The 57,671-nt window shown below is 70.9% G+C and carries 43 protein-coding genes and 1 pseudogene (1 of these 44 running past the window's edge); 26 read left to right on the forward strand and 18 right to left on the reverse strand.

Annotation, left to right across the window (positions count from 1 at the left end; translation table 11 throughout):
• The first annotated feature begins 745 nt into the window (after positions 1-745).
• Positions 746-1,042 carry a hypothetical protein gene (locus ACZ562_RS32260; RefSeq protein WP_471186439.1) on the forward strand — a complete coding sequence of 99 codons (297 nt, stop codon included), beginning with the start codon at positions 746-748 and terminating at the stop codon, positions 1,040-1,042.
• A 165-nt stretch (positions 1,043-1,207) separates the two neighbouring features.
• Positions 1,208-2,527 carry an ABC transporter ATP-binding protein gene (locus ACZ562_RS32265; RefSeq protein ID WP_471186442.1) on the forward strand — a complete coding sequence of 440 codons (1,320 nt, stop codon included), beginning with the start codon at positions 1,208-1,210 and terminating at the stop codon, positions 2,525-2,527.
• Between the two features lie 240 nt (positions 2,528-2,767).
• Here the strand turns inward: ACZ562_RS32265 and ACZ562_RS32270 are convergent, their stop codons facing one another.
• The 5 genes from ACZ562_RS32270 to ACZ562_RS32290 form a co-directional block, all read right to left on the reverse strand.
• The gene (locus ACZ562_RS32270; RefSeq protein WP_471186445.1) at positions 2,768-6,814 is read right to left on the reverse strand and encodes a non-ribosomal peptide synthetase; all 4,047 of its coding nucleotides are present in this window, start codon (positions 6,812-6,814) and stop codon (positions 2,768-2,770) included.
• Positions 6,815-6,976: 162 nt separating this feature from the next.
• On the reverse strand, positions 6,977-8,500 hold the full coding sequence (locus ACZ562_RS32275) for a GMC family oxidoreductase (RefSeq protein WP_471186449.1): 1,524 nt from the start codon (positions 8,498-8,500) through the stop codon (positions 6,977-6,979).
• A gap of 4 nt (positions 8,501-8,504) precedes the next feature.
• The gene (locus ACZ562_RS32280; protein ID WP_471186451.1) at positions 8,505-11,861 is read right to left on the reverse strand and encodes a non-ribosomal peptide synthetase; all 3,357 of its coding nucleotides are present in this window, start codon (positions 11,859-11,861) and stop codon (positions 8,505-8,507) included.
• Positions 11,858-16,018: a non-ribosomal peptide synthetase gene (locus ACZ562_RS32285; RefSeq protein WP_471186454.1), complete on the reverse strand. Its 4,161-nt coding sequence runs from the start codon at positions 16,016-16,018 to the stop codon at positions 11,858-11,860. The genes ACZ562_RS32280 and ACZ562_RS32285 overlap by 4 nt, the downstream gene beginning before the upstream one ends.
• 54 nt (positions 16,019-16,072) lie before the next feature.
• On the reverse strand, positions 16,073-21,517 hold the full coding sequence (locus ACZ562_RS32290) for a type I polyketide synthase (RefSeq protein ID WP_471186457.1): 5,445 nt from the start codon (positions 21,515-21,517) through the stop codon (positions 16,073-16,075).
• A gap of 1,642 nt (positions 21,518-23,159) precedes the next feature.
• Between ACZ562_RS32290 and ACZ562_RS32295 the strand changes: the two genes are divergently transcribed.
• From ACZ562_RS32295 to ACZ562_RS32305, 3 genes are read left to right on the forward strand one after another with little or no spacing between them, the layout of a single operon-like run.
• Positions 23,160-23,882 carry an alanyl-tRNA editing protein gene (locus tag ACZ562_RS32295; protein WP_471186460.1) on the forward strand — a complete coding sequence of 241 codons (723 nt, stop codon included), beginning with the start codon at positions 23,160-23,162 and terminating at the stop codon, positions 23,880-23,882.
• Positions 23,882-24,454, forward strand: coding sequence for a helix-turn-helix domain-containing protein (locus tag ACZ562_RS32300; RefSeq protein ID WP_471186463.1), 573 nt, complete (start codon positions 23,882-23,884; stop codon positions 24,452-24,454). Before ACZ562_RS32295 ends, ACZ562_RS32300 begins: the two co-directional genes overlap by 1 nt.
• A gap of 19 nt (positions 24,455-24,473) precedes the next feature.
• Positions 24,474-25,535 (forward strand): threonine aldolase family protein, encoded by a 1,062-nt coding sequence (locus tag ACZ562_RS32305; RefSeq protein WP_471186466.1) that lies wholly within the window; start codon positions 24,474-24,476, stop codon positions 25,533-25,535.
• A 322-nt stretch (positions 25,536-25,857) separates the two neighbouring features.
• On the opposite strand, the gene ACZ562_RS32310 is transcribed toward ACZ562_RS32305, so the two are convergent.
• Positions 25,858-26,319, reverse strand: a complete 462-nt coding sequence (locus tag ACZ562_RS32310) for a MarR family winged helix-turn-helix transcriptional regulator (RefSeq protein WP_471186469.1) — start codon at positions 26,317-26,319, stop codon at positions 25,858-25,860.
• A gap of 101 nt (positions 26,320-26,420) precedes the next feature.
• Here ACZ562_RS32310 and ACZ562_RS32315 point away from each other — a divergent pair, with 101 nt between their 5' ends.
• Positions 26,421-27,269 (forward strand): SDR family NAD(P)-dependent oxidoreductase, encoded by an 849-nt coding sequence (locus ACZ562_RS32315; protein WP_471186472.1) that lies wholly within the window; start codon positions 26,421-26,423, stop codon positions 27,267-27,269.
• Between the two features lie 227 nt (positions 27,270-27,496).
• Here the strand turns inward: ACZ562_RS32315 and ACZ562_RS32320 are convergent, their stop codons facing one another.
• A complete protein-coding gene (locus ACZ562_RS32320; protein ID WP_471186475.1) occupies positions 27,497-28,072 on the reverse strand; it encodes a carboxymuconolactone decarboxylase family protein in 576 nt (191 codons plus the stop codon).
• Positions 28,073-28,211: 139 nt separating this feature from the next.
• Between ACZ562_RS32320 and ACZ562_RS32325 the strand changes: the two genes are divergently transcribed.
• Together ACZ562_RS32325 and ACZ562_RS32330 are read left to right on the forward strand one after the other, a co-directional pair.
• Positions 28,212-28,532: a winged helix-turn-helix transcriptional regulator gene (locus ACZ562_RS32325; RefSeq protein WP_471186477.1), complete on the forward strand. Its 321-nt coding sequence runs from the start codon at positions 28,212-28,214 to the stop codon at positions 28,530-28,532.
• 282 nt (positions 28,533-28,814) lie between these two features.
• Positions 28,815-29,198, forward strand: coding sequence for a VOC family protein (locus tag ACZ562_RS32330; RefSeq protein ID WP_471186480.1), 384 nt, complete (start codon positions 28,815-28,817; stop codon positions 29,196-29,198).
• Between the two features lie 256 nt (positions 29,199-29,454).
• Here the strand turns inward: ACZ562_RS32330 and ACZ562_RS32335 are convergent, their stop codons facing one another.
• Together ACZ562_RS32335 and ACZ562_RS32340 are read right to left on the reverse strand one after the other, a co-directional pair.
• A complete protein-coding gene (locus ACZ562_RS32335; protein ID WP_471186483.1) occupies positions 29,455-30,213 on the reverse strand; it encodes a type 1 glutamine amidotransferase domain-containing protein in 759 nt (252 codons plus the stop codon).
• 158 nt (positions 30,214-30,371) lie between these two features.
• Positions 30,372-31,001 carry a TetR/AcrR family transcriptional regulator gene (locus ACZ562_RS32340; RefSeq protein WP_471186486.1) on the reverse strand — a complete coding sequence of 210 codons (630 nt, stop codon included), beginning with the start codon at positions 30,999-31,001 and terminating at the stop codon, positions 30,372-30,374.
• Between the two features lie 36 nt (positions 31,002-31,037).
• Here ACZ562_RS32340 and ACZ562_RS32345 point away from each other — a divergent pair, with 36 nt between their 5' ends.
• Entirely contained in the window at positions 31,038-31,364 is a 327-nt protein-coding gene (locus ACZ562_RS32345; protein WP_471186489.1) for a rhodanese-like domain-containing protein, read from the forward strand.
• A 17-nt stretch (positions 31,365-31,381) separates the two neighbouring features.
• On the opposite strand, the pseudogene ACZ562_RS32350 reads toward ACZ562_RS32345, so the two are convergent.
• The 4 genes and pseudogenes from ACZ562_RS32350 to ACZ562_RS32365 form a co-directional block, all read right to left on the reverse strand.
• Positions 31,382-31,602: pseudogene (locus ACZ562_RS32350) on the reverse strand (IS5/IS1182 family transposase); the annotation flags it as partial.
• 408 nt (positions 31,603-32,010) lie between these two features.
• Entirely contained in the window at positions 32,011-32,445 is a 435-nt protein-coding gene (locus ACZ562_RS32355) for a DUF2267 domain-containing protein (RefSeq protein WP_471186492.1), read from the reverse strand.
• An 83-nt stretch (positions 32,446-32,528) separates the two neighbouring features.
• Complete coding sequence (locus tag ACZ562_RS32360; protein WP_471186495.1) at positions 32,529-32,924, reverse strand: DUF2267 domain-containing protein; 396 nt, start codon at positions 32,922-32,924, stop codon at positions 32,529-32,531.
• A 101-nt stretch (positions 32,925-33,025) separates the two neighbouring features.
• Positions 33,026-33,457, reverse strand: coding sequence for an Hsp20/alpha crystallin family protein (locus ACZ562_RS32365; RefSeq protein WP_471186498.1), 432 nt, complete (start codon positions 33,455-33,457; stop codon positions 33,026-33,028).
• A gap of 127 nt (positions 33,458-33,584) precedes the next feature.
• On the opposite strand from ACZ562_RS32365, the gene ACZ562_RS32370 reads away from it, so the two are divergent.
• From ACZ562_RS32370 to ACZ562_RS32380, 3 genes are all read left to right on the forward strand, one after another.
• A complete protein-coding gene (locus tag ACZ562_RS32370; protein ID WP_471186501.1) occupies positions 33,585-34,244 on the forward strand; it encodes a type III effector protein in 660 nt (219 codons plus the stop codon).
• A gap of 556 nt (positions 34,245-34,800) precedes the next feature.
• Positions 34,801-35,919 (forward strand): PP2C family protein-serine/threonine phosphatase, encoded by a 1,119-nt coding sequence (locus tag ACZ562_RS32375; RefSeq protein WP_471186504.1) that lies wholly within the window; start codon positions 34,801-34,803, stop codon positions 35,917-35,919.
• Positions 35,920-35,932: 13 nt separating this feature from the next.
• On the forward strand, positions 35,933-36,037 hold the full coding sequence (locus ACZ562_RS32380) for a peptidoglycan-binding domain-containing protein (RefSeq protein ID WP_471186507.1): 105 nt from the start codon (positions 35,933-35,935) through the stop codon (positions 36,035-36,037).
• A 246-nt stretch (positions 36,038-36,283) separates the two neighbouring features.
• Here ACZ562_RS32380 and ACZ562_RS32385 read toward each other — a convergent pair whose 3' ends face one another.
• Positions 36,284-36,556 carry an SDR family oxidoreductase gene (locus ACZ562_RS32385; protein ID WP_471186509.1) on the reverse strand — a complete coding sequence of 91 codons (273 nt, stop codon included), beginning with the start codon at positions 36,554-36,556 and terminating at the stop codon, positions 36,284-36,286.
• 429 nt (positions 36,557-36,985) lie between these two features.
• Here ACZ562_RS32385 and ACZ562_RS32390 point away from each other — a divergent pair, with 429 nt between their 5' ends.
• A complete protein-coding gene (locus tag ACZ562_RS32390) occupies positions 36,986-37,621 on the forward strand; it encodes an ATP-binding protein (RefSeq protein ID WP_471186512.1) in 636 nt (211 codons plus the stop codon).
• Here the strand turns inward: ACZ562_RS32390 and ACZ562_RS32395 are convergent.
• Complete coding sequence (locus tag ACZ562_RS32395) at positions 37,504-39,285, reverse strand: PucR family transcriptional regulator (protein WP_471186515.1); 1,782 nt, start codon at positions 39,283-39,285, stop codon at positions 37,504-37,506. The genes ACZ562_RS32390 and ACZ562_RS32395 overlap by 118 nt on opposite strands.
• Before the next feature lie 281 nt (positions 39,286-39,566).
• On the opposite strand from ACZ562_RS32395, the gene ACZ562_RS32400 reads away from it, so the two are divergent.
• The 10 genes from ACZ562_RS32400 (at position 39,567) to ACZ562_RS32445 (ending at position 49,682) form a co-directional block, all read left to right on the forward strand.
• Positions 39,567-40,052: a YflT domain-containing protein gene (locus ACZ562_RS32400; protein WP_471186518.1), complete on the forward strand. Its 486-nt coding sequence runs from the start codon at positions 39,567-39,569 to the stop codon at positions 40,050-40,052.
• Between the two features lie 52 nt (positions 40,053-40,104).
• On the forward strand, positions 40,105-42,000 hold the full coding sequence (gene dnaK, locus ACZ562_RS32405; protein WP_471186521.1) for a molecular chaperone DnaK: 1,896 nt from the start codon (positions 40,105-40,107) through the stop codon (positions 41,998-42,000).
• Positions 42,001-42,009: 9 nt separating this feature from the next.
• Positions 42,010-42,627, forward strand: a complete 618-nt coding sequence (locus tag ACZ562_RS32410) for a nucleotide exchange factor GrpE (protein WP_471186523.1) — start codon at positions 42,010-42,012, stop codon at positions 42,625-42,627.
• Between the two features lie 6 nt (positions 42,628-42,633).
• Positions 42,634-43,575, forward strand: a complete 942-nt coding sequence (locus ACZ562_RS32415) for a DnaJ C-terminal domain-containing protein (RefSeq protein WP_471186526.1) — start codon at positions 42,634-42,636, stop codon at positions 43,573-43,575.
• Positions 43,572-43,979: a chaperone modulator CbpM gene (locus ACZ562_RS32420; RefSeq protein ID WP_471186529.1), complete on the forward strand. Its 408-nt coding sequence runs from the start codon at positions 43,572-43,574 to the stop codon at positions 43,977-43,979. Before ACZ562_RS32415 ends, ACZ562_RS32420 begins: the two co-directional genes overlap by 4 nt.
• Positions 43,970-46,609 carry an ATP-dependent chaperone ClpB gene (gene clpB, locus ACZ562_RS32425; protein ID WP_471186532.1) on the forward strand — a complete coding sequence of 880 codons (2,640 nt, stop codon included), beginning with the start codon at positions 43,970-43,972 and terminating at the stop codon, positions 46,607-46,609. Before ACZ562_RS32420 ends, clpB begins: the two co-directional genes overlap by 10 nt.
• Positions 46,606-47,064: a thioredoxin gene (gene trxA / locus ACZ562_RS32430; RefSeq protein ID WP_471186535.1), complete on the forward strand. Its 459-nt coding sequence runs from the start codon at positions 46,606-46,608 to the stop codon at positions 47,062-47,064. The genes clpB and trxA overlap by 4 nt, the downstream gene beginning before the upstream one ends.
• A gap of 6 nt (positions 47,065-47,070) precedes the next feature.
• Positions 47,071-47,331, forward strand: a complete 261-nt coding sequence (locus ACZ562_RS32435) for a UBP-type zinc finger domain-containing protein (RefSeq protein ID WP_471186538.1) — start codon at positions 47,071-47,073, stop codon at positions 47,329-47,331.
• Complete coding sequence (locus tag ACZ562_RS32440; RefSeq protein WP_471186541.1) at positions 47,331-49,112, forward strand: FAD-dependent oxidoreductase; 1,782 nt, start codon at positions 47,331-47,333, stop codon at positions 49,110-49,112. The genes ACZ562_RS32435 and ACZ562_RS32440 overlap by 1 nt, the downstream gene beginning before the upstream one ends.
• A gap of 69 nt (positions 49,113-49,181) precedes the next feature.
• On the forward strand, positions 49,182-49,682 hold the full coding sequence (locus tag ACZ562_RS32445; protein ID WP_471186544.1) for a tetratricopeptide repeat protein: 501 nt from the start codon (positions 49,182-49,184) through the stop codon (positions 49,680-49,682).
• Positions 49,683-49,976: 294 nt separating this feature from the next.
• Here ACZ562_RS32445 and ACZ562_RS32450 read toward each other — a convergent pair whose 3' ends face one another.
• From ACZ562_RS32450 to htpG, 3 genes are all read right to left on the reverse strand, one after another.
• The gene (locus ACZ562_RS32450) at positions 49,977-52,187 is read right to left on the reverse strand and encodes a WD40 repeat domain-containing serine/threonine protein kinase (RefSeq protein ID WP_471186547.1); all 2,211 of its coding nucleotides are present in this window, start codon (positions 52,185-52,187) and stop codon (positions 49,977-49,979) included.
• Between the two features lie 44 nt (positions 52,188-52,231).
• On the reverse strand, positions 52,232-52,789 hold the full coding sequence (locus ACZ562_RS32455; RefSeq protein ID WP_471186550.1) for a hypothetical protein: 558 nt from the start codon (positions 52,787-52,789) through the stop codon (positions 52,232-52,234).
• 707 nt (positions 52,790-53,496) lie between these two features.
• Complete coding sequence (gene htpG, locus ACZ562_RS32460; protein WP_471186553.1) at positions 53,497-55,407, reverse strand: molecular chaperone HtpG; 1,911 nt, start codon at positions 55,405-55,407, stop codon at positions 53,497-53,499.
• Positions 55,408-55,819: 412 nt separating this feature from the next.
• Here htpG and ACZ562_RS32465 point away from each other — a divergent pair, with 412 nt between their 5' ends.
• From ACZ562_RS32465 to ACZ562_RS32475, 3 genes are all read left to right on the forward strand, one after another.
• Positions 55,820-56,473, forward strand: coding sequence for a TetR/AcrR family transcriptional regulator (locus ACZ562_RS32465; protein ID WP_471186556.1), 654 nt, complete (start codon positions 55,820-55,822; stop codon positions 56,471-56,473).
• A gap of 318 nt (positions 56,474-56,791) precedes the next feature.
• A complete protein-coding gene (locus ACZ562_RS32470) occupies positions 56,792-57,205 on the forward strand; it encodes a DUF485 domain-containing protein (RefSeq protein ID WP_471186559.1) in 414 nt (137 codons plus the stop codon).
• Positions 57,202-57,671, forward strand: the start of a protein-coding gene (locus tag ACZ562_RS32475) for a solute symporter family protein (protein ID WP_471186563.1). The gene runs 1,123 nt beyond the window's last position; the window shows 470 of its 1,593 coding nt (coding positions 1-470); its start codon is at positions 57,202-57,204; the stop codon falls past the right edge of the window. The genes ACZ562_RS32470 and ACZ562_RS32475 overlap by 4 nt, the downstream gene beginning before the upstream one ends.

A 57,671-nucleotide genomic window follows, 5' to 3' on the forward strand; every position in this document is an offset into this window, starting at 1 on the left:
GTTCCAGTTCACACCCCAGGCCCTGGCCCTGTGGACCCTCCTGTCCCTGAGCGCCTCCGCCGCGGCAGCCGCGACCGCAGCCCGACGAGTCACCCGGCTCACCGTCCCCGAATCCATTGGCGCCGTCTGAACGCACGTACGGAATCTGTTCGTACCGGACAACTGAGAAAGGTTCCAACATGAAGCGATCCAAGAAGATCATCATCGGCGTGCTGATTCTCCTTGCCGTGATGGCCATCCTCCACATCATCATCATGGGACTGCCCGCTCTGGACAGCATCAACCCGCACGCCAGCTGACCTCGCTGAGGTTCGAAGGGGCGTGACGCCCGCCGGGCCGTGGCCATGTAAACGGCCGACCTGCTGGGGGGAGTTGGAGACGGGCACGTCGTAGGCGGAAAACGGTGTTCAAGAAACGGGGGATTCCGCCCTGACCTGCGGAGACACCAACAACTTCGGGCATATGCGGGCATTATCTCGATACAAACGGGGGCTCTGTATGGAGAAACATGGGGATATAAATCTCACGTGACAGGCTTGCTCGTTTCCGCCTGCCGCAGACAGCGGTCCGGCTGCGGTAAATCCCCCGGCTGAGCCGTTCCGCTGCGGTGCCCCGTCGACGGCGGCGGGGCACCGCACTCTTCTTCCGCCATGAACATCGGCCGGCACCACTCGAGAAGAGCAGTCCTCGCCTCTGCTGCGCCGCATTCCACGCAGACGCCCGCCCTCTGAAGTACGGACATGCCATGAGGTTCAACCCCCCCTTTCCTGACGGCGAAACCTCCTCATCTTCGGCCCTCTACCTCAGCGACCTCGACCACGAATCGCTGTACTCCAACGCCGAACTGCGCGACGCGATCACCGAGACCGTCGCCACGCGGGGAGAAGCACTCACCCTCCTTCTCGAAGCGCAGTCACTCAATGACAAGGCCGTCACCAACGGCACGAACGCCCGGTGGCGATGGGCCCTGCGCATGGCCTCCGACCTTGCGCGAGAAGGCACCCGGACTCAGTGCCTGTCCGACGGCCGGTGCTCGTCCTGAGAGCTCCGGGATGCTCAGAGCGAGGGAAAGTCAGACGACTTCCGCTTGCGCGAGCGACCATCGAACAGCGCCATGCCCGAGCCGCGCCAGTCGGCCGGTCAGGGCGCACCCCCTGCCCCGACTCGTAAGGGCATATCAGAACCATCACCTTTCTGGCGGAACCACATGACTCGCGCCATCTCTCTGCATGAAGTGTCGAAGTCCTACGGCCGCGGCGCACGAACGGTCGACCGTCTCTCCCTGGACATCCCGCCCGGAGAGTTCCTCGTGCTGCTCGGTCCGTCCGGCTGCGGGAAGTCCACCGTCCTTCGCATGATCGCGGGCCTGGAGGACATCACCTCCGGGGAGTTGCGGCTGGACGGCGAGTACGCCAACGACTTGTCCCCCGGCGACCGGAAGATGGCCATGGTCTTCCAGAACTTCGCCCTCTACCCGAGCATGACCAGTCGCGAGAACATCGGCTTTCCGCTGCGCTTCGAGATGCCCGGCGAGGATCCCGACGTCCGGGTCACCGAGACCGCCCGCACCCTCGGCATCGAGGATCTCCTCGACCGCTACCCCGGCCAGATGTCCGGCGGTGAGCGGCAGCGCGTCGCTATGGGACGGGCGATCTCCCGGCGCCCCTCGGTCTTCCTGATGGACGAGCCCCTGTCGAGCCTCGACGCCAAGCTTCGCTCCCATCTGCGCGCCGAGATCGCCCGGCTGACCCGTGGCATGGGCGTCACGACGGTGTACGTCACCCATGACCAGGCCGAGGCGATGTCGCTGGGCGACCGCGTCGCGATCATGCGCAGCGGTGTGCTGCAGCAAGTCAGTACTCCGCGTGATGCCTACCACCTGCCGCAGAACGTCTTTGTCGCCTCCTTCATCGGCACTCCGCGGATCAATCTGCTGGAGGCGACAGTCCACGCCCCGCTGGACGGCGGGATGTGGATCGACATCGGGCGACAGCGGCTCGTCCTGCCGGAGCCGCTCAGCCTGGACCACCAGATGCTGCGCATCCAGCAGGGGCGGCCGATCATCGTCGGGCTGCGCTCGGAGGCAGTGCGGATCGCCCGGCCGAGCACCGCGCGGCCGGGCGAGGTGGTGCTGGTCGGGAAGGTGGAGCACATGGAATATCAGGGTCACGAGTCGCTGGTGCACCTCGATGCCGGCGCGCGCACCGCCCTCGTTCCGGAGCTGGAGGCGGCGAAGCCGACAACCACCGGGAAGGCACACCCGCGGCAGAGGTCGCGGGCAGCGACAGCAGCCCTGGATCTCGTCCGCCTCGCACGGCGTACCGCCGTGCCGGACCCGCCGCCGCCCACCGCCGAACGACCGGCCACTGTCGCAGGCGACCTGGTCGTCCGCATCGGCCCCGACCAGCGGCTGCGCATCGGCCAGCAGGTACCGCTCCTGATCGACCTTGCCAGTCTCTACATTTTTGACTACAAGGGCCGCCGGATCTTCCCCGATCCAGCCGAAGCCCTCTCCCTCGAACAATGACCTCCGGACAGGGGCCGCGAGACGCGAGAGTCTCTTGCCCACAAGGCCGCTACTGCCACCACCCCTGTGGTGGGCCCCGATGTGCGAAAAAGTCGCCTGCTGCATACGGGCGAGCCGCGCCGTCGGTTGCGGCCCGCGCATTAGTGGCGCAGCGGCGGCAGCCATGAGCCGCAAGCGGCACGGCCACCACCCACGTCACCGTCACCCCGTCGGCCTCACCGGTGCGCTGACGGTCGGTCATCACGTGCCGTCCCTTCCGGTCACGGAGGAAGCGGGGCCGGACAGGCCGGCACCTTGCAGCCAGGCGGAGAGCCGCGTGGCCAGGAGGCCGAGTTCGTCCGCCGTGACGATCGAGTGGTGGTCCCGCGGCCGGGTCAGCACCTCCAGCGCCGGGCACAGCGTGCGCCAGTCCGCGGCCGGCTCACCGGAACGCGGCTCGCGCTCGGCGATGACGAGCAGGGTGGGCTGCCCGCAACTGCGCGGACGATGGGCGGCGAGCAGCGCCAGGTTCTGCGCGTGCACGGCCGACAGCCGGCGGTGGGCGGCCAGGTCGACCTCGGCCGGCAGCAGTCCGTGGGCGACGGCGGCCTCCCGCGCCGCGGCCACGGCCCCTTCGGGGGCCGCGCGGACCGCGGCGGCGACCGTCCCGGGCAGTCGCCCGCCCGCCAGGTCCCGCAGGAACTCCAGCTGCCGCTCGGTCTCGTCGGTGGGTACCCGCTGCTCCCGCGTGACGCTGTCGATCATGAACACGCGCGAGTCGCGGCCGTGCTCGGCCAGTTGGCGGGCGACCTCCTGCGCCAGCACTCCACCCATCGACCAGCCGCCCAGCAGGTAGGGACCCTGTGGCCGCAGCCGTTCCAGCTCCTGGCGGTACCCGGCGGCCAGCGAGGCCAGGTCCGCGGCGGGCGGCGCGTCCGAGTCCCCGGCGAGCGAGGGGTGCTGGAAGGCCAGGATCGGTCCCGGCCAGCAGCGGGTGAGGGGCAGGTAACCGGTCACCGAGCCGCCCACCGGGTGGAACAGCACCAACTCGGGTCCGGTGCCGCCGGCCAGCGTCACCGCGCAGGAATCCGTGCGGCCGCCCTCCGCCAGTCGGGCGCCCAGCGCCTTGAGGGTGGGGTTCTCGAAGACCTCGCCGAAGCCCAGCTCGATGCCGAAGGCCGCACGGATCCGGTTGACCAGCCGCAGGGCCAGCAGCGAGTTGCCGCCCAGGGCGAAGAAGTCGCTGTCCGGGCTGATCGCCGGTGCCTGAAGCAACTCGGTCCACAGCTCCGCGAGCTGTTTCAGCGCACCCTCGTCCAGTCCGCCGCCGCTGTCGGCCGGTTCGGCGTCGTCGACCAGGGCCAGCGCGGCACGTGCGTCGACCTTGCCGTTGGCGGTCAGTGGCAGTCGGTCGACCAGGTGGATCCGGCCCGGCACCAGGTAGGAGGGCAGACGCTCCCGCAGATGGTCCGTCAGCTCCCTGGTTCCGGGCGGCCGTGGCCCCGCTGCCACGACCAGTGCCACCAGCGTCAGCCGCTGTCCCGGAGAGGTCACGGCGCAGACCGCGCACTCGGCGACCGACGGGTGTCCGCGCAGCGCCGCCTCGACCTCTCCGGGCTCGACGCGGAAGCCCTGGATCTTCAGCTGGCGGTCCTCCCGGCCGAGGAACTCGATCGTCCCGTCAGGCCGGTACCGCCCCAGGTCGCCGGTCCGGTACAGCCGTTCACCGGTGCGCGGATGGGGGAAGAAACGCTCGGCGGTGCGCTCGGGGTCTCCCGCGTAGCCGCGGGCGAGGCCGATGCCGCCGATGTGGATGCGGCCGGTGGCCCACGGCGGGGACAGCTCCAGCCGGTGGTCCAGCACCCGCATGGTCTGGCCACGCAGCGGAACCCCGTACGGGATCGACGGCCAGGCCGGGTCCACCTCGCCGATCTCGTGCAGATTGGACCAGATCGCGGCCTCGGTAGCGCCACCCATGGCGAGTACGCGGACGTCGGGCCAGCAGCGGCGCATCCGGCCCGGCAGGCCGACCGGAATCCAGTCGCCGCTGAGCAGGAAGGCCCGCACGGGAGGCGCCGCCGGGCCGGGCCGCTGCTCCGCCACCTCCATCAGCAGCTCGGCGAGGGCGGGTACCGAGTTCCACACCGTCACGCCGTGGTCGGCGGCGCACCGGGCCCAGCCGACCGGGTCGGGGCGTGCGGTCGCGGCGGGCAGTACCAAGGTGGCGCCTGCGGACAGGGTGCCGAAGATGTCCCAGACCGACAGGTCGAAGCTGAGCGCGGAGATCCCGAAGACCCGGTCGCCCGGGGCGAGTCGGATCCGATCCGACACGTCCATGACGGTGTTCAGCGCCGCCCGGTGCTCGATCACCACGCCTTTGGGCGTGCCGGTGGAGCCGGAGGTGTAGATGACGTAGGCGGCGTCCCCGGCCCCTCCGGGCCGGGACTCGGACCCTGCCGTCCCGTCCGGCTCGGGCAGCGGTTCGAGGAGCTCGACCCGCAGGGCGGCCCTCGGGTCGGGCAGCTCCGGCTCGGTGTGCGCCTGGGTGAGCACGACGGGTGAGCCGCACTCGGCGAGCAGCCGGCCGATCCGCTCGGCCGGGAGGGCGGCGTCCACCGGGCAGTACGCGGCCCCGGCGCGGAGCACGCCGAGCACGCCCACCACCTGCTCCCAGCCCTTCGCCATGACCACCGGCACCACCTGGCCAGGACCCGCGCCGAGCGCGGTGAGCCGGGCGGCCACCGCTCCGGATGCCCTTTCCAGTTCGCGGTAGGTCAGGGTGCGGTCCGCGGCGATCACCGCGGGGACGTCCGGCCGTTCCCCGGCCTGCCGCAGGAAACCGTCCTCCAGCCGGCCCGGCGGAGCGGGAGCGGGCCGGTTGAGCGCCTCGACGGCCTCCCGGTGCCCGGGCGGCAGCAGTTCGGGCACACGCTCCACGCCGTCGGGCGCGGTGAGTTCCTCCACCACTCGGTGGTAGGTGTCGAACAGGGTCTGCGGCAGGCCGGCGGGGAAGGCCTCGTCGACCATGTCCCAGACGCACTCGATGCCGCCGTCCTGGGTGTCCTTGGTCTGGTTGTCGATCAGTACCTGCGGGGTGCGCAGACCGGTGTGGACCGTCCGGCACGCCGGGCGGGGCGCCGAGGGCCGCTGCCCGGTGGCGCCCAGCATGCTGTTGAACACGTACGGCAGTGTCGGCGTCGAGGTCCAGCCGCGGCGGGCGGCAAGCTCCCGAGTGACCGTCACACCGGAGACATCGGAGTGCTCCATGTCCCGCCACAGGCGGCGCTGAAGGAGTCCGGCACGCGCCCAGAAGTCGCCGTCGGCGCCCAGGTCCACCTCCAGTGGCAGCGTGGCGCTGAACTGGCCGACCACGCCCGCCGCCTCCGGGTGCCGCGTGATCCAGTTCTGGTGGAGCACGTTCAGACAGAACCGGGGACTGGCCGCCCAGGCCCCGAGCACCTCGGCGTACACGTGCAGCAGCCCGGTGGTCGGCATGACGCGATGGGCTCGGAAGGCGGCCCGCAGACGCTGCCACTTCGCCCGGTCCAGGACGAAGGAGCGCCGGGTCAGCCGCACCGGGGAGATGGCCGCGGGACGCCGCGCCATCGGGAGGCGGGGTGCCTCGGGAAGGGTGTCCAGGCGGGACTCCCAGTAGGCGAGGTGCTCACGGTACGCGAGCCCGTCCGCGCGGGCCGCGGCGGCCGCGGCGCACTCCCGGAACGTCCCGGTCACCGGCGGCAGTTCGGCCGCCGGATCGAGGTAGAGCTGCCACCACTCCTGCTCCAGCCGGCGGGTGGAACCGGAGTCGAGCAGCAGCAGGCTCATCGCCAGGTGCAGCCGGACGCGGTGGCGGCGCAGCCGCACCGCGGTGATCGCGAACAGCGGCCAGCCCGTTGGATCGGGCCCCTCGTCGAGCATCCGCTCCCGGGTGGCGGCCAGCACCGCCCGCTGCTCCTCGGGGTCAGCGGCGACCAGATCGACGGTTCGCAGCCGGAACGGCGGGCTCTCGGCCGGGCCGAGGACGCGCTGTTCGCCCTCGGGCAGGACCACGGTGCGCAGGTGCTCGTGCCGGTCGACCAGCTGCTGCAGGGCCCGTTCGGCCCGCTGGACGTCAAAGGCGACCACGTCGAGTTCGTGGTACAGGTTCGGCCGGAAGCCGCCGAGCTCCATCAGCGGGCTGGCGCCGACCAGATAGGCGGCCTGCAGATCGGTCAGCGGGAACGTGCGGTCGTACGGCGAGCTCATCGCGGCCTCCGGCTGGGGGGCTGGGCTGGTGGGCAGCAGGGCGCCGGCCACGGCGGTGACCACCGGTTCGGGGTCCTGGTGCAGGAAGCAGTGGCCACCGGGACAGCGAAGTCGGCGTGCCGGGCTGCCAGTGGCAGGTCTCCGAGACGGCGCGGCCGGCGCGGCCAGCCGGCACCGGTGGGGCGGGTGTGACACGGACGGTCCACGCCTGGCGCTCCGTGGTCGCTAGCGCATCCATGTGGCGGCCCTCTCCGCGATCATCAGACAGGTCAGGTTGGTGGGCGCACTGGGCATCGCGGGCATCACCGAGGCGTCCACCACATGCAGTCCCCGCAGGCCACGGACCGCCAGACGCTGGTCCACAACCGCGCCAGGATCGTCGACGGGACCCATCCGCGCGGTGCCGACCGGATGCCAGGCCGGGGCGACGAACGAGGTGACGGCGCGGCGCAGCAGGGTGTCGTCGCAGACCATGCGCTCCGTCCACATCAGCAGCCGGTCCAGCCGCCGTCCCAGCTCCGGATGCTGCACCAGGTCCCACACCAGACGGGCGCCGGCCATCAGCGCCGTCATGTCCTCGTCGTCCGCCGCAAGACGCAGGGCGATCACCGGCTCCCCGTCGCGCAGCGTGACGCTGCCCCGGGAACGGGGTCTGAGCAGGCTGGCGTGCAGGGACATCGCCGAGCGACCGCGCAGCACGGCCGCGGCACCCGGAACGGCCACCCCCGCCAGGGTGTTCACCAGGGTCAGACTGAGGTCGGGCACCGGACCGCCGGTGCTGCTGACCCGGGCCAGCACCTGGTGCATCGGTTCGTCGGGGCGGGCCATGCCGGCCGCTGTGACGGCCCACAGCGCGATGATCGGATGGTCGATCAGGTCGCGGCCCACACCCGCCAGATCGACCAGCGGACGGATGCCCTGCGCGGCGAGCTCCTTTGCCGGGCCGATGCCCGAACGCAGCAGCAGACAGGCCGTGTTGACGGCGCCCGCGGCGAGCGTGACCCGCCCGGCCGACAGGGTCAGCGGGTCCCCGTCGCAGACCGCCGTCACCCCGGTCACCCGCCCGCCCGCGAGGCACAGTCCGGTCGCCCGGCAGCCGGTGAGCACTGTCAGATTGGGGCGGTGCAGCGCCGGCCGCAGATAGGCGTCGGCGGACGAGATCCGGCGCCGTCCTACCGCGTTGAGCGGTACCGGCCCCGCGCCGATCAGGCCGTCCGGGCCGTTGAGGTCGGGGGCCGGCGGTATGCCGAGGTCGCCGGCGGCCCGCAGGAAGCCGGCCGCCAGCGGCGCGAGCCCGCCGGGTGCGGTGCGCCGGATCGGCAGCGGTCCGTCCGTGCCGTGTCCGGGGCCCGTGAAGTCGCCGTCCGCCTCCAGCGCCGCGAACACCGGCCGGACGGAGTCCCACGCCCACTCGTCGTTTCCGGCCGCGGCCCAGCCGTCGAAGTCGCCCGGCAGGCCGCGCAGCGCCAGCGCCCCGTTGACCGCCGAGGAACCGCCGAGCACCCGGCCCACCGGATACGGGTAGCGGCGCCGCTCGGCACCCGCCTCGCCGACGTACGCCGTGAAGTCCCAGTTGGCGCCGGACAGTACGGGCCGGTCGACCTCGCCGGTCGGCCGATCGCCCGCCTCCAGCAGGAGCACTTGCCGCTCCGGCTGCTCCGAGAGCCGGGCCGCCAGCACGGCACCCGCAGAGCCGCCGCCGACCACGATGTCGTCCCAGGCCGCGAGCCCGCCGTTCAGGGTGCCCATCGGATCAGCGCCCGATCCGCTCGGCCAGGGTGCGGGCCAGCTCGGCGACCGTTGGGTGGTCGAAGAGCATCTCCAGGTCCTCCTCGGCCTGCTGCTCGATTCCCAGCTCACTGCGGATCAGACTGAGGATCCGCACCGCGTGCAGGGAGTCCCCGCCCAGTTCGAAGAAGTTGTCGTGCACGCCGAGGTCCTGGTTGCCGAGCGCGTCGGCCCACACCCGCAGCAGCCGCTGCTCCATCTCGTCGCGGGGCCCGGTGCGCGCGATGTCCTCGGCCTTGAGCCAGGGGTCCGGCAGCGCCGAGCGGTCCACCTTGCCGTTGTCGCCCAGCGGGACCCGGTCGATGAACAGCAGGCGGTGCGGCACCATGTAGCCCGGCAGTGTCTGTTCCAGTGCGGTGCGCAGCGCGTCGGCGCCGGGCGCGGCCGGTTCCGCGACCACGTGCGCGACCAGCTGCCGGCGCCCGGTGTGCGGGCTGGTGCGCACCGATGCCAGCGCCTGCGACACACCCGGCTGGGCGCGCAGGGCCGCCTCGATCTCACCCAGCTCGATCCGGTAGCCGTTCAGCTTCACCTGGAAGTCCGTCCGGCCGAGGAAGTCGATGTCCCCGTTCGGGAGATATCGGCCGAGGTCACCGGTCCGGTAGAGCACCTCCTTCGTCTCCGGATGGGTGACGAACCGCTCCGCGGTGCGCTCCTTGTCGGCCCAGTAGCCCCGCGCCAGACCGACCCCGCCGATGAAGATCTCGCCGGGTGTCCACACCGGGCAGTGGCGGAAGTCCTGGTGCAGGACGTACATCCGCTGATTGGCGAGTGGCCGGCCGTAGGGGATACGGGTCCAGTCGGCGGGCACCTCCCCGATCGGGAAGTGCACGGACCAGATGGAGGCCTCCGTCGCGCCGCCCAGGCTGATCACGCGGGCCGCGGGGTGTGCGGTACGAACGGCGTCCGGCAGCGCGACCGGTATCCAGTCGCCGCTGAGCAGCACCAGCCTGAGCGCGCTCGCCCCGCCGCCGGACGCGGCACTCTCGGTCCAGGCCTGCATCAGGGCCGGCACCGTGTTCCACACCGTCACGCGGTGCCGGCGTACCAGTTCCTCCCAGTGCGCCGGGTCGTGTTCCCGGCCCGGCGAGGGCAGCACCACCGTGCCGCCCGCCGCGAGCACGCCGAACACGTCGTAAACCGACAGGTCGAAGCTGAGCGCCGACAGCGCCAGCACCCGGTCCTCGGGACCCACCGCGAAGCGGGAGTTGATGTCCTGAACGGTGTTCGCCGCGGCCCCGTGCTCGATCATCACGCCCTTGGGCTGCCCGGTGGAACCCGAAGTGAAGATCACATACGCCAGGTCGGACGGCGCGGGCCGGGTGTCCAGGGGACCCGCGTCGGCCGAGCGGACCTCCCCGTCCGCGAGGGTGACCACGTGGATCCCTTCCGGCAGCCCGTCGCGCCCGGTGTCCCCGGAGGTCACCACGATCCGCGCCGCGCCCTGCGCCAGCAGCCTGCGCCTGCGTTCGGCAGGCCAGCCCGGGTCGATCGGCAGGTACGCGGCACCGGAGGCGGCGATCCCCAGCACCGCCGAGATCTGGTCGACGCCCTTGTCCAGCACCACCCCGACCAGCGCCCCCGGTTCGGCGCCGAGACGCAGCAGGACCCGGGCCAGCCGGTGGGCCCGCGCGAGCACCTCGTCGTAGGTGAACGCTCCCTCGTCACTGATCACGGCGGTGGCGCCGGGCGACCGGCCCGCCCGCTCGGCGACCAGCCCGTACAGCGTGCGCCGGGGGATCGGCGCCGCGGTGTCGTCGATCAGGCGGCGTGTCTCCTCCTGCCAGGCCGGCAGGTCCGCGAGGCGTACCGCGTCCCAGGCCGTCGGCTCGTCGGCCAGCCGCTCCAGGACCCGGCCGAAGGCCGCGAACATGTCGTCCAGCACGCCGTCCGGGAAGAGCGCCTCAACGGCGTCCCAGTTGTAGACCAGGTCGCCGCGCTCCTCGGTCACCTGGTGGTCCAGCCACACCTGCGGGGTCTGGCTGATCTGGTACTCCGGCCTGCCGAAGAACTCCATGCCCGCCGCCGGGTCTTCCGACCCGCCGGTCAGGATCATCGCGGTGAACACCACCGGCATGCTCGCGCCGGGGCCGCCGCCCGCGGCCCGGGTCCGTTCCCGCAGCACCCGCACGCCGTTGAACGCGGAGTGCTCCAGGTCGCGCAGTAGCCGCTCCTGGAGCCTGCGGGCCCGCGCGGCGAACGGCTCTGCCGCCGCAGCCGGGTCGGCGAGCAGCGTGGTGGAGGTGAAGTCGCCGACGAGACTGCCGATCTGACGGTGCGCCGGTGGGCGATCGAGCAGGGTGAGGTTCACCGTGAAGCCGGGCTGCTGCGACCACATCCGCAGTACCTCGCAGTACGCGGTGAGCAGCACGACCGACGGCGTCAGCCCACGCTCCCGTCCCGTGGCCTTCGCCCTGCGCCAGCGCTCGGCCGCCAGCCGGCCGTGGCGGTGGGTGAACTCGGGGCGGCCCAGCAGACCCGGCTGGACCGCCAGCGGAAGCTCCGGTGCGGGCGGCAGCTCCGGCAGCCGCTCCCGCCAGTACGTCTCGGCCGCCCGGTACCCGGCACCCTCCCGAGCCGCTTCCGCGGCCACCACCACATCCCGGAAGGACACCTCCAGCGGTTCGGGCGACCAGGCCGGGTCCTCGTAGAAGCGCTGCCAGTCCTGGAACAGGACGTACATGCTGAAGCCGTCGACGACCAGGAGGTCCAGGCCGATGTGCAGCCGGATCCGGTCTCCGTCGAGGAGCGAGGCCCGGATGTCGAACAGCGGCCAGCGGTCGGTCGGCAGCACCTGGTGGTCCATCGCCGCCCGGGTCGCGGCGAGCCGGGCCTCCCGCTCCGGCCCGTCCAGTCCCCGCAGATCGTCCACGGCGATCACGTACGGCTCGACCTCGGGCAGCACCCGCTGCCGCCCGTCCGGCTGGACGACGGCGCGCAGCATCTCATGCCGCTCGATCACCCGGTGCAGACTGCGTTCGAGCCGATCGGGACGGAGCCCCGTCCGCTCCCGCTCGATGTACACGTACGTGGCCACGCCGCCCAGTTCGACCGCCGGGCGGCGGCCCACCCAGTAGGCGTGCTGGACGTCGGTGAGCGGGAAGGGCTCGTGGCGCAGCTCCGGCCGCGGCACCAGCGCAGGGCGGTCCTCCCGCGCCGACATGTGACGCAGCACGGCCATCAGTTCGTCCCGACGGGCGGTCAGCCGGGCGTGCAGGTCGGGTGTCAGCGCACCGGTCGGCGCCACCACTTCGAGTCGGTCGTCGACCAGGCGCAGCCTGATGCCGCGCCGGTGGAGTTCGACCAGCAGGTCATGGGTCATCGGCGAACGTCCTCCTCGGTACACCGGGTGATCGCGTCCGAGACGGCGCCGACCAGTGGCCCGGTGAGCAGGGTGTGATGGCGGCCGGGAACGGTCACGGCCCTGGTGCGTCCGGTGGTCAGCGCGGACCAGCCCCATCCGGGCTCGTCCGCGTGCGGGTGGCCCGCGAACTCGCCGGGCGTCCCTTCGGCGGCGCGGATCACGGTCACGTCGGCGCCGATCCGGCCCGCCGCGTGCCGGTTGCAGGCGAGCACCACCGCGCGGAACACCTCGTAGGCGGCCGCCAGTTCGGCCGGCGTCAGTGTGCAGGCCGGCCCGGCGGCGCGGTGCAGCGCCACGCCGGTCTCGTCCGGGGCGAGGGGCGAGGCGAGCCGCTTGAGCGCGGTGGGGTCGGCGGTGAGCCGGTCGAAGCCGACGTCCAGGTCCTCCAGGAACCAGCCCGGCAGGGCCGCGGGGTCCGGCGTCCTGGCCTCCAGCGGGGCCGGCGCGTCGATGACGACCAGCCGTTCCACCCGTTCGCCGAGCGCTTCCAGCCGCTCGGCCAGCGCCGCGGCGATCACCGCGCCGGAGGACCAACCGCCGAGCAAGTACGGACCGTGCGGGCGGGCCGCGCGCAGCGCGTCCAGACAGGGCGCCACCAGGGCGTCCATGGTCTGTGCGGGCGCGGCCGGGGCCTGGAAGGCGTGGAAGGGGCGGCCCATCCGTGCGGCCAGCTCCCGGTAGCAGAGCACGTTGCCGCCCGCCGGGTGCACGAAGAACCAGGGGTGGTCGTCGGTGCCCTCGCGCAGGGTGACAAGTGGTGACCACGCCTCCTCACCGGTCTCCAGCCACTCGGCCAGCCTGGCCACCGTACGGCGTTCCAGCAGCGTGCCGAGCGGTAGCCTGCGGTTCATCCGGCGCGCGATATGCCCGATCACCCGGAGCGCTGTGAACGACTGCCCGCCCAGGTCGAAGAAGTCGTCGTGCACACCGACCGGGCCACCACCGAGGACCGCGCCCCAGGTCTCCGCGAGCACCGCCTCAACCCCGGTGCGTGGTGCGGTGTACGGGCGGGCGGTGTCCGGCTCCTGGGCGCCGCGCGCCTGCAGGGCGCCGCGGTCCACCTTGCCGTTGCGGGTCAGCGGCAGCCGGTCGAGCACGGTGATCCGGGCCGGCACCAGATAGCGGGGGAGCCGGTCGGCGAGCTGCGCCGCCAGGGTGTCCGAGGTGGGCGGCGCGCCCTCGGCGGCCGTCACGTAGGCGGCCAGCTGGTTGCCGGAGTCGGTGCGGTGCGCCACGACGGCGGCCAGGCCCACCGTGGGCAGTTCCGTCAGCGCGTGCTCCACCTCGCCCGGCTCGACCCGGAAGCCCTGGATCTTCACCTGCTGGTCGGCCCGGCCGAGGAACTCGATGCTGCCGTCCGGCAGGTACCGGCCGAGATCACCCGTGCGGTACAGCCGTTCGCCGCTGTCCGGGTGCGCGACGAAGGCGGCCCGGGTGCGTTCCTCGTCGCCGAGGTAACCGAGCGCCAGGCCGACCCCGCCGATGTGGAGGTGCCCGGCCACCCAGGCGGGCGCGGGCCGCCCGTGCTCGTCCAGCACGTGCCAGCTCTGGTTGGCCAGCGGCTTGCCGTAGGGGATGGACGTCCGGTCCGGGTCGACCCGGTCGATCGGGTGGCAGATCGACCAGACCGACGCCTCGGTGGCGCCGCCCAGCGAGATCACGGCTGCGCCGGGTGCGATCGCCCGGATCCGGTCCGGCAGGTCCACCGGGATCCAGTCGCCGCTCAGCAGCACGGTGCGCAGGGAGGGGCAGTCCACGCCGGTCGCCTCGGCCTCCTCCACCAGCAGCTGCATCAGTGCGGGGACCGAGTTCCACACGGTCACACCGTGTTTGCGCACCGCCGCCAGCCACGCCGCCGGGTCGGGGTCGCCCGGCTCGGGCAGTACCAGGGTGGCGCCGGCGTGCACCGTGCCGAAGATGTCGTACACCGACAGGTCGAAGCACAGCGAGGAGACGCCGAAGATCACGTCCCGGCCCGTGACGCCGAACCTGCGGTTGATCTCGGCGATCGTGTTGAGCGGTCCCCGGTGGTCGAGCATCGCGCCCTTCGGGCGGCCGGTCGACCCGGAGGTGTAGATGACGTAGGCGGGGTCACCGGGTGCCGGCTCGGGTGCGGCGGGCGGCCGTTCCGCGGGCGCCGCGGCCGCCACGTCCAGAACGGCCGCCGAGGCCGGCCCGGTCAGCCGTCCGACTCCGGCCGAGTCGGTGAGAACGGCGCTCGGCCGGGCGTCGGCGAGTACGGCGCGCAGCCGCTCTTCCGGCCAGTCGGGGTCGAGCGGCACGTAGGCGGCCCCGGCGCCCAGCACGCCCAGCACCGCGGCGACCTGGAGCCTGCCCTTGGGCAGCACGACGGCCACCAGACCGCCGACGGGCGCCCCGCTCTTCCTCACCAGTGCGGCGATCCGCTCGCTGTGGGCCTTCAACTCCCCGTAGTCCAGCGCGCCGTCGGCGGCGAGCACGGCGGTGTGCTCCGGCCGCTCGGTGGCCCGGGTTCGCAGCGGGTGGTGCAGCAGTCCGGAAGGCACCTGCGCCGACGGCCGGTTCAGCTCGGCGCGGCGCCTGCGCTGCGACTCGGGCAGCAGGTCGAACGCGACCGTGGACCAGGCCTCGTCGGAGGCGGCCAACTGATGGACAATGGCCCGGTAGCCCTGCTCCATGGCGTCGATCAGGCCGTCCGGGAACATATTCTCGATAACGTCCCAGACCACCCACAGCCGGCCGTCGGTCAGGTCCCAGAACTCGCAGTCGATGAGCGTCTGCGGGGTCTCCAGCCGACTGGCCACGGGCCGGTCTTGCGGGCCGACGAACAGCGCGCTGCCGATCGCGAACGGGCACACCGCCCGGCCGGGGGTACGCCGGGCCTGGTTGAGGGCCTGGAGCACCTTCACCCCGCTCCAGTGACCGTGCTCGGCGTCGGCCAGCACCCGTGCCTGCAGCCGGCGGACCCGGTCCTCGAACGGCTCGTCGGGCCGCCAGTCCACCTCCAGCGGATACAGCGAGGCGAAGTTGCCGAGGACGTCGGGCAGTTGCGGGTGCAGCGGCAGCCGATGGGTGATCATGTTGTTGAGCAGGAAGTGCCGCGAGCCGCTCCAGTACGACATCACCTCGGCGTGCACCGCGGAGAGCACGGTCGTCGTGGTCAGGCGGCGTGCGGCCGCCTTGGCCCTGAGCGCCGACCACACCTCGGGAGGGAAGAGCAGCTCACGCCGCCGCAGGTCGGACCGGGTGCGCGGATCGGCGCCCGCGGCGAGCGGCACCGGCGGCGCCTCCGGCCAGTCGGCGATCCGCTCGGTCCAGTAGGCCTTGGAGGCCTGCCCCAGCGGGGACTCCTCCAGCTCGGCCAGGGTCAGCACGCACTCGCGGAATCCGATCTGCAGCTCCGGCGGCGCCCAGTCCGGTTCGTGGTAGCGGCGCAGCACCACGGACAGGAAGCGAAGGGTGGCGGGGGCGTCACTGAAGATGTTGTTGTTGTTCAGGTGCAGTCGGCACCGGCCTCCCGGCAGTCGGCTCAGCCGCAGATCCACCCAGGGCCACCGGTCGTGGACCGGCTCGGTCTCCGCCATCTCGCCGCGCACCCGCTCGACCGCGGCCACGGCGTCCTCCTCGTGGAGGTCGCGCACGTCGAGCACCTTCAGTGTGGCCGGGGCGGGGTCGCGGACGGTCTCCAGACGCAGGTCGTCCCGGACCACCACCAGATTGCCGCGCTGGTAGCGGAGTTCGGCGTTCATCGCCGTCTCCAGGCGGCGCGGGTCGAGGTCCTCCAGGTCGTACTCGAAGTACTGGTGCGGCCGGACGTGGTACTCGAACCCCTCCCGGCTGCCGATCAGGAAGGACGCCTGCAGGTCGGACGGCGGGAACGGCTCGTACCGTCCGTCCGGGTCCGGCACCACCTGCGGCAGGGCCGCGGCCTCGGGCGGTCGCCCGCTGCTCAGCGAGCCCAGCCAGGCGAGCAGTTCGCTCTTGTGCCTGCCGATCCGGTCCCGCAGATCCACGGTCAGCCGGCCCCGGGGGGCCTGGATTTCGAGACGGCCGTCGGCGGCCGCCTTGAGCCGGATGCCGTTGCGGGCCAGTTCGTCCAGCAGCGCGGGCACGTTCGTCGTACCGGTTCCACTCACAGCGGTGTCTCCTTGTCCACCTGAGGTCGGCCGGGGCCGCACGCAGGTGCGGTGTCAGAGCGTCAGGACCTCGGTGTCCGAGGCGTCGTCGTCCGGGTCGTCGGCGTCGGCCAGCACCGACAGCACCGTCAGCCGGCGGCAGACCAGATCGGCGATCTCACCGGGAGTGCCACCGAACAGGAACCCGGTCGGCGCTTCGGCGCCGAAATCCGTCAGCAGCTGGTTGCGGAGCTGGAGGGTGGTCAGTGAGTCGAAGCCCAGCCCGTTGAGCCGGCGGTGGGTGAAGACCGGGCGCAGCGTGTCCCGCTCCCTCTCGGTCATCCCCAGCAACCGCGTGGTGCGCTCCAGAAGTTCGTCCACGACGGTGGCCCGGGCGAGCGCCGGGTCGGTCACCGTGAGCCGCGCAAGCGCGCGGATCCGGCCCGGATCGGTGGCGGCAGGCTCCGGCTCGGCCGCCTCGGCCCCGGCCGGTGCCAGGTCGGCCAGCAGCGTGTACCGCGGCCGGCGCTGTGCGGCCGGCATACGGGCCCAGTCGACGGTGACGACGCAGGTCTGCGCGGCGGTGCCGAGGGTGCCGAGTGTCTCCAGGGCGGCCTCGGTGGCCAGGGGAGTGATGCCGTCCGCCGTGTACCGGGCAAGGATCTCCGGGCGGGCCGCCATGCCGAACTCGGCCCACGGGCCCCAGTTGACGCTCAGCGCGGGCAGTCCCTGGTGGCGCCGGTGCATGGCGAGGGCGTCCAGGAACGCGTTGCCGGCGCCGTAACACGCCTGGCCCGGGGCACCGAACAGTGAGGCGATGGAGGAGTAGAGGACGAAGAAGTCCAGTGCCAGTGGCGCCGTCTGGCGGTGCAGGAACCAGGCGCCGCGTACCTTCGGGTCCAGAATGCGGTGCAGTTCGGCCGCGTCCTCGTACTCCAGTACGGACTCGGAGTTCACCCCGGCGGCGTGCACGACGCCACGCAGCGGCGGCAGTTGGACGGCGGCCTCGGTGAGCAGGGCCCGCACCGCCCCCGGATCCGCCAGATCGGCGGCGCGCATCTCGACCCGCACGCCCGACGCGCGCATTGCCGTCACCGCGGCAGGCTCGGCGGCCGGCAGGGAACGCCCCACCAGCAGCAGGCAACGGGCCCCGAGGCCGGCCAGCCGCCGGGCGGTGGCCAGACCGAGGGCGCCCCAGCCGCCGGTGATCAGGTAGGTGGCGTCCGGACGGACCGGCATCGGGTCGTCCGGCGCCGCGGGCTGCTCGCGCAGTCGTGCCTCGTACCACCGGCCGTCGCGCAGGGCGAGATGGCCGGAGCCGGGCAGGGCCGCCGCTCGGCGCAGCAGCTCGTCCGCCGCGGGCGCGGGCGCGGCCGGGTCCAGGTCCAGCTGGACGCACCTGACGTCCGGGTACTCGGCCATCACCGCGCGCAGCAGTCCGGCCGCCACGGCCTGCCGCACGTCCGGGTCGTCCGTCCCGGGACGCGGTGCGGTGGCGCCCGTGCCGCACAGCAACACCTCGGGCCGGGCGGCCGCGTGCTCGCTCAGGAAGCCGCGCAGGAGGCCGAGGACGGACCCGGCCAGGCCGTACGTCTCCCCCAGCACGTCGCCGGCTTCCCCACCGCCCGCGGTGGCGAGGCGGACCAGCACACCACGCGGGGCGTCGGTGCCGGTGGTGCCGGGCCCGAGCCGCTCGACGGTCGCGCCGTCCGGTCTTGCGGCGAGCCGCTCCATGGTGGTGCCGTCAGGTCCAATGGCGAGCCGCTCCGCGGTGGCCCCGCCGGCCGTGACGGTGTGGAAGAGCCAGACGCCCGTCGGAACCGGAGCATTGGTGGACGGTTCAGGGGCCGGCTGCCAGCCGACGGTGTAGCGGCGTGGGAGGGTGACGCCGGCGGGGAAGGCGGCCCGGGGCACCGCGCGCATGAGGAGGCCTCGGACGGTGACGAGCCGCTCGCCGGTGTCGGCGAGGAGGTCGAGGTCCAAGGTGCCCTTTGCCGCCCGCCCGGCGCGCTGCCAGTGGGCGTGGCACCAGACCCTTCTCGGCAGCCGGTCGTAGGTGGTGAGGGAGGCCATGCGGGTGGGCACCCAGGGGTCGGGCTCGGCCTCGGTGAAGGCGCCCACGGTCTGGAAGCAGGCGTCCAGGACCACCGGGTGCAGCGGGCCGTCGTCCTTGCCCGCCGGTTCCGTCAACTCGACCAGGGCGACGGCCCGGTCGCCGTCGCGCCACAGCCGCCGGACCGAGCGGAACACCGGTCCGTAGTCGAGCCCGATCCGGCTGAACCGCCGGTACAGGTCGGACGGGTTCAGCTCGGTCATCCCCTCGTGCAGCGCCACGGGATCGGCGGCGGCCGCCCGCTCCTCGCCGCCCGGGCCGACGAAGCGGGCCTCCGCATGCGCCGTCCACCCGGCGCCCGGACTTTCGGCACGGCTCAGGCAGCGGATCCGGCCGTCCGCCCCGACGACGGTCTGCACGGTGACCTCGGCCCCGTCCGGCACCGGCAGGAAACTGGTGAAAGCGGCGTCCGTCACCGACCAGGCGCCGGCCGTGCTCCGCGATCGGGCGCGCCCGGCCGCCAGCAACCACTCGATCATCGCGCTGCCGGGCAACACCGCCTTTCCGCCCAGGCGATGCCCCGTCAGGTACCAGGGCCGCTCGGTGTTCAGAGTCTGCCCGTAGCGGTGTTCGGTGGAGTCCGCGAGTTCGATTTCGGCACCGAGCAGCGGATGTCTTTCGGCCGTGTGCGTGCGCGGTGCGGGCGGCCGCATCCAGTGGCGCCGCCGCTGGAAGGGGTAGGTCGGCAGTTCCACGCGCTGCGGCTCGGATCCGAACAGCCCGTCGGGCCAGCGTACTGCGGCACCGTCGGCGTGCAGTCGCGCGAGCGCGGTCAGCAGGGTGCGGGCTTCGGGTCGGCCGCGGAGCAGAGCGGCCACCGCGGCGTCCGTGCGGCCCCCGACCCCGCTCTGCCGCACCAGGCCGGTCAGCGTGGCACCCGGCCCCAGTTCCAGCCAGCCGGTCACGCCGTCACCCGCCAGCCGACGCACCCCGTCCAGGAACCGGACCGGCCGGCGCAACTGGTCGGCCCAGTAGTCCGGGGAACACAGCTGGGCGGCGTCGGCGGGCCGGCCGGTGACACTGGAGACCAGCGGGATGCGCGGGGGGTGGAAGTCCAGGCCGCGGGCGACGTCGCGGAACTCGTCGAGCAGGGGGTCCAGGTGCGCGGAGTGGAAGGCGTGGCTCACGCGCAGCCGGCTGGTGGCGCGGCCACGCCCGGCCCACGCCTCGGCCACCCGCAGCACGGCCTCCTCGTCACCCGAGATCACCGTGGCGGTGGGGGAGTTGACCGCGGCCACGGACACGCCGGGCTCGACCGCGAGGATCTCACGCAGCTCCTCCTCGGTGGCCTCCAGGGAGACCATCGCGCCGCGCCCGAGGGCCGCTTCCATCAGGCGCGCGCGGGCACCGACCAGCGCGCAGGCGTCGGGGAGTGAGAGCACACCGGCCGCGTACGCCGCGCTCAGCTCGCCGACCGAGTGGCCGAGCAGGTGACCCGGCGTCAGCCCGAAAGACCTCACCAGGCTGTACAGGGCGGTCTCCAGCGCGAACAGGGCGGGTTGGGCGTAGCCGGTGCGATCGAGTTCCGCCGCCTCGTCGTCGGCGAAGAGCAAGTCGCGCAGTGGGCGGTCGAGCAGTGGGTCGAGATGGCCGCAGACCTCGTCGAAGGCGTCCGCGAACACCGGGAAGGCGGCGTGCAGTTCGCGTCCCATGCCGGGGCGCTGGGCACCCTGCCCGGGGAACAGGAAGGCCAGCGGGCCCGGCCGGGCGACGCCCTGGACGGCGCCGGGCGGACACGTCCCGCGGGCCAGCGACTCCAGGGCGCCGAGCAGGTCGGCGCGGCCGTCGGCGAGCACGGTGGCGCGGTGCTCGAAGACCGCGCGGCCGGTGCTCAGGCTGTGACCCACGTCGGCCGCGTCAAGTTCCGGGTCCTCGACCAGCCTGGTGTGCAGCCGCGCCGCCTGGGCGCGCAGCGCTATCTCGTCGCGGGCGCAAACGGTCACCGGCACCGGCCATGTGCGGCGGCCGGCTTCCCGGTCGGCGGCAGGCGCGGCGGAGGTTTCCCCGTCGGCCCGGTCGGCGGGCGCCTGCTCCAGGATCAGGTGGGCGTTGGTGCCGCTGCTCCCGAAGGAGGACACCGCGCACCGGCGCGGCCGGTCGTGCTCGGGCCAGGGAGTCGGCTCGGGAACGAGGGCCAGAGCGCTGTCCGCCCAGTCGACGTTCGGGGTCGGACGGTCGGTGTGCAAGGTGGCCGGCAGCAGCCCGTGCCGCATCGCCATGATCATCTTGATCACTCCCGCCGCCCCGGCCGCGGCCTGGGTGTGCCCGAGGTTGGACTTCAGCGAGCCGACCAGCAGGTCGGCCGTGCCGGCGCGCTCTGTGCCGCCGTACGCGGCGATCAGAGCGCGGGCCTCGACGGGGTCGCCCTGGGTGGTGCCGCTGCCATGCGCTTCCACGGCGTCGATCTCGGCCGGGGTCAGCCCGGCGTTGTCCAGAGCCTGCCGGATCAACCGGATCTGCGCGGCACTGCTCGGCGCGGTGAGGCCGTTGCTGGCGCCGTCCTGGTTGACGGCGGAGCCGCGGATCACGGCGAGCACCGGATGGCCGGCCCGCCGCGCGGCGGACAGCCGCTCCAGCAGCAGCATCACGGCGCCCTCGCTCCAGGTGGTGCCGTCGGCGGCCGCCGCGAACGGCTTGCAGCGCCCGTCGGCCGCCAGGCCCCGCTGCCGGGAGAACTCCAGGAACATGCCCGGGTTCGGCATCACGGCGGCACCGCCGGACAAGGCCATTTCGCACTCCCCGGTCCTCAGGGCCTGGCAGGCCTGGTGCAGGGCCACCAGCGATGAGGAGCAGGCGGTGTCCACGGTGACGGCGGGCCCGGTCAGCCCGAGTGTGTAGGCGATGCGCCCGGAGGCGACGCTGCCGGCGGTGCCGGTGAGGAGGTAACCGGAGGAGGCCTCGGTGGCCTGGTCGAGGGCGCCGCCGTACCCGTTCTGGCTGACGCCGGCGAACACGCCGGTCGCGCTGCCGCGCAGGGACGCCGGATCGATGCCGGCTCGTTCGACGGCTTCCCAGGCGGTCTCCAGCAACAGCCGCTGCTGCGGGTCCGCGGCGGCCGCCTCGCGGGGCGAGATCCCGAAGAAGGCCGCGTCGAAGTCGCCCGCGTCGTACAGGAATCCGCCGCTGCGGGTGTACGTCCTGCCCGGTCGGCCGGGCTCGGGATCGTAGAGCCGGTCGATGTCCCAGCCCCGGTCCGTGGGGAAGCCCGAGATGGCGTCCACGCCGTCTGCGAGCAGGCGCCACAGCCGCTCGGGGGAGTCCGCACCGCCCGGCAGGCGGCAGCCGATCCCGATGATCGCCACGGGCTCGGCCGTCCGCTCCTCGGCCTCCCGCAGCCGGGCCTCGGCCTGGTACAGATCCAGCATGGTCTTCTTCAGATGCTCGGCGAGCCGGTCTGCGTTCGTCACAATTGGCCTCTGCTGTCCATGAGATCGAGACTCTCTTCGGGGGTGGCGAACCGGATCGCCTCGATAACGTCGTCCTTCTGCGCCCGCACACCGCCGATCCGCCGCAGGAGGCTGCGCGCAGCCATGGCCGTGGCCGCGGACGCAGCACGTCGAGTGGCTGAGGGTGCGTCAGAGACAGGCTGCTGCCGGTCGGTCGATGCCGATCAGGAGGTCCGATCACGTCGTCGAGCCGCTGCCCGACGCATCCGGCGCGGAGACGAACTCACCACAGGTCCTTCGCGATCTCTCGTTCCCAGACCGTCCGTGCAAAAGAGCGGTTGACCTGCTCGCCTCGATTGAGAGCGTCCCCGAGGGCTTGGCAACCGCCGGGGGAACACCTCACAGCGGCCGATGAGGTTCACCGCCATCTCCGGCCGGTTTCCCTTGCCGGGGGAGGAGGAACACCGTCTTCCCGGTGTCCGCGGCACCTGTGAACCGGCGCTGCCGACACAGCGGCGGACAGCGCGTTCAGTCCCGTCAGGAAGCCCTCCCGCCGCGTGACTTCCGCCCCGGCCCGGTGCCCGGCTTCCGCACGGGAGGTGGCCAGCGACCCACCCACGCCCGCCGAATCGAGGTCCGGCCCGCCACTTGGCGAACGTCCGCCGGCTCTGCGTGGTCGCAAGAGCACGCGATCGGACAGCAGCCAGGGCACGCAGGGCGAGCTGCGTCAGGATCCGATGCTGTCGCTTTCGGCCTTTCACACGCACGCCACCTTCCTGGAATCAGGTTCCGGCCAGCGCGGCTTGTATACGGCCGCCTTGGATTTATACCGCCACGCTTCTCCGGACGCGGTGCCCGGTACCTGGTAGGTCTTGCCCGCTTGCCGAGCGAGGACAGACGGTATTCCTGCAGGTCATCTCGGTGTGACTAACAGGTTTGAAATCTCCCGTTCGCCGAAAGCAGGCGTCGCGGTGCCGGAACCCGCAACAGGTCCGTGACCGGCCGTCGCCAATCCAGGCCATCGGGCAAGTTACGCCGCCACGAACGTGATCAGGGTGCGGCAAGCCCGGCGCTGGTCGCCCGGCCAAAGGCATAGGGCGGTTCGTGGAGGAGCCGGCGCGTCCGGAGTCGGGGCGGTTCTTCTACCTCGATGACGTCGACCGGGAGCTGATCCGCAAGGGCGTGGGGATTCCAACCGGCAGAGCCTCGCGTCCAGTTCCTGCGCGGTCGGGACGTGGACGCATTGCCGACGGGCCGGGACCACGTATTCGGGTAGTCGGGAGTCGGCGACCACGGCGCGCACCACGGGATCGCTCTGCAACACGGCGGCGAGGTGCCCCTGTTCGATGACGAGATCCGCCAACCCCTCCAGTGTGACGTCCACTCTGCCGCGTGGGTCGGGTTCCGCCTCGGCGGCGTCGAGTTCCCGGCGCCGGCGCAGTAGACGCGTACATCTCGCCCAGCGGCCGGAACGCCCCGCCGCAGGTCGCGACGATCATGCTGGCGGGTCTGCCGCACCAAATCCGGCACCTACCGCGGCAGTGGTTCGTGCTTGAGGAATGCGCGGTGCGCGCAACCGGAAGGCGCCCGGAAGGAGTGGGTGCGTCGTTCAGTAAAATGAACGATAGGTTCACCATCTCGGTGGGTTCGGTATAGTGAACGCATGGTTCGCCCAATCGAGACACTCCGGGGTGGCGCACAAACCAGCGTCTACCTCGATGACACCTACCTGGAACAGGTCGATACGCGGGTGATCGCGGTCGGAGAGCAGGAGGGGCTGCCGTGGGCTGCCGTCGAGCGCTGCCTGTTCCATCCGCAGGGCGGCGGCCAGCCCGCCGACTCGGGCTGGCTTGAGGACGCAGAGATCGTCCCGGTCCGGGACAGCGGTTCGGGGCTGGTGGTGGCGATGGCGCCTGAGGGCGGCAGCCTGCCGCCCCTGGCCGAGGGGCAGGCGGTGCGGTCCCGGATCGATCTTCAGGCGCGGACGGCGCACGCCGCGCTGCACACCGCCGGACACCTCATCGAGGCAGTCGGGCGGATGCAGGGCTGGGAGACGGCCGCCAGCAATCACTTCCCCGGTCAGGCCCGCATCGAGTTCCACGTGCCCCAGGCGGACAAGCGACTGGCCTGCCCGGAAGGGCGGGAGGAAGTGACGGCCGTGCTGCGTGCCGAAGCAGCGGCTGCGGTAGCCGACGATCTGCCGGTCTTCGCACGGTACGTCGCCGAGGGGCGGCGCGTTGTGCATCTGGACATGCTGCACGCCGCGCCGTGCGGGGGCACGCATGTGCGTAGCCTCGGCGACCTGGCCGAGGTCGTCCTGCCGACGCTGAAGGTAAGGAAGGGCCGTATCCGCGTGTCCTACACCGCAACCCACAGGAGCCGTTGATGACGCCCCCTCCGTCCGGCCGCCAGCCGGTGAGCAGTACCGCGGCCGCAGTCGGCACGAAGATTCGTCTGCGCCGCCAGCAGCGCGGCATGAGCGCCGCGGAGATGGCCCGGCGCGCCGGGCTGAGCAAGGCCACGCTGTCGCAGTTGGAGGCCGGCAACGGCAATCCGACGATCGAAACCCTGGACGCGATCGCGATCGCCCTGCGTATCCCGATCGCCGACCTCCTGGCGCGAGACGCCGACACCGGGCCGGTCTTCCGGCCGGGTACCGATGCCGAGCCCGGCGAGGTCTCCCGGGAGCTCCTGCGCCGCATCAGCAGCGGCAACAGCCTGGAGATCTGGCGGCTGCGCATCCCGCCCGAGACGGAGCTGCCCGGCGTGCCGCACGCCACCGGCACGATCGAGCACCTGCTCATCGCCACCGGCCACGTCACCGCCGGGCCCGTCGACGCCCCGCAGGACCTGGGCCCCGGCGACATGCTCGCCTTCGCGGGGGATGCCCCGCACTTCTACCGCACCGGCGCGGAAGACGTAGACCTCACCGTCGTCTTCGCCTCTCCCATCACCTGACACCAGGGAAGACCCGCTCATGAGCTCCACCATCACCACCACCCCTTCAAGCCGTGCCTTCGCCAGCGACAACATGGCCGGTGCGTCCCCGCAGATAGCCCGGGCCGCCCACGACGCGGCCACCGGGCAGGTCCTGCCGTACGGCAACGACCCCTTCACCGACAGCGCCCGTCGCAGGCTGAGCGAGATCTTCGAGCGGGACGTCGATGTCTTCCCGGTCTCCACCGGCTCCGCAGCCAACGGCCTGAGCCTGGCCGCCCTCACCCCGCCCTGGGGCAGCGTGCTGTCACACCCCGACAGCCACATCAATCACGACGAATGCGGCGCACCCGAATTCTTCACCGGCGGCGCCAAGCTCGTCACCGTCCCCGGCGACGACTGCAAGATCGACCCCGATGCGCTGGTTGCGGCGGTGCGTCGCCGCGCCGGTGACGTGCACAGCGTGCAGCCATCCGCGGTGAGCATCAGCCAGGCCACCGAGAGCGGCAGCGTCTACACCCTGGAGGAGATCCGCCGCCTGTCCGCCACCGCCAAGGACGCCGGTCTGCGCGTCCACATGGACGGCGCCCGCTTCGCCAACGCCCTCGACCACCTCGGCGTCACCCCGGCCGAGATGACATGGAAGGCCGGCATCGACGTACTGTCCTTCGGCGCGACCAAGAACGGTGCGATGACCGCCGACGCCGTCGTCTCCTTCGACCCGGCACTGGCCACCGAGCTCGCCTTCCGCGCCAAACGCGCCGGCCAGCTCGCCTCCAAGATGCGCTTCCACGCCGCCCAGATCGACGCCTACCTCACCGACGACCTGTGGTTGCACAACGCCCGCCGGGCCAACGCGATGGCCACCCGGCTCGGCGACGGCCTCAAAGCCCTCCCCGGCACCGGCCTGCTTGCCACCCCCCAAGCCAACATCCTCTTCTGCCGCCTGGCACAGAAGGTCATCGAAGGACTCCTCGCCGAGGGCTACGCCTTCTACCACGACCGCTGGGAACCGGGGACCGTCCGGTTCGTCACCTCTTTCTCCCACAGCATCGACGACATCGATCAGCTCATCGACGCGGTCCGCCGCCACTCTCGCTGACGGGCGGGGCCGAAGGCGGCGTACCGGCTCGCTCCGCGCGCAGCCGACGGTCGGCAGCGGAGTCCCGGCGCGTGATCCACGCGGTGGCGCCCCCTCCGGGCTGCCGCGGGAACGCTGGTACGGGTCGTCCCGCCCGCACGGCGGGAGCGGGCCCGCGGCCTTCGGTGTCGACCTGCCTGCGCGGTGACGGGCGGGGTGTCCTCACCCGCCCGATCCCGCAGTCGGCCGGTGGGAAGGTGCGGCACGGGGCGGCCGGCAGGAGACCGCGGGGGCGTCAGACGTGGTCCTGTCGCGAGGTGGGCGGGAGGTCCGGCGGCAGGCCCTACGTGTCCTTGTTGGCCTTGAGTTTCTGCCAGACCGTGCTGAGCGCCCGCAGGTCGTCCTGGTTGAGGAGGTTGGTGAAGACGGGGGCGAGGCACTCGCGCCGGGTGGCGTCGGCCGCCTCGAAGAGCCGGTGGCCCTCGGGGGTGAGCGAGACCTCGACGGATCGGGCGTCGCGGGGTGAGGGGGTGCGGGTGACCAGCCCGCGGCTCTGGAGGGCGTCGACCACGCGCGAGACCTGGCTGCGGCTGAGCATGGTGCTGTTGCCCAGGACCGAGGCCGGAACGGGGTCGGGGCTGGAGGCCAGCCAGAGCAGGACCTCGAACCAGGAGACCGGAAGGTCGTGCGCCCTGCTCAGGGCGCGGTCCACGCGGTCCGTCAGGACGGTCCCGGCCCAGACCAGCCCGTAGAAGGCGTGGTCGGCCACAGGCATCTCCGCCTGTGCGAGCTTCTTCTTCGGCATGCCGTCAGCTTAGCGGTTGCGTGTACACGCACGTAACTGCATTATGGTGTGTGTACACGCACTCAAACGAGTCGGCATCCTGGTCACGAAAGGTCTCCTCCATGTCCACCCAGTCCCCCAAGGTCGTCCTCATCTCCGGCACCTCTTCCGGCATCGGCCTCGCCGTCGCCGTCGCCGCCGCGCGTGCCGGCTGGACGACGGTCGCTACGCTGCGTGATCCCAGTCGCTCCGGCGCCCTGTGCAAGGCCGCCGCCGAGGCGGGCGTGGAGCTCGACATTCGCCGGCTCGACGTCACCGACGAGGCCTCGATCGCGTCCGCGATCGACGGTGTGCTCGCCGACTACGGACACCTGGACGCCGTCGTCAACAACGCCGGCGCCGGACACCTCGGCACACTGGAGAACGAGTCCGTCGCCGAGGTCCGCAAGGTCATGGAGGTCAACTTTTTCGGCGTGCTGAACGTCTCGAAGGCGGCCATGCCCCATCTGCGCGCCTCCGGGGGCCGTCTGATCACCGTCACCAGCGTCGGCGGCGTCATCGGGCAGCCCTTCAACGAGGCCTATTGCGCGGCCAAGTTCGCCGTTGAGGGGTACATGGAGAGCCTGGCCCCCGTGGCCGCGGCGCACGGTGTGTCCGTCTCCGTGACCGAGCCCGGCGCCGTGGCCACCGAGTTCGTCGCCAACGTCGGCGTCGACCTGGAAGAGGCCGTCGCCGGTGCCGGGGTGTACGCGCCTCAGTTGAACGCCTACATCAAGCGCACGGTGGCGCAGTTCCACGAGGGCTCGCAGACGGCCGAAGGCGCCGCCGAGTCGGTGATGGAGGCGCTGACGGCAGACGAGCCCGCCTTCCGTCTCCAGACCTCCGAGTGGGCCCGCGGCTTCGTGGGCACCAAGGTCACCGACCTGGACGGCTCGGCGGTCCTCGGCATCACCAAGGGCTGGGTCGCCTGACCCGCACCCACCCGGCGAGGGGCGGCAGCCGTACACGCCGCCTCTCGGGCGTGCCCACACTCCGGGGCACGAGGTGGGCGGACCGGCCTGATGGCAAGACACCCACTGCTGTCGCGCACGCTCGGGTGGGCGCCTGGTCCGCAACCTGACACTCGCGGCGCGTACCGAGACATGGGCGCGACGGGAACGGTCACCTACCACCAGGCAGACCTGCCCATGGTCATGTCCTAGCCCCGCGGGAACCGCGGTGCCCATTTCTCCAGTTCGACCTCCGCGGTGTTGATGACATAGGAGATCGTCCGGTACCAGCCTCCGGTGATCACAAGCTCGAGGATCTGGTCGGGCGAGAACAGCACGCCCAGGGCGGCGAACAGCTCATCGGAGACGGTGTTCGTCGTGTACAGCTCGTCGGCAAGACGGAAGACCAGCGCCTCGTCCTGCGACCACACCGGGTCCTGGGCGCTGCCGTGGACGGTCGACAGGAGCTGAGCATCGGTGAAGCCCAGCGGCTTGGCGAAGGCGGCGGCGTGCACCCCCCATTCGTACTCCGCGCCGCACAGCGCGCAGGTGCGGTGGATCATCACCTCGCGCAGCCGTGGCTCGATCCGGCCGTGCCCGAGGATGCCGGCGCCGAGTGGTCGCATGCGGGAGGCGAGTTCGTCGTGCACGCCGAACGTGCGGAAGAGAGCCAGTGGCTCCATCCCGCTGTCGGGCGGCATCCACTTGTCGAGCATCGTCTTGGTGGCCGGGTCGTAGGGAGGTTCCAGGGGCGGGATCCGGGGCCCGGTGTGGGCGTGAGGCATGAACGGCACTCCTGACATCTGCTTCGAAAATCGAAGCGACCATAATGCTTCGGAAAAGGAAGCGCAATAGTGGAGGTGGGGAATGCCCACACCGTTGCCCGGCCGACCGGTGCGGTCATCGCGCACGGGGCGGCCGATCATGGCACTGCTGGACCTGCTCGGCCGCCGCTGGATGCTGCGCGTGCTCTGGGAGTTGCGTACGCAGCCGCTCGGCTTCCGGGCGTTGCAGGAGGCGTGCGATCGGATGTCGTCCAGCGTGCTGCGCGACCGTCTCGTTGAGCTCGACGAAGCAGGGCTGGTGGCCGCCGATCCCCCTGCCGGTTATGCGCTGACCCACCGGGGGCGGGAACTGCTCGCAGCGCTCGAACCTCTGGACGCATGGAGCAAGGCGTGGGCCCAGGACATCGCCGACACCGGCCCGGCACAACGCGTCGACCACCCGCAAGGCACCCAAGGCTGATGCCGACGTTCCCGCCCGGGACGATGACCCGCGCGAACTCCTCAAGGACAAGCGTCAACGCCGCGACCGGCCATCCGCGCCTGGATCGCGGCATGGAACACCGACCCCAAGCCCCTACGGCTGGACCAAGACCGCGGGCGAGATCCTTGAGCACCTTGCCGGTTGTCTGAACAGAATTCCAGATGGGACACCGTGGATGGACCTCCCCAAAACGCTTCGGCTCGTGGAAGCGAGTCCACGACCGACGATCGACTCTCGGGTGGTCTCCGTACACTGACGGGCATGGCATGCCGCATCAGTGAGCTGGTCATCGACGCCGCCGACCCCGACCGGCTCGCCGCGTTCTGGAGCAAGGTCCTCGGCTACGTCGAACTCGGCCGGGAGGACGACGGAAGCATCGAGATCGGGCCGCCCGACGCCGGCTTCGGCGGCCCGCAGCCCACCCTCGTCCTCAGCCCCAGCAGCGCCCCGCGGACCGGGAAGCTCCGACTGCACATCGACGTCAACGCCACCGACCGCGACCAGGACGCCGAGCTGGAGCGCCTGCTCGCTCTCGGCGCCAGGCCCGTCGACATCGGCCAGACCGGCACCGAGAGCTGGCACGTCCTGGCCGACCCGGAAGGCAACGAATTCTGCCTCCTGCGCACCCGGCTCCAGCCCCTCTGACCATGCGCGTCCTGGCTCCAAGTCGCTCGGCCGTTCGAGTGGGGCCGGGGGTGTTCGTCGCTGTCGGCGCCCGAGCCTGCGCCTGAGCTTCGCCTTGTTCATCGACGAGCGGCCGCGGATGCTGCGCCGGCGGGCCTCCGCGCAGAGCTGGTCGTAGGTCCCGCCGCGGCACCGGAGTGGGAGCGCTGACCGACCCGTTCGCCCGTGGACATGTCGCGGGCGGAGGTGCGGCTCGCCGTGCGGGCCTGGGCCTGCCCTAGGCCGATACCCGGGACGACAGGAGCTCGAGGAAGCGGCGTGCGAAGAGGTAGGCGTCCCCGGGCCAGCGCGCAGAGACGTAGCCGCCGTCCTGGACGACGAACGCGTGGCTGTCGTCGCTCGCGGTGCCGCGCCTGTTGAGGACGCGAGGTCCGCGTGCGAACTGTGTGCCCGGGTCGTCGAGGGCTGACCGCACCTCGTCTTCCACGTAGGCCGTGTAGGTGCGGTAGTAGCGGCCCAGACGCCAGGCGGTGGTCAAGTAGGCTGTGCGCTCCATGTACTTGGGTAGGCAGGTGGTCCGCCGGTCGGCCAGCACGCTGCGGCCCGTGGCCGCGTCCCGGGCTCGGGCGAGGACCAGCACGCCGTGGCAGATCGCCCCGACCGGCCGTCCGAGCGACCAAAAACGGGCTACCTGGTGCTGCAGTCCGGGTGAGCCCAGGTACTGGCGCATACCAGGGGCGTGGCCACCCGGCAGGAGGAGCCCGGCGAACGACGCCACGTCGAGTTCTGCCCAGGCGGCCGTGTCTGTGAACTCCGGTGCCCGGGTGAGCTGTTCGTAGAAGCTCTTGGGCTCCTCCTCGGCGCCCAGCTGCCCAAAGATCACGCCTGTCAGCAGGCGCGGATCCGCCGTGGGCCGGGTACCGGCCCGTTCCGTGGCGAAGACGACATCGTGCCCGGCGTCGGTGAGCAGCCGCCAGGGCACGGCGACCTCGGTGACGTCGAAGTCCCGATCGGGCAGGGGCATCAGCACGCGCATGAGGTCCATCCTGGCAGAGATGACGGTCTGCAATCTGGCGAGGATTCCGTCGGATCCTGAAGATGGACCTGTATGAGGTGAGCGCCTGTCTGGGTGCCGGCATGACCTTGTCAAGAGGTCGCGTGAACGGTTGTGGGTTCACTTGCTCGACCCTTGTCCTACGGGCTGGGGGGTTGCATCGCGGAGCGGGCGAGGCGGATGAGGCCGGCTCGGATCCGCTGCTCGCCGAGCTCTGGCAGGAGTGCGGCTACGTGCTCGGCGGCCAGCGCGGCGAGCAGGACGTGGGCCGTGTGTTCGGGGTCGGGTGTGGTGCCCAGCAGGATCGCTGTGTGGCGGTGCCAGAACCGGTAGGCCCCGATCCGGTACCGCGCGCCGACCGAGGCGGTCTCCGAGGTGCGGATGAGGGCCAGGTTCTCCAGCAGGTAGTCGAAATAGCCGTTGAGGAATGCGGCGAGCCGTTCCTCGGCGGCAGCTCCGGGGCCTAGCGGTGGCGGTCCATAAAGGATCGCCTCTTGCAGTACGCGTTCTCGGGCGTCAAGGAGGGCGACGGCCAGCCCCGACTTGTCGCCGAAGCGGCGGTACAGGGTGCCCTTACCGACGCCGGCGGCTGCGGCCACCTGGTCCATGGATACCGCTTCCACCCCGTGCTCGGCGAACAGCCGGGCGGCCGCGTCGAGTACGGCGGCGCGGTTGCGTGCTGATCGCGCTTGCTCTTTTGGGGGCGGAGTGCGCAGGAGTTCCAGCAGCATTGCAGAATCGGACTGCAGTCCGTTATCGTCGTGAGCCACAACCGGACTATAGTCCGATTCCTGAAAGGCGCAGGTATGACCGCACTCATCTCACGAGACGAGCTGAAGACAGCCATGGACGCGGGCAGCGTGACCGTCGTCGACACTCTGGGCGGCGAGTACTACGCCAAGCAGCATCTGCCTGGTGCACTCGAACTGGTCCTGGCCGAAGTGGATGCCAAGGCGTCCGCCCAGCTCCCCGACCGCGACGCCGCGATCGTCACCTACTGCTCCAACCCGGCGTGCCCCAACAGCGGACAAGTCGCCGACCGGCTCACCTCTCTCGGATACACCAACGTCCGTAAGTACCGCGAGGGCATCCAGGACTGGGTGGAGGCAGGCCTCCCCACCGAGTCCGCCTGACTCCACCCACGGGGACCCTCTGCCTCCTGCAGCGGGCTGAGACGCTTCCGGCCACGCCGTTTGCGGTGCGGGACAAGGGCGCCGGTGCCCTGGCAGCCGCCGTTGGCGACGGCCGGGGCTCCGCGGCAGGCCCGCGACACCGGTACTCGTACTCGGCAACCGCCCGGCAGTCGTTGCGGCTGCCGGGCGGCGGGATCCCGATCGCCTCGACGAGGCGGCTGTTGGCGTCGATGACGATCGCCGGATGGCGCGGGACAACCGCAGCCTGCTGCTGGCGGCCGCCGGTCGAACAGCAGACGCACGGGCAGACACCATCGCTGACTGTCCTGGAGGCCGAGCCGATGCGGCAGCGCGGCCTGGCCGACGGCACGGAAAACCATGGGGCGCCTGGCCGACCTCGTCCTCTCGGTGACGGCCAACGATGCACGGCGGACGGCTTCCCGCCGGCCGCCTGCCGACCAGCGTCGAAGGGGGCGTCCTTCACGGTCCGCCGGTTGCCGGCCGGCATCGACGACGAGGGGCAGCGGTTGGCCGCGATCGGGCAGGTGCGGCGAAGACCTCCAGGCCTTGATCCCACCCCTGTCCTGCGCGGGTCGCCATCGTGACGCCTGCCCTGCCCCGGCGAGGCGACGTCAGGAACGGCTACTCAGACGGCTTGGGTGAGTTCGGCTCGGCCGAACAGAAGCGCGTAGCCGGAGGGGAGCTGGCGCAGGATGCGGGTGAGCAGTTCGGGGCCGGCCAAGGAGGCGATGGTCGCGAGGACGGATCCGGTGTCCCATCGGGTGGTGGCGGGGGAGGCGCCGGTGCGGACGGCGAGGTCTTTGACGAAGGCCCAGCCGGTCAGGGGCTGGGTGTCGGGGATCTGATCGGTGAGGATGCGTGCGGCTTCAAGAGGCAGACGCGCGGCCAGATCGACGCGTTCATCGCCCGTCAGCTGGCGCCCAAGCCCCGAAACGACCAGGCGGACGGCTTCCTCGGCCCGTTCCCGGGTGGGGTAGGCGCCTTCGTAACGGACCTTCTCCAGCATCTGCTCGAACGTCATCACGGACAGGTGGTGGAGCGGTGCACGCCGGTCGGACATCACTGCGGTGGTTGCCTTTCTGTCGCCGAGGTCGTCGTGCCCGGTGCCCGGCGGGTGCGTGCGGACACCGGGTGCGTGGGTGGTCAGGTGGGCTGAGGGCGGCCGAAGAGCAGGTCGTAGCCTGCGGGGAGCTGGAGCAGGATCTGCTTGAGCAGGTCGTCGTCGGCGGCGTCGGCGACCGTGCTGAGGACGGCGCTGACGTCCCAGGCCGCGGTCTGTTCGGTGGCCCCGTCGATCCAGGCCGCCGTCGCCCGCACGAACCGCTCCGGTGGCAGCGGTTCGGCGCTCTGCAGCGGGTTGAGCAGGATCAGGGCGAAGTCCTCCGGCAGGCGCGCCGCGAGCTGGGCCCGCACCTCGCCGACCAGGTGTGCGCCCAGCAGGGCGAGCACCACGCGGGCCGTGCGTTCTGCTTCCTGCCGGCTCCCGTACGCGCCGCGTTCCTTCACGTGGTCGAGGAACGCTTCCCATCGCAGGGTCACCTCGGCCGCCACCCTTCTCGAGTCCGGTGGGTGCGGAGGACGGGTGAGGGGAGATCAGGTGCCCGTCCTCCGCTGCTGATCGGCCCGGGTCGCCGCCCGGCTCAGCCGGAGATCTCCCTGCGGGAGGATTCCCCGCCGATGGCGATCTTGCGGGGCTTGGCGCGCTCGGCGATCGGGATACGCAGGGTGAGCACCCCGGCGTCGTAGTCGGCCTTGATGCGCTCGGTGTCCAGCGTGTCGGCCAGCACGATCTGGCGGGAGAAGACGCCCAGCGGCCGTTCCGACAGTTCCATCTGCACGTCGTCGGCCTTCGCCGCGGGCCGGCGCTCGGCCCTGACGGTCAGCATGTTCCGCTCGACGTCGATGTCGATCGCCTCCGCGCTGACGCCGGGAAGGTCGAAGGCCACCACGTACTCGTCACCCTCGCGGTAGGCGTCCATCGCCATCGCGGACGGCCGCGACCAGGTGCCAGGGCCCATCAGCTGCTGGGCGAGACGGTCGAGCTCACGGAAGGGATCGGTGCGCATCAACATCGCGAAACACCTCCAGAAGGTTCGGGCAGTACCTGCCAATGCGCCTCACTGACACCGTTGTAACATGTCATCCAATGGATGACAAACGCGATGTCGCCGAAAGGATGACAGCCCGAGAGAGGTGCCCATGACAGCAGCCGATCAGCCGGCTTCTTCCAGCGCCGACGCCCAGACCCCGGCCTCGTTTCTCGCCGCCGCGGCGGCTCTGGAAACCATCAACAACGCCCTACACGCCGCCCAGCAGGAGACCTCCGGAGCCCCCGCCGCCGCAGGCGCCGGCCCGGAGCAGGCCTTGGCCTCCCTCCTGCTGCTCCGGCAGATTCGCGAGCAGCTCGCCGGATGGGAAACCGGCCTGATCGAAACAGCCCGCCACGAGGGCGCCAGCTGGGCCGACCTCGCCCACCCCCTCGGCGTCGCCAGCCGCCAGGCCGCCGAACGCCGCTACCTGCGCAACCGGCCCGGTCCCACCGGATCCACCGGCGAACAACGCGTGCAGGCCACCCGCGAACGCCGCGCAGCCGACCGCACCATCGCCACCTGGGCCCGCCACAACGCCGCCGACCTGCGCCGCGTCGCCGGCCAGATCACCGCCCTCACCGACCTCCCCGCCGCCGCCCGCCTCCCGCTCAGCCAACTCGACGCGGCCCTCGCCCATGACGACCCCGCTGCCCTCATCCACCCCCTGAACGCCACCCGCCCCCACTTGACACGCACCCACCCCGACCTCGCCGCCCGACTCGACACCCTCACGAACTCCGCCACGGACACAGCCCCCGCCACCGACTGACCGATGCACAGCAGGCCCCCCTGGACAGTCGGCCCTGGGTGCCCGCTGCTCTTCGGCAGACAGCCTCGCCGGCCTGCAGGTGCCGTCCCGCACCGCCGCGGCTCACCCCCGGTCCGCAAGGGCGTGGCTGGACGCGGGGTACCGCACCATGGCCATCGCCCACGGCTCTCTCCAGGCCATCGACGTCCACGTAGTCCGACGCGCCACCCGGCACCAAGGGCTTCGCCGTGGGCTCCAGGCGGTCGATCATCGAGCACCTTCGGCCGGCTCATGCAGGGCAGCCGACTCGCCCGCGGTCCGCCCCGGCACCCGGGCTGGTCGAGGTTGCCCTGCAGGACCGACAGCAGGTCGATGACGTTGGTGGCTTGTTGCCGGCTCCTCGGCAGGGGCGAGCACCTGGCCCCGGGCCTTCGCCTGGCATCCCGGGCGGATGGGCCAGGGCGGGGGCCGCGATCGAGCGGACCGCGTGGCCGCGGTCCAAGCTGCTGATCACCGAGGACGAGCGGCTTGCCCCATCGAAGGCAGACACCCGCTTTGAACCGATATGATGCGTTTTGTGATCATGCTCGGCCGGCTGTGGCACCGTCGTCCTCCCTACGGCGGCGGGTGGGAAGCTGACCTGCTGGCACCGGTGATCCTCACCCTCGTCATCACCGGCCTGGCATTCTCCACGCCCAGGGAGATCGCCTTCAGCCGCCTCCTGCCCGCCGCACCCGCCCTGGCTGCCGCGATGTGGCCCGTGCTCCCGACGATCTTGTTGGGGACGTTCTGCCTACTGGTCATGATCGGCCTCAGCTTCGTCTACACCGACCTGGGAACGCCTTACACAGCGGCTGCAATCGTCGCTGTCACCCTGGCGGCCGCATACGCGAGCCATGTCCGACTTCAGCGGGAGGAGATGCTCTTCCACGTCCGGCTCGTCGCTGACGCAGCCCAGAAGGTGCTGCTGCGCCCTCTGCCGCGACGCCTTGAGGGCGTCGAGATCGAGTCGCTGTACCGGGCGGCCCAGGAGCAGGCCCGGATCGGTGGCGACTTCTATGAGGCGGCCGCCACCCAGTACGGGGTCCGGCTGCTCATCGGCGACGTACGCGGCAAGGGCCTGGCCGCGGTGGGCACGGCCTCGGCGGTGATCAACTCGTTCAGGGAGGCCGCGTACGACGAACCCGACCTGAGGGGCGTCATCCGGCGCTTGGAGACCAGCATCGCCCGCCACATCGACACGTTCCCCGCCCAGGACCTGCCGGAGCGCTTTGCAACCGCCCTCATCGCCGAGATCCCGCACGGCAGCGGCCACCTCAGACTTCTCAACTGCGGGCATCCCCCGCCGCTGCTGGTACACCGCGGCGAGATCCGCGTCCTGGAGCCCACCACCCCCTCGCCGCCCCTCAACCTCGCGACGCTCATCGGAGACCACTACTTCGTCGACACCGTCCCCTTCGCCCCGGGCGACCAGCTGCTGCTCTACACGGACGGCGTAACGGAGACCCGGGACCGCGACGGCGAGTTCTTCCCACTGCCGGACTGGATGGGGCGGCAAGACCCGGCGCCGCCCCGCGAGCTGCTCGACCGGCTTCACCGGGATCTGCTCCACTACAGCGGCGGCAGGCTCGACGACGACATCGCGGCCCTCGCCGTGCGATACCCGAGCGCCCTGGTCCAAGAGCATCCGGAGTAGGTTGCCGACAGCCGTGGTCCGCACTTCGTGCGCTCACGACTTCCAGCGTGCCTGCGGCATCGGTGTCGACGGCATCATCGGCCCGGTCACCTGGAACCGCCTCCGCAACGGCTGCTGATCTTCACACGCACTCGCGTCGGCCCGCAGAAACTCCCGCCAGCGGGCCGACGCATGTTTCCGCGTTCCCGTGGACCTGTGGACGGGCACGAAATTCCCCACGGCTGCGGTCACGTAGTTCCCCCGGTGCTCGCCCGCCGGGGGAGGGCCCGGTTGCCTGGTCATGACGCCGCACCCGGCGGCCACGGTCGGGTCCTCGTCCACTCGCCCCCCAGCCGGGCCGCGAATGGACAAGGACAGCTCGCGTTCAGGTGGTGTACCCACCGTCCACGGCGAGGGCGGTGCCGGTGATATAGCGGCCGCCTGGACCCGCCAGGTAGGCCACCGCAGCGGCGATGTCCTCCGCCTCGCCGTAACGCCCCAGGGCGGTGAGGGATCGCTGGAAGTCGGCGGTCTCGCCGTCGGCCGGGTTCATGTCGGTGTCGATCGGGCCCGGGTCCACGATGGCGGCGGTGATCCCTAGCGGCCCCAGCTCCCGGGCAAGTCCCTTGGCCAGCCCGATGAGCGCCGACTTGTCCATCGTCTGAAGGACGAAATTCGAGCCCGGCGGGTGGCGCCGGCGGCGAGATCGGCCGGCAGGCGTGGGCGGGCCTGAGTGTCCTGGTGCGGCGCCCGTTCGTCCGCGGGCACGGCTCCGCCGGTGACTCCGCGGCGGATTCCGGGGAGCAGGAGTTGGCGGCGCTGGAGGAGGTACCTGACGTTCCGGCGCTGGCGCAGGCGCTGAGTACGGCGTTGGCGCTGCGGGCCGCCAGGGAGGTGGACTTCCGCGCGGGGCTGGAACAGCGGCACGAGCGGGCAAAGCTGGTGCGTACTGACGGCGAGGTGCACAACACCATCAGCGGTGGCACCTTCCACGGGCCCACGGTGCAGGGCAGGACTTCTCTGGGATCTCCTTCACCACGGCACCCCCGACCGCCCCTGCGTCGGAGGCGGCCCAGAGCTGGCCGAGATGGACGACACGCACCGCGAGGGGGATGGGCCGGTGCCGAACCGGATCAGCGGCGGGGTGTTCTTCCAGGCGGTGATCCAGGGCCGGGACATCACCGTGCAATTGCCCCACACGATCGACCAAGCGCTGTCCGGTCTGCCCGACCGCACCCCCACGTTCACCGGCCGCGATGAGCCGCTGAAGGAGCTGCTCACGGCTCTCGACCCCGCTCAGGGCCGGGGGGAGACGGCACGCGTGGCGGTGGCGGGACTGCCCGGGGTCGGCAAGACCGAACTGGTGGTGCAGACCGCTGAGCGCGCCCGGCAGCAGGGCTGGTTCCCTGGCCGCGTCCTGTTCATCGACCTGTTCGGCTACGACAACGAACGCCGCGTGCCGGCCGAACGCGCCCTGTACGGGCTGCTGCGCGCCCTGGGCATGCGCGCCGAGGACATTCCCGCTGAGCTGCAGGACCATCGCTGTAACAGGGCAGCCCGACCAACTGCCGCTGGCGCCACTCGCACAACAGTTCTAGCAGGGATTCAGCGGGGTCCGCCCAGCACGATTTTCCACACTCGGGTCGCCACTTGGAGGTTGAGCCGGTCCTCGACGTTCGCGAGGTCGTTGCCGCTGATGTCGCGGATGCGCTGGAGCCGATAGCGCAGCGTGCTGCGGTGGATCGCGAGGGATTCGGCGGTCTCGTCGTAGTTGCCGCCGCAGTCGAAGTACCGGGACAGGGTCTCCACCATGGCCGCGTGGTGCCGGGAGTCGTAGTCGATCAGCCGCCCGAGCCACTCGTGGACGAACGTCTCTAGCTCACGGTAATCGTTGCCAGGTCCCAGGATGCGGTAGAGGCCAAGCTCGTCGAAGAACGTCGTGCCGTAGCGCTCGCGGGAGTGGCGGCGCACTTCCAGGGCGCGCTGCGCCTCCTGGTAGCGGTGGGGGATGTCGTCCAGGGAGTCGCAAGGGGCGCTCACCCCGATCGTCCCGGACCGTGTCCCGGTCTCCCGGGCGAGCGCCTCGTACAGAGCGCGGGCGTGCGGCCTGGCGTCGGCGACCAGGACCACATGGTCGGAACGTCGGGTCAGCAGCGAGCGCATGCCCACGGCAGAGGCCGCCCGGCCCACGGTCTGCGCGAAGGAATCGTCCGCCGTCCGGTTCGGCCACTGCACCACGACGACGTAGTGGCTGCGGTGCAGATCGTGTCCGACTGCCTCGGACCGGGCGTAGGCGCTAGCCTCGCCCGTCCCTGCCAGGAGGTCGTCGACCAGTTCGCGGTGCAGCCTCAGCTCCACTTCGGCCAGACTACGCAGGTGCGCCAGCTCCAGGGCGAGCGACTTGGCGGCGTGTTCCAGTGCGAGCACGGTGTGCTCGTCGGCCTCGCCCCGGGCATCGACCAGGCCCAGCACGCCCAGGATCTCGCCGTGCGGGCGGACCAGGCTGATCAGCCGGTCCTTTACCCGCACCGGCCCGACCTCCCGGGCGACGGCGTGCAGCATTTCGTCCTGGCGCACGGGGTCCGGTTCCGGATAGGGGTCGGGGCGGCTGGGGCCGGCCCAGGACCTCAGCCGACCGAAGCGGTCCTCGACCAGCGCGGGGAGTCCAGTGAGCCCGTGCAGCGCGCGGGTGATGGCTTCTTCGCCACCGCCTGAGGCAGCGACGTCGGCCATGAGCGCGTGAACGGCCCGCTGGAACCCAAGCTCAGCCACGACGGAGATCAGCTGCCGCTGGAGGGCTGTCCGTTCCTCCCTCAGCCGGTACAGCTCCAGCGCGTCCTCGCGGTGGCGGCGGTGTGCGAAGGCGACTGACAGAGCAGCAGCGGTGTGCCGGACGAGCGTGGCGAGCAGGGATCGCTCGGCCTCGGTGGGCCGGCAGCGGGACGTCACCACAAGGTAGCCGTGGAGTCCCTCAAGACCGCGCAGCCCCAGGGCCTGGCCCCAGGGCTGGCCGGGTACGGGCACAGGGCCGTCTTCCCCGGCCAGCTCCCGCACCCTCCGGTCCAGGGCCAAGGCATGGATCTGCCCGTCCCTCGGGCTGGGGACCAGGTCGCCGTCCACCCTGAGGTATCCGGCCTCGGCGCTGTATGGCCCTGCGGCGGCTACGTGGTCCATGGCCAGGCGCAGGATCTCGCCTTCGTCCCGGGTGTCGAACAGGGCGCGGGAGAGCACCATCAGTTCGTGGAGGGCATGGTCGGCTGGGGTGGGAACGCGTGGGCGGGGCCCTCTTCGCGCGGCCGTGGGGTGCCGCCCGGCGCTGCCCCGAGGATAGCTGCCGTCCCGGTCGGAGCGGCGACGGTACAGGTTGTGCGCCCGGCTGCCGGCCATGGGATCACTCCGTTCTCCCCGAGCTGGCGGTACACGTTCCGGGCCCAGCAGCCGGTCATGGGATTTTTCCCTTCCCCCGAGCCCGCCGCGAGGTGACAGCGACCCTTCCTGTACGCCCCTCCGACCAACTTACCCGAGACGTTCGGAGTCCTCGTCTCGTGCTCGCGGGGCGACGGGCTCTGTTGTTCTTTGACCTGCCGGGTGCAGGCGTAGAGCTGCTCGGTTCGCGAGTCTGGGGCGTGCCGGGGGCCACCGTGCGCACCGGCAGGAAGGACTGGGCGATGACCGAGCAGCCTCGCAGGCCCGTTGCCACGTACGAGACGTACCAGGAAGCCGAACGCGTCGTCGACCTCCTCTCGGACCAGGGGTTTCCCGTGCAGAGGGTGGCCATCATCGGCCAGGACGTCCGCCTCGTCGAGCAGGTCATCGGCCGTATGGACTACGGCAGGGCCGCCCTGCACGGAGCGGCGAGCGGGGCCCTGCCCGGTGCGCTGATCGGCTGGCTCTTCGGCCTGGTCGACTGGGTGGACCCCCTCGTCTCGGCCCTACTCGTCGCCCTCTACGGCCTGATTTTCGGAGCGATCGTGGGCGCGCTGTTCGGACTGCTGCTGTACGCCCTGCAGGGCGGCCGCCGGGACTTCGCCTCCGTCCGCTCGATGGAGCCCAGCCGGTACGACGTCGTCGTGGACGAAAGGGTCGCCGACGAGGCCGTACGGCTGCTCGGCGGGTTGACCACCGGCGTCGGCGGACGTCCTCCGCATACCTGAACGATCGGATCCGCAGTGCCGGCGCATGCCGCCGCACCGGGAGGAGTTCCTCATGGCCAAGGCAGTGGGTATCGACCTGGGCACCACCAACTCGGTGATCGCCGTGTGGGAGGGCGGCGAGCCGTCCGTCGTGCCCAACAGCGAGGGCAACCGCACGACACCATCCGTGGTGGCCTTCACCGACACCGGCGAGCGTCTGGTGGGCCAGCTGGCCCGGCGCCAGGCGATCCTCAACCCCAAAGGCACCATCTACTCGGCCAAGCGGTTCATCGGCCGGCACTTCGACGAGATCTCCGACGAGGCCAGGGCGGTGGCCTACGACGTCGTCGAGGGCGACGGCGGGGCGGCCCGCTTCAAGGTGCGCGACAAGCTGTACGCGCCTGAGGAGATCAGCGCACAGGTGCTGCGCAAACTCGCCGACGACGCCTCCAAGCAGCTGGGGGAACGGGTCACGGAGGCGGTCATCACGGTGCCCGCCTACTTCAACGACGCCCAGCGCACCGCCACCAAGGACGCCGGACGGATCGCGGGTCTGGAGGTGCTGCGGATCATCAACGAGCCGACCGCGGCGGCCCTCGCGTACGGCATGGACAAGAAGCAGCACGAGACGGTGCTTGTCTTCGACCTGGGCGGCGGCACCTTCGATGTGAGCATCCTCGACGTCGGCGACGGCGTGGTGGAGGTGCGGTCCACAGCGGGTGACAGCCACCTGGGCGGTGACGACTTCGACCGGCGGCTGGTGGATTACCTCGCGGACGACTTCCAGAAGGAGAACGGCATCGATCTGCGCAAGGATCCGCAGGCCCTGCAACGCCTGTTCGAGGCGGCGGAGAAGGCCAAGACCGAGCTCAGTTCGGTGACGCAGACGCAGGTCAGCCTGCCGTTCATCACCGCCGACGCCTCGGGCCCCAAGCACCTCACCGACTCGATCATGCGGTCCACGTTCGAGCAGATCACCAGCGACCTGGTGGAGCGGTGCCTGGGACCGGTCCAGCAGGCCATGGCCGACGCCAAGGTCGGCGAGAGCGACATCGACGAGGTCATCCTCGTCGGCGGATCCACCCGCATCCCTGCCGTCCAGGCCCTCGTGCGTCGGCTGACCGGCGGCAAGGAACCCAATATGAGCGTCAACCCCGATGAGGTCGTGGCCCTGGGCGCTGCGATCCAGGCCGGGGTGCTCAAGGGCGAGGTCAAGGACGTCCTGCTGCTCGACGTCACACCCTTGTCGCTGGGTGTCGAGACGCGCGGCGGCGTGATGACGAAGATCATCGAGCGGAACACCACCATCCCGGTGCGCCGCGCCGAGACCTTTTCCACCGCTGAGGACAACCAGCCGGCCGTCGATGTGGTGGTCCTCCAGGGCGAGCGTGAACGGGCCGCCGACAACCGGGTGCTCGGCCGCTTCCAGCTCACCGACATCCGCCCGGCGCCGCGCGGCGAACCGCAGATCGAGGTCACCTTCGACGTCGACGCCAACGGCATTCTCAACGTCAGGGCCCGCGACCGGGACACCGGCAAGGAACAGGGCATCACCATCACCGAGAGCTCCAACCTCGACCGCAGCGAGGTCGAACGCATGGTCCAGGAGGCCGAGCGCAACCGGGGCCAGGACCAGGCGCTGCGCGAGGCCGTCGACGCCCGCAACGAGCTCGACGCCGTCGCGTACCAGGTCGAGAGGCGCCTCGCCGAGCTGGGCGACGCCGCACCCGCGCACGAGAAGGCACGCGCCGAGATGCTGGCGTCGGATGCCCGGGCGGCGGTCAAGGAGGAGGCAGGCGTGGAGCGGGTGCGGCCCCTGACCTCCGAACTCCAGCAGGTGCTGGCAGGGCTGGTGGCGCATCAGGGCGGCGCCGCCACGGGCGGTCCCGGCCAGGACACCACCGGGGGCGGCCCGACCGGCGGTGGCGGTGACGACGACGTCATCGACGCCGAGTTCGACAAGGACTGAGGAACCGCTATGCCGATCCACCCCAGGGAACCCGACCCGGCCGTGCCGGACCGGGCCGACCCGGCTCCGGAGGGCGCCGTCCGCCCTCCCCGCGGGGATCTTCCGCGCACGGGCCCGCCGACCGGGCCGGGGCCTGCCACGAACGAGGAACCCGGTCCCGACGCGGCCGGCGGCCCCGCACCGTCCGAGGAGGAGCACACGGCCGAGCTCCAGGCACTCGAGGACCGCTGGCGGCGCGCGCTCGCCGACCTCGACAACCTCCGCAAGCGCCACGCCAGGGAACTGGAGCGGGAGCGGACGGTCGAGCGTTCCCGTACCGCCGCCGCCTTCCTGCCCGTCCTGGACAACCTCGAACTCGCCCTGACCCATGCCGGAGCCGACCCCGGCGCGATCGTGGAGGGCATCCGGGCCGTACGCGACCAGGCGGTGAACGTCCTTGAACTGCTCGGCTACCCGCGGCATGCGGAGACCGGCGTCGCCTTCGACCCGGCCCGGCACGAGGTGGTCGGCGTTGTCCAGGACCCCGACGCCGCACCGGGCACGGTCGTCGAGGTGCTGCGCCCGGGCTACGGGGACGGCGAACGGCAGCTCAGGCCCGCCGCCGTGACTGTCGCGAAGCGGGAGTGACCGGTCATGGCACAGGACTTCTACGAGGTGCTGGGCGTGTCGCGGACCGCGAGCCAGGACGAGATCCAGCAGGCATATCGCAAGCTCGCCCGCAAGTACCACCCCGACGTCAACAAGGACCCCGGGGCGGAGGAACGCTTCAAGGACCTCAACGAGGCATACAGCGTCCTGTCGGACCCGAAGACACGGGCCCGTTACGACCGCTTCGGCGAGGATTTCCGTAAGATCCCGGAGGACTTCGACGAACGGGTCGCGGCGGGAGCGGGCGGCGGCTTCCGCGGTGGGAGGACCGCAGGCGGGGGCGGTCCGCGCGTCCGGTACGCCACCGGCTTCGGAGCGGAGGGCATCGACATCGAGGACCTGCTCGGCTCCATGTTCGGAGCGGGCGCCGCCCCAGGCGGCATCCCCGGAGCGGACCAGGAGGCCGAGCTGCCGCTCACCGTCGAGGAGGCGTACCGAGGCGGCCGTCGCACCGTCACGCTCGCCGGTCCCACCGGGCAGCCGCGGCGGTACGAGGTCGACGTGCCGCCGGGCGTCACCGCCGGGCAGCGCATCCGGCTGGCGGGCGAGGGCGGCCAGGGCAGTGGTGCCGCCCCCGCGGGCGACCTGTACCTGCGGGTGCGTATCCAGCCCCACCCCCGGTTCCGGCTGGACGGCCGCGACGTGCACGTCCAGGTCCCGGTCGCCCCCTGGGAGGCGGCCCTGGGTGCGACCGTGCCGGTGCCCACCCCCGGCGGTGGCACGGCCAAGGTCACGGTGCCCACGGGCTCGTCCAGCGGCCGGCGGCTGCGTCTGCGCGGTGAGGGCATGCCGAACCCGCGCGGCGCGAACGGCGACCTGTACGCCGAACTCCGCGTCGCGGTGCCGCCCACCCTCGGCGACCGGGAGCGCGAACTGTTCGAGGAGCTCGCTGCCACTTCCTCGTTCGACCCCAGGAGGACGCAATGAATGACCCACCCGCGGAAGCGGCAGGCATCGGCCGGGCCGGCATGGGCGCCCGTCCGGTACGGACGGGCGCCGACGTCACCGCCTCGACGGCTGTCCGGTACGCGCTCGTGCCCGCCCCCAGGCTCTCCCTGGACGCCGTGGCCCGTCGCTCGGGCCTCCACCCCGATCTGATCCGCCGGTTCGTCGCCCTCGGCCTGGTCGACGCCGAGCGCGAGGCCGCGGGGCACCTGGTGTTCGACCCCACCGCCCCGGCGGTCCTCGCCCGCATCCAGCGGCTGCGCTCCGGACTCTGCCTCAACTACGCATCCATCGGTCTGGTGCTCGACCTGCTCGACCGCATCAGCCTGCTCGAAGCCGCGCTGCGGCGTGCAGGCATGAGGAGTGATCTACCACCATGGACATGAACCGCCTGACGCAGAAGTCCCAGGAAGCCCTCCAGGAGGCCCAGACCGCGGCCGTCCGCATGGGGCAGACCGAGGTCGACGGGGAACACCTCCTGCTCGCACTTCTCGATCAGGAGGACGGTCTGATCCCGCGGTTGCTGCAACAGGCCGGCACCGAGCCGAAGGAACTGGGCGCGGCCGTGCGCGAGGAACTCTCCCGACGCCCGAAGGTCACCGGTCCCGGCGCGGCACCCGGCCAGGTCTTCGTCACTCAGCGCCTCGCCCGCCTGCTCGATGCCGCCGAACGGGAGGCCAAACGCCTCAAGGACGAGTACGTGTCCGTGGAGCACCTCCTGGCCGCCCTGGCTGAGGAGGGCTCTTCCACCGCCGCCGGGCGACTGCTCAAACAGGCCGGCGTCACCAGGGAATCGTTCCTGAGCGCGCTCACCCAGGTCCGTGGCAATCAGCGCGTCACCTCCGCCAACCCCGAAGTGGCCTACGAGGCTCTGGAGAAGTACGGCCGCGATCTCGTCGCCGAGGCCAGGGACGGCAGGCTCGACCCGGTCATCGGCCGGGACGCCGAGATCCGCCGCGTCACCCAGATCCTCAGCCGCAAGTCTAAGAACAACCCCGTCCTCATCGGCGACCCCGGCGTCGGCAAGACCGCCATCGTCGAGGGCCTCGCCCAGCGCATCGTCCGCGGCGACGTGCCCGAAGGACTACGCGACAAGATCGTGTTCGCCCTCGACATGGGCTCCCTGGTCGCCGGCGCCAAGTACCGCGGTGAGTTCGAGGAACGCCTCAAGGCCGTGCTCAGCGAGGTCAAGGCCGCCCAGGGGCGCATCTTGCTCTTCGTCGACGAACTGCACACCGTCGTCGGCGCGGGCGCCGCCGAAGGGGCCATGGACGCGGGCAACATGCTCAAGCCGATGCTCGCACGCGGCGAACTGCACATGATCGGCGCCACCACCCTCGACGAGTACCGCAAGCACATCGAGAAGGACGCCGCCCTCGAACGCCGCTTCCAGCAGGTCCTGGTCGACGAGCCGAGCGTGGAGGACACCATCTCCATCCTGCGCGGACTGCGCGAACGCCTGGAGGTCTTCCACGGCGTGAAGATCCAGGACACCGCGCTGGTCTCCGCGGCCACCCTCAGCCACCGTTACATCACCGACCGTTTCCTGCCCGACAAGGCCATCGACCTCGTCGACGAGGCATGCGCCCGGCTGCGTACCGAGATCGACTCGATGCCCGCCGAACTCGACGAGATCACCCGCCGTGTCACCCGCCTGGAGATCGAGGAGGCGGCCCTGTCCAAGGAGACCGACCCCGCCAGCAAAGCCCGCCTGGAGGAGCTGCGCAGGGAACTTGCCGACCTGCGCGGCGAGGCCGACGCCAAACACGCCCAGTGGGAGGCCGAACGGCAGGCGATCCGCCGCGTGCAGGAGCTGCGCCAGGAACTGGAGCAGGTCCGCCACGAGGCGGAGGAGGCCGAACGCGCCTACGACCTCAACCGCGCCGCCGAACTCCGCTACGGCCGCCTCCAGGACCTGGAGCGCCGACTCGCCGCAGAGGAGGAGCAACTGGCCGTCAAGCAAGGACAGGACCGGCTGCTGCGCGAGGTCGTCACCGAGGAGGAGATCGCCGAGATCGTCGCTGCCTGGACCGGCGTCCCCGTCGCCCGCCTCCAGGAGGGCGAACGCGAGAAACTGCTGCGCCTCGACGAGATCCTGCGCGAGCGCGTCATTGGCCAGGACGAGGCCGTCAAGCTCGTCGCCGACGCCATCATCCGCGCCCGCTCCGGCATCCGCGACCCTCGCCGCCCCATCGGCTCGTTCATCTTCCTCGGCCCCACCGGCGTCGGGAAGACGGAGCTGGCCAAGACCCTCGCCCGGGCCCTGTTCGACTCCGAGGAGAACATGGTCCGCCTCGACATGAGTGAGTACCAGGAGCGGCACACCGTCAGCCGGCTCATGGGCGCACCGCCCGGATACGTCGGCTACGAGGAAGGCGGCCAGCTCACCGAGGCCGTACGCCGCAAGCCGTACTCGGTCGTGCTGTTCGACGAGATCGAGAAGGCGCACACCGATGTCTTCAACACCCTGCTGCAGATCCTCGATGACGGCCGCATCACCGATGCTCAGGGCCACACCGTCGACTTCCGCAACACCGTGATCATCATGACGTCCAACATCGGCTCCGAGCACCTCCTCGACGGTGCCACCGCCGAGGGTGAGATCAAGCCGGACGCCCGCGCCCTGGTGATGGGCGAGCTGCGCGAGCACTTCCGCCCGGAGTTCCTCAACCGCGTCGACGACATCGTGCTGTTCAAGCCGCTCGGCGAGTCCCAGATCGAGCGGATCGTGGAGCTGCAGTTCGACGAATTGCGACGCCGCCTCGCCGAGCGCCGCATCACTGTCGAACTAACCGACGCGGCCCGGGAGTTGATCGCCCACCAGGGCTACGACCCGGTCTACGGTGCACGGCCGCTGCGCCGCTACATCTCCCACGAGGTCGAAACCCTCGTCGGACGGGCCCTGCTGCGCGGCGACGTCCAGGACGGCGCGACGGTGCGCGTCGACGCCGAGCACGGAGAGCTGGTGGTCACCTACGACCAGCCCGAGGACATGAAGGGAGCGAGGGCGGCATGAGTACCGTGCAAGCCACCAACGTCACCTGCCCGCACTGCGGCCGCACCAACCGGGTACCCGTGACCGCCGAGGGTCGCCCCAGGTGCGGCAACTGCAAGCAGCCTCTGCCGTGGATGGCCGACGCGGGCGACGACGACTTCACCGAAGTCGTCGAGCAGGCCACCGTGCCCGTCGTCGTCGACCTGTGGGCCACGTGGTGCGGCCCCTGCCGCATGGTGAGCCCCGCGCTGGAGAAGGTCGCCGCCGATCTCGCGGGAAAGATCAAGCTGGTCAAGGTCGACATCGACAAGAACCCGCGCCTGGCGCGGCGGTTCGAGGTCCAGGCGGTACCGACGCTGTTGGTCCTCGACAAAGGACAGACCATCGCCCGGCAGTCGGGTGCCGCACCTGCCCCTGCCCTGCGGCGGTGGGTGGAGCAGTCGATCGCGGGCCGCGAACCGGCCGGGAAAGGGTGATCGGCCATGACCGTACGGACCGACCCCCACCTCGCCCTCGTACGCCCCGTCACTCCGCGCGCCCCGGGGTGCGAGGAATGCATGGCCACGCGTTCCCCCTGGGTCCACCTCAGGCTCTGCCTGACCTGCGGCCACGTCGGCTGCTGCGATTCCTCGCCGAACCGGCACGCCCGCCGTCACGCCGCCGCCGACGGCCATCCGATCGTGGCGTCGCTGGAGCCCGGCGAGGACTGGCGGTGGTGCTTCGTCCACGAGGCGTTCGTGTGATGCCCGGCGACGAGACGCGGCCGGGCGCAGCGCCTGTGCCGGACGAGGCGGAGGAGAGCGTCCCCTTCGAGACCCCCGACATCTACGGCGCCTATCCCCGCCTGTCGGACGACCAGATGGCCCGCCTGGCGCAGCATGGCCGGAGGCGCCCGGTTGATGCCGGTGACGTGCTGATCCAGGAGGGGGAGCGGTGCGAGACGTTCTACGTCGTCCTCAGTGGCTCGGTCGCCATCGTCGAGGGCTACGGCACACCCGGCGAACGCCTGCTGCGTGTGCACGGCCCTGGCCGCTTCATCGGCGAACTCGGCCTCCTGAACGGACAGGTGGCCTTCTACACCGCCGTGGTCAGGGACCCCGGCGAGATCCTCGCCCTGTCCATGGATCAGCTGCGTGACCTGGTGACCCGGGACTCCATCCTTGGTGACGTGGTGCTGCGCGCCTGCCTGGGCCGCCGTGCTCTGCTTGTCGGGCAGGGCGCCGGTTTCCGCATCATCGGCTCGCGCTATTCGCCCGACACCCGGCGGCTGCGCGAGTTCGCGGCCCGCAACCGGCTGCCGCACCGCTGGATCGATCTGGAGACGGACGAGGAGGCCGAGGCGCTGCTGCGCCGCTTCGCGGTTGGTCCGGAGCAGACGCCGCTGGTGATCTGGCGGGACACGACCTTGCTGCGCAATCCGAGCAACGCCGAACTGGCCCGGTTCATCGGCCTGCCGACCCTGCCGTCCGGCAACGGCCGCGGCGATCTCCTGATCGTCGGCTGCGGTCCGGCCGGTCTCGCCGCTGCGGTGAACGCCGCCTCGGAGGGCCTCGGCACGACCGTGATTGAGGCGATGGCCACCGGTGGGCAGGCCGGGACGTCCTCCCGCATCGACAACTGCTTCGGCTTTCCCTCCGGCGTCTCCGGCGCCGAACTCACCGAGCGCGGGGTGCTCCAGGCGGGCAAGTTCGGCGCCCGGATCAGCGTCCCGGCGGAGGCGGCCCGGCTCGAACCGCGGGACGGCCACTACGCCGTTGGGTTCGCCGACGGCAGCGAGATCACCGCCCGTAGCGTCGTCCTGGCCACCGGTGCCCGCTACCGCCGTCTCCATGTGCCCGGCATCGAGCCGTTGGAGGGCGCGAGCGTCCACTACTCGGCGACCGTCTACGAGGCCCAGCAGTGCCGCACCGACCCGGTGGCGGTGGTCGGCGGCGGCAACTCCGCGGGCCAGGCCGTGCTCTTCCTGGCCGGGTACGCACCGCAGGTGTATCTGCTCGTCCGTGGGCCGAGCATCGAGGCGCACATGTCCCGCTACCTGATCGATCAGGTCGAGCGCCACCCGCGGGTGCGCGTGCTGCTGCACACCGAGATGACCGAGGCACTCGGCGACAAGGCGCTGGAGGCGGTCACCGTGGTCGACCACCGTACGGGCGAGCATCGCCACCTCGCGGTGCGGGCCCTGTTCGTCTTCACCGGCGCAGACCCTCACACCGATTGGCTGTCCGGCGCGCTCGCCCTCGACGCGCGCGGCTTCGTGCTCACCGGCGCGGAGGCGCAGGCGTGCTCCGTTCCCGAACTGTGGCAGAGCCAGGGCCGCGACTGCCTGACGTTGGAGACCAGCCTGCCTGGCGTCTTCGCCGCCGGCGACGTCCGCAGCGGCTCGGTGAAGCGCGTGGCCTCCGCGGTCGGCGAAGGCGCGATGAGCGTCCACTTCGTGCACCGCTACCTGGGCCACAGGGCCGCGCCCGGCGGCACCGACAGCTCCCCGCACACCCGTCCGAAGGAGTCCGCTTGGCTCGCATGACACCCAGCGGGTGACGAGATCACGAGAAGGAGGCGATGGGAATGACCACGCCCGTCCGGCGCCACCGCGGTGGCGCAATGCAGGACAGACCATGCCATCGATGTACTCACCCAAGCCCTCACCGCCTACCGGGAGTTCGGCGACCGCCACAACGAGGGAGCGACGCTGACCAACCTCGGCCTGGCTCTGCGGCAGGTGCACAGGTTCGATGAAGCCATCGACGCCCACACCCGGGCCGCCACCGCCTTCCGTGAAGTCGGCGACGGCTTCCGCGAGAACCAGGCACTGAGCACGCTCGCTGCCACCTACGAGGCCGCGGGGCACCCGGAGCGAGCCGTCCCGCTCTACCGGCAGAACCTCATGGACCGCTTGCGGGAGTTGGGCGAGGACCACCCCGGCACTCTGGCCTCCCGCAACAACCTCGCCGCCGCCTATCTGTCGGTGGGAGATCCGGGCCAGGCTGTCCCGCTGTTCGAGCGGACCCTCACCGATTGCCGGCGGGTTTTGGGCGAGGACCATCCATTGACCACAGTGGTGCGCGACAACCTGACCACAGCACGCTGCGGCTGAGCTCTGTCCCCTCGGCTCGGCGGGCCCGGCTCAGCCGGTCCAGTAACGGCGATACCCTCATCAGATCATCAGCGCCGATGGCCGCCAGCGTTACTCGACCGGGTCGTACGCACAGGCAGGAATCCCCGAACCCCTGCCCTCAGCGTGGCCGGTGCGCCAATCCCCGCCGCCCTCCCTTCACCTCGCTGCGGGACTTCTGCGCGGAAGCGCACCAGTGTGTCCGTGTCCGGCGGCAGGGTCGGCAGAGCTGTTCAAAGTGTCAACGCGCTGCTCGGTCTTCGTGCGGAAGCCCGGTCAGGGACTCCACAGCCGGATGGAGCCGTCATGGCCGCCGTCAGCCAGGGTGTTGCCGTCCGGACTGAACACGACCGCGTTCACCCAGCGGGTGCCGCCTTGGAGGGCGGCGGTGGTCTTGCCGGTCGCCGGGTTCCACAGGACGGCGCGGACCGCGCTGCCGCCGGCAAGAGTGCTGCCGTCCGGACTGAACGCAACGGAGTTGACCTGACCCCAGTCGGAGCCGCCGTGGAGGGTGGCGGTGGCTTTGCCGGTCGCCGGGTTCCACAGCCGGACCGTGCGGTCTACGCCGCCTGTGGCCAGGGTGTCGCCGTCCGGGCTGAACGCGACGGCGTTCACCCAGTCGGTGTGGCCTTTGAGGGTGGCGGTGGTCTTGCCGGTCGCCGGGTTCCACAGCCGGACCGTGCGGTCGTCACTGCCACTGGCCAGGGCCTTGCCGTCCGGGCTGAACGTGACCGTGTTCACGCCTTTGGCGTGGCCTTTGAGGGTCGCGGGTTTGCCGGTCGCCCGGTTCCAGAGTTTGATCGTGCCGTCGTCGCTGCTCGTGGCCAAGGTGCTGCCGTCCGGGCTGAACGCGACGGCGTTCACCCAGTCGCTGTGGCCTTTGAGAGTGGTGACGGGTTCGCTGGTCGCCAGGTCCCACAGGCGGACCGTGTGGTCACCGCTGACGCTGGCCAGCGTGTCACCGTCCGGGCTGAACGCGACACCCATCACGGCTGTGGCGTGGCCCTTCAAGGTGGAGATGCGTTCGCCGCTCGGCAGGTGCCACAGCAGGACGGCTCCCTCGTCAGTGCCGCAGGCCAAAGTCTTGCTGTCCGGGCTGAACGCGATTGAGTTCACCCAGGAGTCAATACCGGTGAGTCTCAACGTCAGATGCCATCGAGTATCGGTCGAGGCGGACCGCGTGAGAAAGATGCTGCTCGGAATCGCCACCGCGCCGGTGCAGCCAAGAGCGGACAGCAGAACTGTACGGCGCCGGAGGCGGTGCGGTTTGGCGGCGTCACCGTGCACGGCGGGAGGCTCTGCTGACTTGCCGTCCCGTGCCCCCTCGGAGCTTGGGGGAAAGAACGGCAGAGTAGGCCCCGGTGCCGTGCCGGCAGCAGTCGTGTGCGTAGGATGCCCACCTGTCTCCGGCGACGCCTCGTGCGCAAGGAGCTGCCGGGGGTCCTGCGGGGACCCGGGTCGGCCGGGGGCAACCGCCTCAAGTGTGGAGTGCACTGCCCCAGACCCGGGCACAGACAGCCGGGTTCTCGGTGTTCCGGGCTTGGAACAGGTGCCGGCCTGACCGACCGTGGGGACGGCGACAGGCCCCGCAGAGGCCCGTGTGCGCACCATGTGTGCCAGCGTCTCGGGCAGCCAGTCCAGCCCCCGGAGTGACACCCCACCCTGCTGGGCCGTCCGGGCAAGTCCCGTGAGGTCCGACAAGAGTTGGGGCACCGACGGCCGCAGTCCGGGTTCCTTGGCCAGACAGCGCGCCACCACGGGGCGCAGCGCTTCCGGTATGGCCTCCAGGTCCGCTTCCTCATACGCGATACGGAACAACAACGCCTGCACCGACCCGGTACCAAAAGGCCCCGCCCCTTGGGCGGCGAAAGCCAGTACCGTGCCCAGGGAGAACACATCGCTCGCCGGACCGACCGGTTTGCCGGTCAGCTGCTCTGGCGACATGAAACCCGGCGTGCCCACCACCAGACCGGTGCGCGTGAGGACACTGGCTTCGCTCGCCGTCGAGATCCCGAAATCGATCACCCGGGGCCCATCCGCGGCAAGCAGGACATTCGACGGCTTCAGATCCCGGTGGACCACTCCCGCGGCATGAATGGCTTCCAGGGCTTCGGCCAGCCCGGCGCCCAACGCCACGACGGATTCCTGGGGCAACGCCCCGCACTCGGTCACCGCATCGGCCAGGGACACCCCCGCGATGTACGCCGTGGCGAGCCACGCCGGCATGCCGTATGGATCAGCGTCGACCACGCCTGCGGTGAACAATCCGTTGACCCGGCGTGCCGCCTCCACCTCACGCGCGAACCGGCGCCGGAAGTCATGGTCGTCGGCCAAGTCCGGGCGCACCACCTTCACCGCCACCGTACGGCCGCCCCGCGAGAGTCCCAGGTACACCCGGCCCATCCCACCCGCGCCCAAGCGCGCCACGATGCGGTAGGGTCCCACCCCTCTGGGGTCCTCGGTTTCCAGGGCCGCGATCGCGTCCACTTCGTTCCCTCTGTTCTGTTCGAGCACCTAGAAGCGGCCGTGCCTCATGACTGCTTGTCAAGCACTTGCCATGGACTGAAAATTACGATCCAGTGCCCGTTGACGTAAACCAGTCCGTTGTAGGACATGCCCCACGTATCTCCCGGCTCGTTGTACTCCCAGGCGTAGATCGTCAGCCCGGGCTTCAAGTAGGCGCGTATGTTCTTGTATCCCCCGGGAAGATCAACTGCGCCCGAGCGCCATGCCTTGATGTCATCAGTGGTCGTCTTCGAGATGTTGACCTCAGTCTGCCCCGGTTTGGCCGGAAGTGAGGACGGTGGATTGGACCACAGCCTCTCGTTGTACACCTTCTCCGCCCTGGCCGCGAAGCTCTCCGTGAAAAGCGTCCGGTAGTCGGCGGTGGTCGGTTTGAGTGATCGGATGACATCCGTCGCGTCTTCGGCGCGAGTGTCCTTGAGCAATTCCCGGAGCCCTGCGTCGGTGCCGGGATATTCGGGTGCCTTGTCGGCGCTCGACGACGCCGCCTCAGGGACGTCGCTGTCCGTGCTGCATGCGCTGAGAGTCATCAGACACAGCACCGTCCACAGCGTGAGGCGCTTCAACCGTCTCTCCTTTTGTTCCTTGAGTCCACCGGCGACCTGACAGTTGGGGAAGGGACCGTCGTGACGTGGCCGCGATGCTTCCTCAGTGGCCGGGTATCACTCGGCTGCTTTGTTCCCCTGGTCGACGCGTGCCGCGACCCGGTCGGCGGGGCTGCCCTGCGCCATGGCCCGGACGCCACCGGCTCCCACGTCGTCGAAACTTGCCCATCGCCATTCCGAGGCCTCCAGGAATGTGTGGCGCGTCACCGTGAGGGTGGCGGCATCGCGGCCGTCTTCTGTCGTGACTGTCGCCCTGCAGGCGCGCACAGTTGGCAATCCTCTAACAGCGGCACGTCCTGCGGCATCAGTGGAACTACTCAAGTTTCGGTGCGTTCCGCCAATCGGCGTCGCTTCCTCACCATGAGCCCGAACTCGGCGCCGGGCATGCGTACCCGGCGTCACGGCCTGCGCGCCGACGGCAACTGACGGTCGGGTAGTTGTACTGCGGCGAGTGTGGTGGGCTGCGGGGCCATACGCTGGGCCCGCACCCTACGAGGAATGCCTGCGGCGTACTCGTGGCTGTGCCGTCATTACGCAACCGGGACAGCAACGTCGGTCTCCAAGACCACAACCGAGGTCTTGGAGACCGACGTCACGCGAGCCCACCCCTGAATTCGCCGACAGCGTCGTCTCTCCTTGGGCAGCCCGTGACACCTGGCGGAGCAGAGTTACAGCGCGCGCTCCAGACGGTCCGCCATCAGCTTGACGAACCGGGCCGGTTCCTTCGGCTGACCGCCCTCGGCGAGCACCGCCAGGCCGTGCAGGAGCTCGGCGGTCTCGGCGAGATCCGTACGGTCCTCGCGCTCCTTGTACGCCTGGTTGAGGCCCTTCACCAGGTGGTGGTCCGGGTTGAGCTCCAGGATCCGCTTGGCGCGGGGCACCTCCTGGCCCATCGCGCGGTACATGTTCTCCAGGGCCGGGCTCAGGTCGTGCGCGTCGGAGACGACGCAGGCGGGGGAGACGGTGAGGCGGGAGGACAGGCGCACTTCCTTGATGTCCTCGTCCAGCTGCTCGTTCATCCAGCCGAGCAGCTCGGCGTACTCCTCGGTGTGCTTCTCCCGCTCGCTGTCGGGGTTGTCCTCGTTCGCGGCGTCGAGGTCGATCTGGCCCTTGGCAACGGACCGCAGCTTCTTGCCCTCGTACTCGCCGACGGCGTCGGCCCACACCTCGTCGACGGCGTCGGTGAGCAGCAGCACCTCGATGCCCCGGTCCCGGAACGCCTCCATATGCGGGGAGTTCTCGATGGTCTGCCGGGACTCGCCGGTCAGGTAGTAGATGTCGTCCTGCCCGTCCTGCATCCGCTCCACATACTTCTTGAGCGTGGTCGGCTCGGTGGCGTGGTGCGTGCTCGCGAAGGACGCGACGGCGAGGATGGCGTTGCGGTTCTCCGAGTCGGTGACCAGTCCCTCCTTCAGGACTGTGCCGAACTCCCGCCAGAACGTGGCGTAGCGGTCCTGGTCCTTGGTCATCATTTCCGTGACCGTGGACAGGACCTTCTTCGTCAGCCGTCGCCGCATCATCTCGATGTGGCGGTCCTGCTGGAGGATCTCGCGGGACACATTGAGCGAGAGGTCCGCCGCATCGACGACACCCTTGACGAAGCGGAGGTACGGCGGCAGCAGCGCCTCGCAGTCGTCCATGATGAACACACGCTTGACGTACAGCTGTACGCCGCGCCTGAAGTCCCGCGTGAACAGGTCGTGGGGCGCGTGAGCGGGGAGGAACAGCAGGGCCTGGTACTCGAAGGTGCCCTCCGCCTGAAGCCGGATCGTCTCCAGCGGGTCGCGCCAATCGTGGCCGATGTGCTTGTACAGCTCGTGGTATTCGTCGTCGGACACTTCGTCGCGCGGCCGCGCCCACAGCGCCTTCATGGAGTTGAGCGTCTCGGGTCCGGGCGCCTCGTCGCTCTTGTCGGCTGCGTCGGAACCCTCGGGCACCATCCGGATGGGCCAGGTGATGAAGTCCGAGTACCGCTTGATGATCTCCCTGATCTTCCACGGGGAGGTGTAGTCGTGGAGCTGGTTCTCCGGGTCGGCCGGCTTGAGGTGGAGCGTGACCGAGGTGCCCTGCGGCGCGTCGTCGACCGTCTCCAGGGTGTACGTGCCCTCGCCGCGCGATGTCCAGCGCGTGCCCTGGCTCTCGCCCGCGCGCCGGCTTACCAGGGTGACCTCGTCCGCCACCATGAAGGCGGAGTAGAACCCGACGCCGAACTGGCCGATGAGCCCCTCCGTCCCCGCCGCGTCCTTGGCCTCTCGCAGCTCCTGGAGGAACTCCGCGGTGCCCGAGTTGGCGATCGTGCCGATGAGCCGTCCGACCTCGTCGTACGACATCCCGATGCCGTTGTCCTGCACCGTGAGGGTGCGGGCGTCCTTGGCGATGTCGATCTCGATGTGCAGATCGGACACGTCGGCGTCGAGCGAGTCGTCCCGCAGCTTCTCGAGGCGCAGCTTGTCCAGCGCGTCGGAGGCGTTGGAGACGAGCTCCCGCAAGAAGACGTCCTTGTTCGAATAGACCGAGTGGATCATCAGCTGCAGCAGCTGACGGGCCTCGACCTGAAACTCGACTGTTTCAGTCGGCATGTTCGCGAATACCTCACAGGTCCTATCGCCGGAACTGATCAAAGGCCACTGTAGACACTCCGTCAGGGCAGTGGCCGGGATGTGGGAGCAGTGGCTGGATCCGTTGGGCAGCGATGCAGTCGAGGAGCTGGGCCGGATAGGCCGGTCTGCCCGGTGCTCTCCTTGGTTCGAGAGGGAGTTGCGGACGCTGACATGGGCTCGGGCCGTGGCACGTGGGGGGCGTCGCGGGTACGACCGACCTCGTCAACCCGGCGGAGTCTGACGAGGGCCGACTGCTCCAGGGCAACTCGATGGCGGTGTCATCGTAGAGCTGCCTACCGAACGATGTTCGGTTATCGGAATGCGTGTACCGTAAGCGCTGAGTCTACGACGCTACGAAGGACGGAGCGCGCAGCGATGCGGGGGTGCAGCGGTGGCCCGACCGACCAAGCCGATCCTCAGCCGGGGCGGCATCTGCGCCGCGGCGCTGGCCATCGTGGACAGTGACGGGCTCGCCGAGCTGTCGATGCGAAAGCTGGCCCGGGAGCTGGGAGTTCAGGTCTCCTCCCTCTATGAGCACGTCAGGACCAAGGACGACGTCCTCCACGAGGTCACCAACACGATCATGGAGGGCGTGGACGTCTCCGGCTTCGATACCGGCGACTGGCGGCACGGCGTCGCCTCCTGGGCCCGCTCCTACCGCGCGGCCCTCGCCGCCCACCCTCACATCGTTCCGTTCCTGGCCCATGGACCGGCCCGCCGCGAGGCCTCGCTGCGGCGCGCGGACGCCGTGCACGGCGGCCTCGTCAGCGCCGGCTGGCCCCCGCGCTACGCCACGATGATCGGAGCCTCGACCAAGTACCTGGTCGTCGGGTCGGCGATGAGCTCCTTCGCGCGAGGGTTCGACGACGACGTTCAGGTCTACGTCGAGCGGTACGCGCACCTGACCGACGCCCACCGCCTGAGCGACCACGCGGACACCATCGACAGGGACAGCTTCGAACTGGCCCTGGAGATGTTCCTCGACGGCCTCAGCGCCCTGCACGCGCGCGTGGCGGGTCCCAAGGCGTCCGCCGCGGGCTCCTGATCCGCCCCCGGTCGGCCCAGCGGCGGTCGACCGATCCGCACGGCGCCGATTCCTGCTCGACAGGCCCGGCCGCCGACAGCCCGCGGCGGAGCTTGATCCCGCACGGCTCCGTCCCGGATCGTCCCCGGCGCCGGGCAGCGGGGCACTCCGGCCCAAGGTCACAGAGCGGTGACCTCCGGACCTACTTCCCGCCGATGCCTTGTCCGGCCTCGTAGCCCACTCTAAGCTCCCGAACCGAACGGCGTTCGGTTGTGGTGTCGGGTGATTCCGGCAAGCGCACTGCCTCGCGTCACCGCTCGCAGTAAGGAGTTGATGCCCGTGTACGGGCCCTATGAGCCGCGCTACGGGTTCCACGAGCCACGCGGGCGACCGTCGTCGCACGTCGGCCACGTTCCTGAGGAGTTCCGCGAGGCTCCTGAGGAGTGGGGCAACCCGCCGGAGGTGATGGCGGTCCTCGCCCGGCTGCGTGCGGAGCGCCGCTCCAGGATCTTTCCCGTCGCCGCCGCCGTCATCAGCCTGTACCTGGTCAATGCCCTCCTGGCGAGCATGGCGGCAGATGTGATGGCGATCAGGCTCATCGGTCATCTGAACGTCGGCCTGGGGCTGGCACTGCTGCAGTGCGGCACGACACTCGCGGTCTGCCGGTGGTACGCGCGCTACGCGCGCACGTCCCTGGATCCGCTGGTCGCGAGGGCGCGCGCGGTACTCGGATACCGAGGGGAGGAGCAGTGACCGCCTCTCCCATGCTCGCGCAGACGGGCCACACCGGGGTTGTCATCACCGTCTTCGCGGTCTTCGTCGTCGGCGTCGTGCTCATCTCCCTGTTGGACGCATCGGGATCGGACACACCCCGCCGCTTCTTCGTCAGCGGTCGCCGGCTGTCCTCGGCCCGCAACGGCATCGCCCTGTTCGGCGACTTCATCTCCGCCGCGACGCTGCTGGGGACCCCCGGTCTCATCGCCCTGGCCGGGTTCGACGGCATCCCCTACCTGCTGGGTCCCATCGTCGCCTGGGCCGTGATCCTCCTGCTGATCGCCGAGCCGTTCCACAACGCCGGGCGCTACACGGTCGGCGACGTGCTGGCGCAGCATCTGCGGCCGCGCCCCGTCCACATGGCCATGGGCCTCGCCACGCTGGTGATATCGCTGATCTACCTGACGGCTCAGCTGGTGGGTGCCGGTGCCCTCGCCGCGCCTCT

The organism is Streptomyces sp. NPDC040410, assembly GCF_055595715.1.

Excerpts from the sequence above, each read along its gene's own strand:
- ACZ562_RS32260 (WP_471186439.1), top strand. The coding sequence starts at position 746 with ATGAGGTTCAACCCCCCCTTTCCTGACGGCGAAACCTCCTCATCTTCG.
- ACZ562_RS32400 (WP_471186518.1), top strand. The coding sequence starts at position 39,567 with ATGACCGAGCAGCCTCGCAGGCCCGTTGCCACGTACGAGACGTACCAG.
- ACZ562_RS32345 (WP_471186489.1), top strand. The coding sequence starts at position 31,038 with ATGACCGCACTCATCTCACGAGACGAGCTGAAGACAGCCATGGACGCG.
- ACZ562_RS32410 (WP_471186523.1), top strand. The coding sequence starts at position 42,010 with ATGCCGATCCACCCCAGGGAACCCGACCCGGCCGTGCCGGACCGGGCC.
- htpG (WP_471186553.1), bottom strand. The coding sequence starts at position 55,407 with ATGCCGACTGAAACAGTCGAGTTTCAGGTCGAGGCCCGTCAGCTGCTG.
- ACZ562_RS32335 (WP_471186483.1), bottom strand. The coding sequence starts at position 30,213 with ATGCGCGTGCTGATGCCCCTGCCCGATCGGGACTTCGACGTCACCGAG.
- ACZ562_RS32440 (WP_471186541.1), top strand. The coding sequence starts at position 47,331 with ATGCCCGGCGACGAGACGCGGCCGGGCGCAGCGCCTGTGCCGGACGAG.
- clpB (WP_471186532.1), top strand. The coding sequence starts at position 43,970 with ATGGACATGAACCGCCTGACGCAGAAGTCCCAGGAAGCCCTCCAGGAG.
- ACZ562_RS32385 (WP_471186509.1), bottom strand. The coding sequence starts at position 36,556 with ATGGACAAGTCGGCGCTCATCGGGCTGGCCAAGGGACTTGCCCGGGAG.
- ACZ562_RS32395 (WP_471186515.1), bottom strand. The coding sequence starts at position 39,285 with ATGGCCGGCAGCCGGGCGCACAACCTGTACCGTCGCCGCTCCGACCGG.
- ACZ562_RS32355 (WP_471186492.1), bottom strand. The coding sequence starts at position 32,445 with ATGTCCGACCGGCGTGCACCGCTCCACCACCTGTCCGTGATGACGTTC.
- ACZ562_RS32300 (WP_471186463.1), top strand. The coding sequence starts at position 23,882 with ATGACGCCCCCTCCGTCCGGCCGCCAGCCGGTGAGCAGTACCGCGGCC.
- ACZ562_RS32310 (WP_471186469.1), bottom strand. The coding sequence starts at position 26,319 with ATGCCGAAGAAGAAGCTCGCACAGGCGGAGATGCCTGTGGCCGACCAC.
- ACZ562_RS32370 (WP_471186501.1), top strand. The coding sequence starts at position 33,585 with ATGACAGCAGCCGATCAGCCGGCTTCTTCCAGCGCCGACGCCCAGACC.
- ACZ562_RS32415 (WP_471186526.1), top strand. The coding sequence starts at position 42,634 with ATGGCACAGGACTTCTACGAGGTGCTGGGCGTGTCGCGGACCGCGAGC.
- ACZ562_RS32305 (WP_471186466.1), top strand. The coding sequence starts at position 24,474 with ATGAGCTCCACCATCACCACCACCCCTTCAAGCCGTGCCTTCGCCAGC.
- ACZ562_RS32420 (WP_471186529.1), top strand. The coding sequence starts at position 43,572 with ATGAATGACCCACCCGCGGAAGCGGCAGGCATCGGCCGGGCCGGCATG.
- trxA (WP_471186535.1), top strand. The coding sequence starts at position 46,606 with ATGAGTACCGTGCAAGCCACCAACGTCACCTGCCCGCACTGCGGCCGC.
- ACZ562_RS32315 (WP_471186472.1), top strand. The coding sequence starts at position 26,421 with ATGTCCACCCAGTCCCCCAAGGTCGTCCTCATCTCCGGCACCTCTTCC.
- ACZ562_RS32275 (WP_471186449.1), bottom strand. The coding sequence starts at position 8,500 with ATGGGCACCCTGAACGGCGGGCTCGCGGCCTGGGACGACATCGTGGTC.
- ACZ562_RS32330 (WP_471186480.1), top strand. The coding sequence starts at position 28,815 with ATGGCATGCCGCATCAGTGAGCTGGTCATCGACGCCGCCGACCCCGAC.
- ACZ562_RS32325 (WP_471186477.1), top strand. The coding sequence starts at position 28,212 with ATGGCACTGCTGGACCTGCTCGGCCGCCGCTGGATGCTGCGCGTGCTC.
- ACZ562_RS32365 (WP_471186498.1), bottom strand. The coding sequence starts at position 33,457 with ATGTTGATGCGCACCGATCCCTTCCGTGAGCTCGACCGTCTCGCCCAG.
- dnaK (WP_471186521.1), top strand. The coding sequence starts at position 40,105 with ATGGCCAAGGCAGTGGGTATCGACCTGGGCACCACCAACTCGGTGATC.
- ACZ562_RS32435 (WP_471186538.1), top strand. The coding sequence starts at position 47,071 with ATGACCGTACGGACCGACCCCCACCTCGCCCTCGTACGCCCCGTCACT.
- ACZ562_RS32265 (WP_471186442.1), top strand. The coding sequence starts at position 1,208 with ATGACTCGCGCCATCTCTCTGCATGAAGTGTCGAAGTCCTACGGCCGC.
- ACZ562_RS32320 (WP_471186475.1), bottom strand. The coding sequence starts at position 28,072 with ATGCCTCACGCCCACACCGGGCCCCGGATCCCGCCCCTGGAACCTCCC.
- ACZ562_RS32295 (WP_471186460.1), top strand. The coding sequence starts at position 23,160 with ATGGTTCGCCCAATCGAGACACTCCGGGGTGGCGCACAAACCAGCGTC.
- ACZ562_RS32280 (WP_471186451.1), bottom strand. The coding sequence starts at position 11,861 with ATGACCCATGACCTGCTGGTCGAACTCCACCGGCGCGGCATCAGGCTG.
- ACZ562_RS32390 (WP_471186512.1), top strand. The coding sequence starts at position 36,986 with ATGGACGACACGCACCGCGAGGGGGATGGGCCGGTGCCGAACCGGATC.